The organism is Gemmatimonas sp. (assembly GCF_046594945.1).
Lineage (GTDB): Bacteria > Gemmatimonadota > Gemmatimonadetes > Gemmatimonadales > Gemmatimonadaceae > Gemmatimonas.
Genome location: NZ_JBKJRB010000139.1, coordinates 1 through 57,671, shown reverse-complemented (window position 1 = coordinate 57,671; position 57,671 = coordinate 1). Strand labels below are relative to the sequence as shown.

49 protein-coding genes (1 of these 49 running past the window's edge) are annotated in these 57,671 nt (G+C 64.6%); 25 read left to right on the top strand and 24 right to left on the bottom strand.

The window, feature by feature from the left end; genetic code table 11:
• Positions 1-1,002, top strand: the 3' end of a protein-coding gene (locus tag ACLL97_RS16635) for a DUF5916 domain-containing protein (RefSeq protein ID WP_411281602.1). It extends 1,368 nt beyond the left edge of the window; only the last 1,002 of its 2,370 coding nucleotides appear in the window; the start codon falls outside the window, past its left edge; it ends in the stop codon at positions 1,000-1,002.
• Positions 1,003-1,014: 12 nt separating this feature from the next.
• Here ACLL97_RS16635 and ACLL97_RS16630 read toward each other — a convergent pair whose 3' ends face one another.
• Positions 1,015-2,178 (bottom strand): hypothetical protein, encoded by a 1,164-nt coding sequence (locus ACLL97_RS16630; RefSeq protein ID WP_411281601.1) that lies wholly within the window; start codon positions 2,176-2,178, stop codon positions 1,015-1,017.
• 424 nt (positions 2,179-2,602) lie between these two features.
• Between ACLL97_RS16630 and ACLL97_RS16625 the strand changes: the two genes are divergently transcribed.
• The 3 genes from ACLL97_RS16625 to ACLL97_RS16615 all read left to right on the top strand — a co-directional run bounded on the left by ACLL97_RS16625 (position 2,603) and on the right by ACLL97_RS16615 (position 4,435).
• Positions 2,603-3,043, top strand: a complete 441-nt coding sequence (locus ACLL97_RS16625) for an OsmC family protein (RefSeq protein WP_411281600.1) — start codon at positions 2,603-2,605, stop codon at positions 3,041-3,043.
• Positions 3,044-3,161: 118 nt separating this feature from the next.
• Positions 3,162-3,509: a hypothetical protein gene (locus tag ACLL97_RS16620; RefSeq protein ID WP_411281599.1), complete on the top strand. Its 348-nt coding sequence runs from the start codon at positions 3,162-3,164 to the stop codon at positions 3,507-3,509.
• 44 nt (positions 3,510-3,553) lie between these two features.
• Positions 3,554-4,435, top strand: a complete 882-nt coding sequence (locus ACLL97_RS16615) for a M55 family metallopeptidase (RefSeq protein ID WP_411281598.1) — start codon at positions 3,554-3,556, stop codon at positions 4,433-4,435.
• Positions 4,436-4,673: 238 nt separating this feature from the next.
• Here ACLL97_RS16615 and ACLL97_RS16610 read toward each other — a convergent pair whose 3' ends face one another.
• The 8 genes from ACLL97_RS16610 to ACLL97_RS16575 all read right to left on the bottom strand — a co-directional run bounded on the left by ACLL97_RS16610 (position 4,674) and on the right by ACLL97_RS16575 (position 11,935).
• Positions 4,674-5,966 carry a type II toxin-antitoxin system HipA family toxin gene (locus ACLL97_RS16610; RefSeq protein ID WP_411281608.1) on the bottom strand — a complete coding sequence of 431 codons (1,293 nt, stop codon included), beginning with the start codon at positions 5,964-5,966 and terminating at the stop codon, positions 4,674-4,676.
• 11 nt (positions 5,967-5,977) lie between these two features.
• The gene (locus tag ACLL97_RS16605; RefSeq protein WP_411281597.1) at positions 5,978-6,391 is read right to left on the bottom strand and encodes a helix-turn-helix domain-containing protein; all 414 of its coding nucleotides are present in this window, start codon (positions 6,389-6,391) and stop codon (positions 5,978-5,980) included.
• Between the two features lie 536 nt (positions 6,392-6,927).
• Positions 6,928-7,473, bottom strand: a complete 546-nt coding sequence (locus ACLL97_RS16600) for an IS1595 family transposase (RefSeq protein WP_411281607.1) — start codon at positions 7,471-7,473, stop codon at positions 6,928-6,930.
• Positions 7,356-7,706, bottom strand: coding sequence for a transposase (locus tag ACLL97_RS16595; protein ID WP_411281596.1), 351 nt, complete (start codon positions 7,704-7,706; stop codon positions 7,356-7,358). Before ACLL97_RS16595 ends, ACLL97_RS16600 begins: the two co-directional genes overlap by 118 nt.
• Before the next feature lie 96 nt (positions 7,707-7,802).
• Positions 7,803-8,552 (bottom strand): hypothetical protein, encoded by a 750-nt coding sequence (locus ACLL97_RS16590; RefSeq protein WP_411281595.1) that lies wholly within the window; start codon positions 8,550-8,552, stop codon positions 7,803-7,805.
• Between the two features lie 43 nt (positions 8,553-8,595).
• The gene (locus ACLL97_RS16585) at positions 8,596-8,838 is read right to left on the bottom strand and encodes a hypothetical protein (RefSeq protein ID WP_411281594.1); all 243 of its coding nucleotides are present in this window, start codon (positions 8,836-8,838) and stop codon (positions 8,596-8,598) included.
• 554 nt (positions 8,839-9,392) lie between these two features.
• Positions 9,393-9,668 carry an Ada metal-binding domain-containing protein gene (locus tag ACLL97_RS16580; protein ID WP_411281593.1) on the bottom strand — a complete coding sequence of 92 codons (276 nt, stop codon included), beginning with the start codon at positions 9,666-9,668 and terminating at the stop codon, positions 9,393-9,395.
• Between the two features lie 347 nt (positions 9,669-10,015).
• Positions 10,016-11,935: a sodium:solute symporter family protein gene (locus tag ACLL97_RS16575; protein ID WP_411281592.1), complete on the bottom strand. Its 1,920-nt coding sequence runs from the start codon at positions 11,933-11,935 to the stop codon at positions 10,016-10,018.
• A 192-nt stretch (positions 11,936-12,127) separates the two neighbouring features.
• On the opposite strand from ACLL97_RS16575, the gene ACLL97_RS16570 reads away from it, so the two are divergent.
• Positions 12,128-12,598, top strand: a complete 471-nt coding sequence (locus ACLL97_RS16570) for a hypothetical protein (protein WP_411281591.1) — start codon at positions 12,128-12,130, stop codon at positions 12,596-12,598.
• Positions 12,599-12,705: 107 nt separating this feature from the next.
• Entirely contained in the window at positions 12,706-13,755 is a 1,050-nt protein-coding gene (locus ACLL97_RS16565) for an acetamidase/formamidase family protein (protein WP_411281590.1), read from the top strand.
• On the opposite strand, the gene ACLL97_RS16560 is transcribed toward ACLL97_RS16565, so the two are convergent.
• The 3 genes from ACLL97_RS16560 to ACLL97_RS16550 form a co-directional block, all read right to left on the bottom strand.
• Positions 13,738-15,933 (bottom strand): NosD domain-containing protein, encoded by a 2,196-nt coding sequence (locus ACLL97_RS16560; RefSeq protein WP_411281589.1) that lies wholly within the window; start codon positions 15,931-15,933, stop codon positions 13,738-13,740. The genes ACLL97_RS16565 and ACLL97_RS16560 overlap by 18 nt on opposite strands.
• A complete protein-coding gene (locus ACLL97_RS16555; RefSeq protein ID WP_411281588.1) occupies positions 15,933-16,418 on the bottom strand; it encodes a methyltransferase family protein in 486 nt (161 codons plus the stop codon). Before ACLL97_RS16555 ends, ACLL97_RS16560 begins: the two co-directional genes overlap by 1 nt.
• 194 nt (positions 16,419-16,612) lie before the next feature.
• A complete protein-coding gene (locus ACLL97_RS16550; RefSeq protein WP_411281587.1) occupies positions 16,613-17,782 on the bottom strand; it encodes a hypothetical protein in 1,170 nt (389 codons plus the stop codon).
• A 118-nt stretch (positions 17,783-17,900) separates the two neighbouring features.
• Here ACLL97_RS16550 and ACLL97_RS16545 point away from each other — a divergent pair, with 118 nt between their 5' ends.
• Positions 17,901-19,442: an alkaline phosphatase D family protein gene (locus ACLL97_RS16545; protein ID WP_411281586.1), complete on the top strand. Its 1,542-nt coding sequence runs from the start codon at positions 17,901-17,903 to the stop codon at positions 19,440-19,442.
• Between the two features lie 59 nt (positions 19,443-19,501).
• Here ACLL97_RS16545 and ACLL97_RS16540 read toward each other — a convergent pair whose 3' ends face one another.
• Complete coding sequence (locus tag ACLL97_RS16540; protein WP_411281585.1) at positions 19,502-21,295, bottom strand: cation:proton antiporter; 1,794 nt, start codon at positions 21,293-21,295, stop codon at positions 19,502-19,504.
• A 48-nt stretch (positions 21,296-21,343) separates the two neighbouring features.
• On the opposite strand from ACLL97_RS16540, the gene ACLL97_RS16535 reads away from it, so the two are divergent.
• The gene (locus ACLL97_RS16535) at positions 21,344-22,294 is read left to right on the top strand and encodes a ChaN family lipoprotein (protein WP_411281584.1); all 951 of its coding nucleotides are present in this window, start codon (positions 21,344-21,346) and stop codon (positions 22,292-22,294) included.
• An 8-nt stretch (positions 22,295-22,302) separates the two neighbouring features.
• Here ACLL97_RS16535 and ACLL97_RS16530 read toward each other — a convergent pair whose 3' ends face one another.
• From ACLL97_RS16530 to ACLL97_RS16520, 3 genes are all read right to left on the bottom strand, one after another.
• On the bottom strand, positions 22,303-22,836 hold the full coding sequence (locus ACLL97_RS16530) for a hypothetical protein (RefSeq protein ID WP_411281583.1): 534 nt from the start codon (positions 22,834-22,836) through the stop codon (positions 22,303-22,305).
• Positions 22,837-22,871: 35 nt separating this feature from the next.
• Entirely contained in the window at positions 22,872-23,462 is a 591-nt protein-coding gene (locus tag ACLL97_RS16525) for a hypothetical protein (RefSeq protein ID WP_411281582.1), read from the bottom strand.
• Between the two features lie 113 nt (positions 23,463-23,575).
• Entirely contained in the window at positions 23,576-26,752 is a 3,177-nt protein-coding gene (locus tag ACLL97_RS16520) for a WD40/YVTN/BNR-like repeat-containing protein (RefSeq protein ID WP_411281581.1), read from the bottom strand.
• Between the two features lie 71 nt (positions 26,753-26,823).
• On the opposite strand from ACLL97_RS16520, the gene ACLL97_RS16515 reads away from it, so the two are divergent.
• From ACLL97_RS16515 to ACLL97_RS16485, 7 genes are all read left to right on the top strand, one after another.
• Positions 26,824-27,876: an NAD(P)-dependent alcohol dehydrogenase gene (locus tag ACLL97_RS16515; RefSeq protein WP_411281580.1), complete on the top strand. Its 1,053-nt coding sequence runs from the start codon at positions 26,824-26,826 to the stop codon at positions 27,874-27,876.
• A gap of 192 nt (positions 27,877-28,068) precedes the next feature.
• Entirely contained in the window at positions 28,069-28,677 is a 609-nt protein-coding gene (locus tag ACLL97_RS16510; RefSeq protein ID WP_411281579.1) for a biliverdin-producing heme oxygenase, read from the top strand.
• Entirely contained in the window at positions 28,674-31,007 is a 2,334-nt protein-coding gene (locus ACLL97_RS16505) for an ATP-binding protein (RefSeq protein WP_411281578.1), read from the top strand. The genes ACLL97_RS16510 and ACLL97_RS16505 overlap by 4 nt, the downstream gene beginning before the upstream one ends.
• Before the next feature lie 29 nt (positions 31,008-31,036).
• Entirely contained in the window at positions 31,037-31,465 is a 429-nt protein-coding gene (locus ACLL97_RS16500) for a response regulator (protein ID WP_411281577.1), read from the top strand.
• Positions 31,462-33,837: a response regulator gene (locus ACLL97_RS16495; protein WP_411281576.1), complete on the top strand. Its 2,376-nt coding sequence runs from the start codon at positions 31,462-31,464 to the stop codon at positions 33,835-33,837. The genes ACLL97_RS16500 and ACLL97_RS16495 overlap by 4 nt, the downstream gene beginning before the upstream one ends.
• A gap of 127 nt (positions 33,838-33,964) precedes the next feature.
• Positions 33,965-34,687 (top strand): response regulator, encoded by a 723-nt coding sequence (locus ACLL97_RS16490; RefSeq protein WP_411281575.1) that lies wholly within the window; start codon positions 33,965-33,967, stop codon positions 34,685-34,687.
• Between the two features lie 10 nt (positions 34,688-34,697).
• On the top strand, positions 34,698-35,792 hold the full coding sequence (locus tag ACLL97_RS16485) for an ATP-binding protein (protein WP_411281574.1): 1,095 nt from the start codon (positions 34,698-34,700) through the stop codon (positions 35,790-35,792).
• On the opposite strand, the gene ACLL97_RS16480 is transcribed toward ACLL97_RS16485, so the two are convergent.
• Together ACLL97_RS16480 and ACLL97_RS16475 are read right to left on the bottom strand one after the other, a co-directional pair.
• Complete coding sequence (locus tag ACLL97_RS16480; protein ID WP_411281573.1) at positions 35,785-36,939, bottom strand: hypothetical protein; 1,155 nt, start codon at positions 36,937-36,939, stop codon at positions 35,785-35,787. The two genes, ACLL97_RS16485 and ACLL97_RS16480, sit on opposite strands and share 8 nt — an antisense overlap.
• Positions 36,940-36,965: 26 nt before the next feature.
• Positions 36,966-37,976: a DUF4956 domain-containing protein gene (locus tag ACLL97_RS16475; RefSeq protein ID WP_411281606.1), complete on the bottom strand. Its 1,011-nt coding sequence runs from the start codon at positions 37,974-37,976 to the stop codon at positions 36,966-36,968.
• A 216-nt stretch (positions 37,977-38,192) separates the two neighbouring features.
• Here ACLL97_RS16475 and ACLL97_RS16470 point away from each other — a divergent pair, with 216 nt between their 5' ends.
• The gene (locus ACLL97_RS16470) at positions 38,193-39,797 is read left to right on the top strand and encodes an alkaline phosphatase family protein (RefSeq protein WP_411281572.1); all 1,605 of its coding nucleotides are present in this window, start codon (positions 38,193-38,195) and stop codon (positions 39,795-39,797) included.
• A 257-nt stretch (positions 39,798-40,054) separates the two neighbouring features.
• Positions 40,055-41,017, top strand: coding sequence for an alpha/beta fold hydrolase (locus ACLL97_RS16465; protein WP_411281571.1), 963 nt, complete (start codon positions 40,055-40,057; stop codon positions 41,015-41,017).
• Positions 41,018-41,024: 7 nt separating this feature from the next.
• Here the strand turns inward: ACLL97_RS16465 and ACLL97_RS16460 are convergent, their stop codons facing one another.
• Entirely contained in the window at positions 41,025-41,201 is a 177-nt protein-coding gene (locus ACLL97_RS16460) for a hypothetical protein (RefSeq protein ID WP_411281570.1), read from the bottom strand.
• Positions 41,202-41,263: 62 nt separating this feature from the next.
• Positions 41,264-42,433 carry a pyridoxal phosphate-dependent aminotransferase gene (locus tag ACLL97_RS16455; protein ID WP_411281569.1) on the bottom strand — a complete coding sequence of 390 codons (1,170 nt, stop codon included), beginning with the start codon at positions 42,431-42,433 and terminating at the stop codon, positions 41,264-41,266.
• Between the two features lie 47 nt (positions 42,434-42,480).
• On the opposite strand from ACLL97_RS16455, the gene ACLL97_RS16450 reads away from it, so the two are divergent.
• From ACLL97_RS16450 to ACLL97_RS16430, 5 genes are all read left to right on the top strand, one after another.
• Positions 42,481-42,924 (top strand): DUF3429 domain-containing protein, encoded by a 444-nt coding sequence (locus ACLL97_RS16450; protein WP_411281568.1) that lies wholly within the window; start codon positions 42,481-42,483, stop codon positions 42,922-42,924.
• On the top strand, positions 42,891-44,315 hold the full coding sequence (locus tag ACLL97_RS16445) for an MFS transporter (protein ID WP_411281567.1): 1,425 nt from the start codon (positions 42,891-42,893) through the stop codon (positions 44,313-44,315). The genes ACLL97_RS16450 and ACLL97_RS16445 overlap by 34 nt, the downstream gene beginning before the upstream one ends.
• Positions 44,316-44,317: 2 nt before the next feature.
• Positions 44,318-45,076 carry a tetratricopeptide repeat protein gene (locus tag ACLL97_RS16440; RefSeq protein WP_411281566.1) on the top strand — a complete coding sequence of 253 codons (759 nt, stop codon included), beginning with the start codon at positions 44,318-44,320 and terminating at the stop codon, positions 45,074-45,076.
• A 186-nt stretch (positions 45,077-45,262) separates the two neighbouring features.
• Entirely contained in the window at positions 45,263-46,765 is a 1,503-nt protein-coding gene (locus ACLL97_RS16435; RefSeq protein ID WP_411281565.1) for a type IV pilus twitching motility protein PilT, read from the top strand.
• A 93-nt stretch (positions 46,766-46,858) separates the two neighbouring features.
• Positions 46,859-48,286: a nitronate monooxygenase gene (locus tag ACLL97_RS16430; protein WP_411281564.1), complete on the top strand. Its 1,428-nt coding sequence runs from the start codon at positions 46,859-46,861 to the stop codon at positions 48,284-48,286.
• Positions 48,287-48,340: 54 nt separating this feature from the next.
• On the opposite strand, the gene ACLL97_RS16425 is transcribed toward ACLL97_RS16430, so the two are convergent.
• The gene (locus tag ACLL97_RS16425; RefSeq protein ID WP_411281563.1) at positions 48,341-48,817 is read right to left on the bottom strand and encodes a RidA family protein; all 477 of its coding nucleotides are present in this window, start codon (positions 48,815-48,817) and stop codon (positions 48,341-48,343) included.
• A 231-nt stretch (positions 48,818-49,048) separates the two neighbouring features.
• Here ACLL97_RS16425 and ACLL97_RS16420 point away from each other — a divergent pair, with 231 nt between their 5' ends.
• Positions 49,049-49,549: a DinB family protein gene (locus ACLL97_RS16420; protein ID WP_411281562.1), complete on the top strand. Its 501-nt coding sequence runs from the start codon at positions 49,049-49,051 to the stop codon at positions 49,547-49,549.
• Positions 49,550-49,781: 232 nt separating this feature from the next.
• On the opposite strand, the gene ACLL97_RS16415 is transcribed toward ACLL97_RS16420, so the two are convergent.
• The 3 genes from ACLL97_RS16415 to ACLL97_RS16405 all read right to left on the bottom strand — a co-directional run bounded on the left by ACLL97_RS16415 (position 49,782) and on the right by ACLL97_RS16405 (position 55,097).
• Entirely contained in the window at positions 49,782-50,966 is a 1,185-nt protein-coding gene (locus ACLL97_RS16415; RefSeq protein ID WP_411281561.1) for a PQQ-dependent sugar dehydrogenase, read from the bottom strand.
• A 42-nt stretch (positions 50,967-51,008) separates the two neighbouring features.
• The gene (locus tag ACLL97_RS16410) at positions 51,009-51,914 is read right to left on the bottom strand and encodes a histone deacetylase (RefSeq protein ID WP_411281560.1); all 906 of its coding nucleotides are present in this window, start codon (positions 51,912-51,914) and stop codon (positions 51,009-51,011) included.
• Between the two features lie 180 nt (positions 51,915-52,094).
• Positions 52,095-55,097: a VPS10 domain-containing protein gene (locus tag ACLL97_RS16405; protein ID WP_411281559.1), complete on the bottom strand. Its 3,003-nt coding sequence runs from the start codon at positions 55,095-55,097 to the stop codon at positions 52,095-52,097.
• Between the two features lie 123 nt (positions 55,098-55,220).
• Here ACLL97_RS16405 and ACLL97_RS16400 point away from each other — a divergent pair, with 123 nt between their 5' ends.
• On the top strand, positions 55,221-57,095 hold the full coding sequence (locus ACLL97_RS16400; protein WP_411281558.1) for a M28 family peptidase: 1,875 nt from the start codon (positions 55,221-55,223) through the stop codon (positions 57,093-57,095).
• An 82-nt stretch (positions 57,096-57,177) separates the two neighbouring features.
• Positions 57,178-57,671 (top strand): hypothetical protein (locus ACLL97_RS16395; protein WP_411281557.1); only part of this gene is annotated, 494 nt, incomplete at its 3' end.

Below are 57,671 nucleotides of genomic sequence, written 5' to 3'. Positions count from 1 at the left end.
ACGTTGTGGGAGGCCAACACCGGCCGCACCAGCCGTGGCTACGGCTACCGGTACGGGGTGCAGGGATTCTCGCCAGGGTTCGAGACGAAAACAGGCTTTGTGAATCGCGTGGACTTTGTGCGGGCGCAGGTCAATCAGCGGTTCACGCTGTTCGGTTCCAAAGGTGGCTGGTGGGATCAGCGCCAACATTTCTTTACCGGCACGTCGCTCTGGAACTACGACGGATTTGCCCAGCGACAGTCCCCGCTCGAAACCAAACTGTCGCTCGACAACTCGATGACGATTCGCGGTGGGTGGAAAGTGAGTGTGATTCCCGACTTCCAGATCGTCTCCTTCGACGCCCGTCGGTACGCTCGGTATGCCGTGGTGCCGGGCAATGGCGTTGATACCACGGCGTTTACCGCCAGTGAGTCGCAGCGCACAAGCAGCACCTCGCTCATCGTGAACACGCCGCAGTGGAAGCGGATCGGTGCCACGATCACCGCGATCGCCGGCACGGAGCCCGAGTTCTTCGAAACAAGCACCGTTCGACGTCGCGATATCGAAGCGCAGATCGATCTGCGGCCAACGACACAAGTGCGCATCGGCACACTGCTGCGCTACCAGCGCTTCGTGCGCACGCGCGACGGCTCCGTGTTTAGCACGCAAGTCGTACCTCGCGTGCGTTTGGAATATCAATTCTCGCGGGCGCTCTTCCTGCGCTTCGTGGGGCAGATGGAGTCTCGCGACCGCAGCGCGTTGCGGGACCCGCGCACCGAGCGCCCCTTGCTCCGCCGCTCCGCCAGTGGCCGCTACGCCGAACAACGCGCCTCGCGATCTCTGCTGGGACGCGGTGACGTACTGGTGAGCTATCTGCCGAGTCCGGGCACGGTGGTGTACGTGGGCTACGGCACCGGCGTGGATGCCACAGCAACGATGCGCCCCACCGACGTCCAGCGCACGAACGATGGCGCGTTCATCAAGCTCAGCTATCTGTTCCGTGTGCGCGGTACGACCCGCTGAGACGCCGGCGGTTCACGGCTTCCGCGCGCGTGTCGGCCGCTGGAAGAGCTGTCGTTCCGGCGCGTCGTCGAGCTGCCGCGGTTCAGGCGGTGCGGTGGCGCCACGCGCGGCCATGGGCGTCAGCCACGACGACAGCCACCAGCGGTATCGTTCGTCCTGATGCAGTACCAAAAAGCGCGGTCCTGCCCCGGTCATTGCCGATGCCGTGAACGGCAACATCGCGCTCTGGATATACCCGCCGCGCTCGTCGTAGTAGTCGAGAATGCGCCCTTGGGCGTCCGACTCGACACCAACCAATACCACAAAACCGCCATCCACGATGGCGGCATCGACGACGAACGGCTGCCGCAGGCGCGTGCTGTCGGTCGCACCGCCACGATGCTCGATGGTCAGCGGCGTTGCCGAATCGCCCGGCGCCCGCAGTGGTGTCAGCTGCGGCGACACGCCGGCCCTCGGGTCGGCGGGCGCACTCACGATCAGCACCTCGCGCTCGGCGAGCAGCAGACACCGCCGCGCATCACCATTGCCAAAGCGCAGACGCGACGACGGGGCAACGGCAAGTTGGTGACGACCCACCAGAGCGTCGTCCTTGGCGTTCGCCGTGAGGGTGAACGCCTCGAGCGTACGACGCTGCCCCAGCGCCCGCACATGCAGCAGGGTCGCGGGCGACAGGGTGCAGAGTCGACCGCTTCCCCCGCGCAGCAACGGCAGCTCGCGACGGAAGACAAAGCCGCCGATCGACTCTCGCACCAGCGTGCTGGTGGCACTGTCGATCACATCGACCTGCCCATCGTCGGTGATGCGCGAGAGCTCGGTGGGAGCGATGATGTCGCGCGGTACCGCCGCGTTGAGCACCGAGTCGATCCGAGCCGGGCGCGTGGCCAGCAGCATCCCGCGCCGATTCAGCTCGAACAGCGAAATGCGCGTGGGCGACGCCTGCAGCAGCGCCACCGTGGTCCCACTGGCCCGGAAAACGAGCGGCACCATCGTGCTGTCGGTCGCGGCCGTGATGTCGGTGCGCCACTCCTCGCGTTTGGCCGGATAGATCGTGCGCGTCGCCATGGCCGCCCGGAGCGCGGGCGGGGCCTCGTTGGTCGCCGTTTCCTGACGGTCACAAGCCAGTACACCCACCGGCAGCGTCAATACCAGCAGGCCGCGCGCGATTATCCCCCGCACACGTTCCAGCGTACCACGGTGTCGTCGTTGCAGCGATACGTGCAGAAGCCGCATTTGTTGCCGGCGATGTTCGTGCACGCGCCGTAGCCCGGCACCCGGGCGAACTGTGGGCAGCGGCGCGACTGGGCTTGCGATTGGATGTGCGACGACGCCGACACGAGCAACGTCAGCCAAGACAGCGCGGCATATCGGACTCGGCGGCTACAGCACAGGATCTTGCGAGCTGGTGGGTTTGACATATCAGTGAACTACGGGTTTATCCGCGCGTCGGCAAGTGCCCGCCTGGTGCGGCCGATCGACCGCGTAAGGCGGCCGCGCGCAACCGACGCTACACTTCGTTCATCCTGGGCAACCGGGGCGATGATTCGCCAGTCAGGCGTGTGTTCATCACCGTTCATCTACCGTTCATCAGCAGGAGTGATCGATGCGTCGTAGCGGAAAGGCCGTCTGGCGCGGCACAGGATTGGAAGGTGCGGGTAGCCTGACCACGCCAAGCGGGGTGTTAGCGGAGCAGCCGTATTCCACGAAAATGCGGTTTGCGGACGCGGAGGGGCGGAGCGGCACGAACCCCGAGGAGCTGATCGCGGCGGCGCATGCCGGCTGTTTTGCGATGGCGCTGTCGTTTCAGCTCACCGGCGAGGGCTTTCCGCCGAGCGCGCTGCACGTGGAGTCGGTCATCACCATGGCGCAGCAGAACAACGACTGGTCGATGGTCGGTATCGTGCTCACGCTGGACGCCGTCGTACCGGGAATCGACGACGCGACATTCCGTGAGAAAGCGAACGCAGCGAAGGAGGGCTGTCCGGTGTCGAAGGCGCTGTCGTCGGTGCCGATCACCCTCGAAGCGACGCTTCGGGCGGAGTAAGGCGGCCGGACCGGATATGCATGGTTCGGTCGGGCCAGGATTACGGCGCCCACCGAAACATCACCGATACGACGGCCGTGAGCCGTGGTCGGGTGAGGCCCTGCGAGTACCCGCGTACATGGTGCTGGCCGAGTTGGACGTCGTCGTCAACAATGCGATGCGGCGCGCCTCCTTCGCAGCGCTCCGTAGCGCCGGCGCTCCGTGGGCGCTGGCCGTCGAGCCCGGCGTGCCGCACTTCTCGCTTTCAGTAGCCCAGCGTGACCTCACGATTGATTGGATGCGCGCGATAGTCCCGCGCGGAAACGCGGGCCCGTTCCGGGAGACCTCGCCACAGGTCGGCTTTCTCGGCGATCCCGCTAGCGGCCTGATCGCACCACGCCACACATTCACCGGCAACCTGATCGCGTCAAGCTGGTTCCCGAAGCGACCGCTGGCCACACAATGGTCGGCGTTTATCGGGATGTAGGTCGATACGTCGAAACATCCTCCCGCCGCCTTTCCATACGAGCCATGACGACTTCCCCGCGCCACGCCATGCCTCGCCTAGCGCTAGTTTCGCTCGCCTTCCTTGCATTGGTAGGCGAGCCGGCGGCGGCGCAGCCGCGCCCGCTCAAGGTGTTCGTGTCGGTGGATATGGAGGGGCTCGCCGGCGTCGTGTCTGGGAGCGACGTCGGTGGCACGTCGGGCGACTACCAATACTTTCGCAAGATCATGGCTCAAGAGGCCAGCGCGGCGGTCGCTGGCGCGTTCAGCGCCGGTGCAACCGAGGTGCTGGTGCGCGACTCGCACGGTGCCAAGCAGAACATCCTGCCCGGCGATCTCGATCCTCGGGCCAAGCTGCTGCGCGGCGCGAGCACCGGGCCAAAGAACATGATGGAGGGAATTGACAGCACATTCGCGGCGGTGGTGTTCATCGGCTATCACGCGAGAGCAGGCACGCCGAATGCGATCTTGGCACATACGTCGAATGGCAACGTCGTCGACTTCTCGATCAACGGCCGGTCACTCCCTGAGGGCGGATACAACGCACTCGTAGCCGGGCTGTACGGCGTGCCCGTGGTGTTCGTCGCCGGCGACGGCGCGGTCGTACGGCAGCATCGCGAGCTGTTGGGCAACGTCGACGGCCTCGCGGTCAAGGAAGCCATCAGCGGCGCGATCAACGGCATGTCGCCCGCCACAGCACAAGACGCCATCCGACTCGGAGTCGAACGCGCGGTGCGTGCCCGTGCGAAGTATCGCCCGTTCGCGCTCACCGCACCGTTCGCGATGGTGCTCAAAGTGGCGAAGGATGGCAAGAAGTTTGACGGTGCGAGCAACTCGGCCAACGGCGAGTATACCTTCACCAGCCCGGATCTTCTCCTGGTGCTGTCAGCGTTCAACGCACTCAAGTAAAAAACGGCTCTGTTCCGTAATTGCGTTTGCTTTTGCGTAGTCGCATGAGAAATTGCGACGCTTGTCGGCTGGCCGTCGCTAAGCAGGCGCGAGTCAGGGCGACTTCGGGAGAAGCCGCTCTTCCAGCGCCGCGCCGCCGCCTGTCGACGCGGTGCCCGTGAGATCCACGACGCTTGCGAGATTGAGCGACTCCAGAACCAGCGGTTGAGGCAAGTCCTGCCCGGAGCCTGCGTTGACGCTACGCGTTGAGTAGGTGCTTGCGTACCATTGCCGTCTGGTGTGTCACTGCCTGGCTCATGGTCGCCAGGATGTCGTGCGATCCCGCGACCTCCGCGGTTGTGTGTAGCACGTCGCTGAGGTGACCTCGAATGCTCGTCGTCACTTCATCGATCAAGGTGACGGCGCGCTGCGCCGTCAGCCCAAACTCGCGAGCGGCTTTGGGGACCGCGCCCGGCGTCAGACCCGCCAACGCGACCTGCCCACCAAATCGCATTGGTAGCTCGAGATCCAGTTGCTCGTAGGCCACCGTGCAAACGACGTCGTAAACAGGCGCGAGGCGTTTGGTCTCCGCGTCGTGGTAGAGCATGCTCACATTCTTGGCGTGAGCATCGCGGTTACCAATCGCGAGATTGGCGACGGCCCATCGAAATAAGTGCTCCCCGTCGACACGCGGGTCTGCACTGTGGCGTTTCAAGACGGCAACGAGGTCGGCGTAGGTGGGCCCATGGGTCCCGGCGTATTTTGCAATCGAGACTTTCCCGGTGAGTTGGCATCCGTCTTCGGCGTGTAACCGTTGTACGCTGCCGTCCGGTTGGAGCACACGGTCGAAGCGCGCTGTCTCGTAGACATCTGACAGCAAGGCGTTGCGCGCATGGTGGGCCGTCGGCACGCCACATGTCGCCATCAGGCTCATCGCGGCAATTTCGTTCTGCAGGAGGCCGGGGTACGCGCCTCGGTCGCGTTTCAGCAGCACGGTGCTTGGCGCGCCCGCCACAGGCAGCCGATACTCCAGGGCGTGACCAAGGTCTGGAGGGCCGCTGGCGGGGCGACGGTAGAGCACGAACTTGTCCTGCGCACCACTCATCGTCTGGCGTGTCTGGCGCAGGAGGTGAACCATCTGCGTCACGGAATAGGCCTCCCCGAGCGCGTGGCCTAGTTCATTCGCGCCGCACGGTCGGTAGGTCGGGGGGCTCGGCGGGGCCGACTCGTCTGGCCAGAGGGAGAGTGCCCCTGCGCACTCTCCACCGAAAATGCCGAGCAGTCCGACCACATCTTTTGCGCCTCGTTGCGCTGCCGCCGCCAGGGTCTGTCGGATATCGCCTTCGGGGAGAAGGTTCTCGAAGCACGGCAGGGTCACATGGTCGTCGTAGGGCGCGCGCCGCCGGGGCAATCGCACGCTCACCTCGGCCTCTGGCTGCTCGAGGACGGCTTCGTCGTATGTGAACTGCGTGCGTCCCAACGCATCGCACGTCAACACACCGACAAGCAACGTGTCCTTGTAGACGTTCAGTCGATGGATGCTGGCTGACACGGTCGACGTCGTCACGGTGCGGACTCGTCGATGCTGTGAGAGGCTTCGGTGTTTCGGGCGCGGGTATCGTCGCGCTCACCACGGTTTGCGTTCGTGCGGTTCTGGTCCCCCTTTGGCACCTCGTCTCGAAGGTCCATAGTGGGATCCCGGGGGACGAGGACGAGATCCAAGCCAAGTCGGGCGATGACGTCCAAGGCGGTACCCAAGTGCACCCCACGATCTCCGCGTTCAAGCCCGCGCAACAGTTCCGGGCTCACTCCGAGTGAGGCCGCGGCCTCCAGTTGCCGTACGCCCTTGGTGCCTCGCATCCAGCGAAGCACCTGTCCGAGCTCCACCGCATCGACCACGCGTCCGCCTCGCACCGCGGTGTCGGCCCGTGGTCGCATCAAGGTCGGTCGTGTCGGTGTAGATACTCGTCGTGCCATGGTCGCTCCCTCCTCAGGATGACTCGCATGGTGGCGTTCGCGCTGCGTCAATCTCTTGGACGCCCCATAAGAGCGCACTACCACGCCTTATATGGAGTATCGTGTAAATATCGTAAATACACGCCTTATTGCGCGACTTCTGGATAATAGCGTGCAAACACCTGTTATTGTAGTATTGGCAATTAAACGGCAGAAGAGCGCCATAACGGACGTTCGACAGCAGATACGGGGCTTCGCCGTGGCCACAAGAGTTTGTCGCGTCAACGGGCGAGCGGCCGCCTGCACTGCTCCACATCCGACGTGCGGTCGACCATTTCGACGTAAGACGTCGAGGTCTCAAGAGCAGACGCCTCACGCCGCATTGAGCATCGCCCCGCCGTTGGGGCAGCACCGATCCGGGCTGAGCTCGGCCGTGTTCCCGACGAGCACCGCCCGGGCCTTCGCGGCCGTCAGCCGTTGGATCCGCCGTCCATGATGTGCCAAGTGAGGTAGCGCGGCCGGTACTTGGTGGCGACGCCCCGGAATCGCGCGATCCACTACTTGAGGCGGCCCTGCGAACTGTTGACCGTCTGGACGCGGTAGCTGCCGCGCTTGCATTCGCTCCGGGCCGTGACGAGCGCGATGTGCCGCACGGGCAGCGCCTGCGCGGCCCCGCGCCTCGCCCGGGACGCGTCGGTGCACAGCGTGACGTCGGGTTGCAGGATCGGCCGGAGGGCCGTCACCAGCGCCGCGGTGGTGGCGGTGACGGGGAGCACCACGGCGCGCGTATCCCCGCACCGAGCGCGGGCCACCACCACCGGCACCTTGTCCTTGCCGAGGCCGCGCGCGCTGCCATTGCGCGTTCCGTGCTGCCTGGCGCGACGCCCGACGGGGGTGGAGCCCTTGTAGTTCCGCCGGAAGTACGTCTCGTCGGCCTTGGCGGTGCCGCTCAAGATCGGTTGCTCCGCCGGTGCTAAGAACGCCATCACCTTGTGCCGCCAACGCCACGAGGTCTTGTGCTCCACGCCGATCCGCTCGGCCGCCTTCCGCGTCGAGAGCCCGTCCCGCATCGTGTCCGGGTACGCCCGCCACTTCTGCGGCAGGTGCGTGAGGGCATGGCGGTGCGTGTCAGATCGTTGAAGGTCCGCCGGCAGCCGAGACACCGATAGCGCTGCGTGCCCGTGCGCTCGCGGCCCCAGCGCTGCACCTGCGCACTCCGACACCGCGGGCAGGCACATACCCGTGGTGAAACCGGCGGTCCCGGGCCTTCGCGGACGTGAGCATGACGGCAAAAGTAGTGGGCTTGGTGCAGCGCGCCACTCGATACCCACGCCATTGCGGAACAGAGCCAAAACACCGCAAGCGGCCGGAGAGGCGGCGCGACATGGGGGGACAGCGATACGTCTGACGGCAGTGCGTCGTTGAACGGCAACTACCGCACGGACATCCGCGCGTCACGCCGCAGGATCAGTGTCTTGCGCGCCGCGATCATGCCGTCCAATTCCGCACCATGCGGTGCGTTGCGGATCCGCTCGCGATACCGCTGCCAGTCGGCCAGCGAGCGGATGCCGTAGATGCGTACGAAATCCCAGCCATCACTGACCAGCATACGCCCTGTCTCCGACCACGCATAGAGCGCACGGGCACGTTCGTACGGCCGAATGGATGTAAACAGCAGCGTCGAGAATCGTGTCTGCATTCCCGGCGCGACGCGCACGTACTCGAACACCGTCAGGTCAACACCCTCAGAGATGGAATCGCTGAGCGCGGGGAGCATCTCGACGAACTGGTCGTGGTGCGTCTGCGTCATCGAGGACAATGTACCGTACAGGGCGAACGCCGACTGGCCTGATGCCGTTGGACGCCGCAGGGCCTCGTTGGCGGCGTCCATGCCGGCCATCCCGTCGTAGCTGCTCACGACGACCAGATCGAGCGGTTCCGGGCTCTCGGCCTCGCGGTAGGCGCGAAAGCGGCGCAGCGGCGCGACGCCGGTGTAGATCGGCTTCAGCTGTTGCTCAAAGATCGTCGTGGCCTCGCCTGCCCTGCCTGGCTGGAACAGGAAGGTCACGATCTGGCGCACCTCGCCGCCTCGGGTGGCGAGCGTGTTCTGCGCGGCGAGCATTGCGGGCGACAGGGCGGCAAGCGCGACGTTGAGAGCGATGGCGCTCACGCGGAAGGTCATCGGGAGCTCGGACGTGTGTAACGCGTTGACGCGGGGGCGACGGCTACGCGAAGAAGCGGATGACGAGCTGACAGAACAGCGCACCGGCGATGGCCATCGAAAACTCCCAGATCATGAGCTGCCGGAAGAAGATCACCGTCCCGTCGCCGACTCGGTCGAAGTCGGCCACCAGTCCGCACGCCCTGGAGCCACGATTCTCGTAGAATTTGCGTGTGTGCGCCAGTGGCACCAGTGCGCGTGTTTCGATCACCATGAGCCGCGCCGGTGTCTCCGTCGCTGCGGGCACGCGATGGCCTTCTGGAAGACGCCGAGCCGGACTTCGGAATCCGGGGGGCAACGCGGGACGAAGCATCAGTAACGGAGATGGGGGCCGGCACAGCGTGCGTCCGCCGTAGTATGAGCCGCGGCCTGCGCGGGCACCCATCCGGCAACGCCTATAGAAGTTCAACCGCGGGCCGCGTCCTCGCGTTCGTCACCAACGTCACATCCGCGCGCATCTGTTCACGCTGCTGTCGCCTAGCGCTAAAGTCTGCAGCAAGCATGGTTCGACGACGATGCGATCGTAGTCCGCGTGCGTTGTCATCAAGAACCACAGGAGCCCGCCTGGAGCATTGACCGCGAGGGCACGATAGGGTGCACCAACTCGGGCCGAGTGAAACCGCCCAACGTGCTTGAAATGCGGCGAAGGATGCCGCGTGTTCGCCTTCAGGTGTTCGAACAGCTTGTCCGCGAGTTAACGCTTTGGCTAAGCTGCGAGCGAACGAAATAAATTGCGAGCGCAGCGAGCTTCCACAGCTCGCTCGTCAGCTTCAGCGCACGTTCGACACCGGACGCGCCGCACTATAGGCGCCCCGAGCGCATGGCTTCCTCAACCCAGGTGCCGTACTCCGCCTGCATGCATGTGCCACACGGTCGGTAGCCGGCCGCGATGGCGGTCGCCTCGTCCTCGAAGAAGACCCGATGCTTCGCATATCCCGTGGGCAGCGAACCGACCGCGCTCCGGCAGTCGAGGCGCCCATAGATTTTCCGCCGGCGGTTCCCGCCAAGAGTGCCCGGCACCGCACTAAGTACTTCCTGTCCGTCTGAGCCAATCAGCTTGTATTGTTTTCCGGTCATGACCCAAAGATGAGACGGTGCTCGGTCGGTGTTCAACGCCTATTGTCCATCCAGGCATGCCTGCGTGGCGGACGTTATACAGGCAACCGCTCGCTGTCTAACAATACAGTGCGGCGCCGCGCGCACCGCCACAACCGCCTCCGAAACAACCACTTCCGCCGCTTACCGGCGTCGGTCTCGCGATTGTTTAGGCTGCGAGCGACGCGACCTAAATGGAATTTTGACAGGGAGCCGCCGCGCACGCGCTTCTCAACTCCCGACGTCCAGGCAACTTCGCACGCCGAGCCCGCCACGGTTTAACTCGTGACGGAGCAACGCAACGAACCGTGAGGAGGCCGACGCCCTCCCTACCCCCGCGCCACGCGCGCATCCTCACGCGCCTGCGACGCCGAGCTGTCAGACCATAGCTGCTGCGTGACGCGCAACAGCACGAAGCCGCTCACCGCCAACACGGCCGTGAGGATCCATGCGGTCCGCAACCGCGACGGATCGCCCGACGAGTAGAGGAAGTTGCCGATCGCGAACAGCGACGACCAGATCACGATGCAGCCGGAGATCCAGCCGGCAAACGCCGCGCCGACGCGATTCTCCTGCGCTACCTCAGCGTCGGAGATGCCGGCCGCGGCGCGCTGCTCGCGCCACCCGGCGCCGGCTGGCTTCACCTTCTGCACGAACGAGATCAGCGTGGCGCGATCGGTGGTTGGGCCGACATACGCGGTGATCAGCCACGCCACCGTGGTGATGCCGACCTGCACGATCGTCGTGATCGCGAAGCCTGCACCTGGCATGAGGTACGGCACCGCCAGCGACGTGAGCAGCGACATCACCATGGCCACGATCTCGCACCAGGCGGTTACGCGCCACCAGAACCAGCGCGCGATGTACAGCAACCCCGTGCCAGCGCCGATCGAGAGCAATACCTGAAACGCCTGCTGCGCAGAGCTCATGGTGAGACTGAGCAGCGCGGCGAATATGTACAGCCCGATGGTGGACAGTCGTCCGGCGTTCACATAGTGCGATTCGCTACCGTCCTTCTTGATGAATCGACGATAGAAATCGTGCACGAGATACGACGAGCCCCAGTTGAGGTGCGTGAGAATCGTCGACGAGTTCGCGGCCAGCAACCCGCCGATCATGAGTCCCACGAAGCCGATCGGCAGGAACTTGAGCATGGCCGGGAACGCCGAGTCGTGTCCGATGAGACTCGCGTCAGCGTTCGGGAACGCAGCTTGAATCGAGGCCAGATCGGGATAGACAATGATCGAGCAGAGCGCCGTGATGATCCACGGCCACGGACGCAGAACGTAGTGCGCAATGTTGAAGAACAGCGTGCCGCCCAACGAATCCTTTTCCGATTTGGACGCCAGCATGCGCTGGGCGATATACGAGCCACCGCCCGGCTCGGCGCCGGGATACCAGTTGGCCCACCAGCTCACGGCGATCGGTAGAATGAAAATCATGAGCGCCAACTCGGACATCCCGAAGTTGGGCATCAGGTCGAGAATGGGCTGGCCGGTGCCGTCTTTCATCGACATCACCGGCTGCGCATTGGCGGCCGTGCTCTGCACCACCTGCAGCGTGGACAACCGTTCCGTGAGCAGCTTGAGACCAAGCCACCCGTCGGCCTGACCAGCCAGTCGACGTCCCACTTCCACCAGTGAGAACCACGCCGCGGCGAATACGGCCGTCATCTTGATGAAGAACTGAATCATGTCGATGACGAGCACGCCCCACAGACCGGAGTGCGCCGCGAACGCCACATTCAGTACGCCGGTGATCACGATCGTCTGCCAAGGCGCAAGGCCGAACAGGATGTTAGCGATCTTGCACGCCGCCAACGTCACCATGCCCATGATGAAGCAATTGAAAAACAGGCCGAGGTAGACCGCGCGGAAGCCGCGCACCATCGAGGCCGACCGGCCGGAGTAGCGGAGCTCGTAGAACTCGAGGTCCGTCATCACGCCCGAGCGTCGCCAGAGGCGCGCGAAGAAGAACACCGTGGACACGCCAGTGAGCACGAAGGCCCACCATTGCCAGTTGCCGGCCACGCCGTAGCGCCGCACCTGCTCGGTCACCCAGTTGGGGGTATCCGACGAGAACGTCGTGGCCACCATCGACAGGCCGGCGAGCCACCACGGCACCGAGCGTCCTGACGCAAAGAATTCCGAGGTGCTGGCCCCCGATCGCTTGGCGAGGAAGAGCGCAGGGACGAAACACACCAGAATGGTCGCGGCGGCGATGACCCAATCGATCCAGGAGATGTTCATGCGCGGGAATCTCGCGTTGGGAGAGCGGGTCGGCAACGCGTGATAGCGCTGGCCCGTGCTGAAACCATGGAATATCGGAATCAGGGTCTCGGAGCCTCAAGTCTGCGACCCGCCGTCCCGAATCTCCAGAGGGTAGCGGGTGTTGCGCGGTCGACGATGGCCTTGGACACACCGACTCGTCTGGATCACTGTATGCCGCTGGACACGACATCCCGATTGCTCGCGCCTTTCCTCGATCACCTCACGGTCGAGGAGCTGGATGCTGTCCCGTACGGCGTGGTCCAACTGGATCTCGACGGACGCGTCCTGTCGTACAATACGGCCGAAGCCGAGAATGTCGGGGCGATGCCGCGCCCGCTTGGCCGGCACTTCTTTTTCGAAGTCGCCCCCAGCGCCAATGTCCCGGAGTTCTACGGGCGTTTTCTCGAGGGTGTCGCCGCCCAGCGTCTCGACGACACGTTCAACTTCACCTTTTCGTGTGCCCTGATGCCGCGTCGCGTGATGGTGCGCCAGTACTACTCGATGCGCACGGGCTCCGTGTGGCTGTTTGTGGGCCAGCCCGACGGCTCCGCATTCACCCGGCACACGGCGTCGCACGGCCTGTCGGCGGTCCGCGAGACACCGGCGTATGGCGTTGAGCAGGTCGCCTCCCGAGTCGCCTGACACGGACCCATCCGTCGCGCGCGAAGAGTTCACGAAACAGGCACGGAGTGACCACATTGCGTAGTGCCCGTGCCTCTCTCGTCTGAGCCTCCTCTCGGAGCCCCCGCATGACCCATCGCCCCGTCCGTCTGCTCCTCCTCGCCAGCGCCGTGTTCTCCAGCGCCGTGCTGGCGACCTCACTTGGCGCGCAGACGAAACATCGTCTCATGCCCACACCGGAAACGGTGGCCGTGGGGCACTATTGGTCGGAGACCAAGCCGGTTTTACGGATCAAGTCGGGCGACGAGGTCACCATCGGCACGCTGATCACGTCGAATCCCACACGGCTGGAAGGCGCGGGGGTCAAGCCGGAAGACGTGGAGCCGGCGCTGCGCGCGATCACCGACCAAGTGAAAGATCGCGGCCCGGGCGGACACATTCTGACGGGACCGATTTTCGTGGAAGGGGCCGAGCCTGGTGACGTGCTCGAGGTGCGCATCAAGAAGGTCGATCTGGCCATTCCATATGCGTACAACGCCTTCGGTCGCACCAGCGGATTCATTCCGGAAGACTTTCCGTACGCCAAGATGCGCATCATCCCGCTCGACGCGAAGAAGATGATGGCGCGTTTTGCGCCGGGCATCGACATCCCGTTGCGTCCGTTTTTTGGCAGCATAGGCGTCGCGCCGCCACCGTCTCGTGGACGTGTGAGCAGTGCACCGCCCGACATTCACGCCGGTAATCTGGACAACAAGGAGCTGGTGGCCGGCACCACGCTGTTCATTCCCGTGCATGTGCCCGGGGCGCTGCTGGAAGTGGGCGACGGACACGCCGGCCAGGGCGACGGCGAAGTGGATATCACCGCCCTCGAGACGTCGCTGACCGGCGTGCTCGAAGTGATCGTGCGCAAGGATATGAAGCTCACCTGGCCGCGCGGCGAGACGCCCACGCACTGGATCACGATGGGCGCCGACAAAGATCTCGTGATCGCCACCAAAACCGCGCTGCGTCAGGCGATCGAGTTCCTGCAAACGAAGGGACTCTCGAAGGACGACGCCTACATGTTGACCAGTGTGGCCTGCGACGTGCGCATCACGCAGCTGGTGGACGGCAACGTGGGGGCCCACGTGATGATCCCGAAGAACATCTTCACCGCGAAGTCAGTGCGGTCCCGCTGATCCGGTCGATCGACGTGCACGTCCCTTGAGCACGTCGAGACGGAACTCAGTCCAGCCGTCGCCCTGCACGTACTGCGCGCGTACCCGATGCACACCACCGCCGAGCGGGGCGTAACTGGGCCTCGTCTCGTGCGGCGTCCACTCGTCGATCACGAGTTGGTCGTCCACCCACACCCGCACGGCGTCGTCGCTGAGCGTGCGCAGTGTGTACGCACCGGGCGGCAGCGAGATCATGGCCGTGGCCTCCATGGCCATACGTCGCGTAGGGATCTGCCCATCGCGTGAGCGCGACCAGAACCAGTCCATGCGCGGCGCGGTGCGTGTGCTGAGAGGCGTACCCGCCAGCAGCGCCGCGAAGGCCGCCGGCTGCTTCACGGGATCGGTACTGTCACTCCACGCGAACACGCGTTGCGTCCACGTGGTGCGCGGCTCGAACTGTTCGTAGCGAAAACGTTGCGGCACGCCGGCCGCGGCGCGCGCGCCGCGCGGCGACACGGTGGCCGCGCCGCGATACTCGAGCGTGACCTCCCAATCGCTCGTGGAATCGTCCCGCTGATCAGCCCGCGGTGTGATCACGATCGTGTCGCCAACGTTCCCCCGCTCGGCCGAGACGCTTGCCACGCCGCGACGTGACAGCACGCGCCAGCGACCGGACGGCCCAAGCACGCGCAACCGCAACGTCGGAGCGCGTGACGTGGTATGTATACTGTCGAGAGGCCACAGCTTGGGCGACTGCCAATCGTACGGCCCCCATTCATCCACCACGATGGCGCCGCGGTCGCGTAGCGCGTTGGACGCCGTCGGCCAGCGCAGAGGCGCGTTCTCAATTTTTGGCATACGCCACCAGGTGGTCGTGGGCACGAGCCGCGTGGGATCGCACGACGTCGACGCCGTGTCGTCCACCACGCTGCGAACGCTATCCACGTCAATGGTGTTCGCGATACGCCACGGTTCCTTCACTCGCGTGAAGCGGTTGTCCACGAAGCGCCAGGTACGGCTGCGCGTATCGCGATGCTTGGGATACCCCCAATCGCTTGGCTCGATGGAGTCGGCCCACAACCGAATGGCCAGCGTGTCGCCGATGAACCGATTGGCCCCGACGGTATTCTGTTGCCCGTGTTCGATCGCGATGCCGATCCGATTGTTGACGAAGCAGTTGCCGATCACCGTCGACTCGTAGCTGTAGCCGCCCCAGAGCCCGTGCGTGTTCCCTTCCACACGATTGCCCACGAACTGGTTGCGACTGAACGTGGCTTCCATGCCATTCGTGGGCGCGAAGCTGAAGTCGTTCACGAGAAACACGTTGTCGTTCGAGCCGCCCTTGCCCGTATCCATCGTTTCCTGTCCAGCCCACAGAAACAGACCATCGCCGCTGTGCGTCATCGAGTTGTAGGCGACGACATTGTGTTGGCACTGCTCGAACATGAGGAGTGCGGCCGAGTCCTGCCCGCGCGCAAAGAATCCGTGTGAGTAGCCGCGCACATTGTAATCGGCGCGATTGTTCACGATGGTGTTCCAGCTCGAACGGTACATGCCGATACCGAGCCCGCTGTTGTACGACAGGTCGTTGTCGCGAATATCGAGCGAATCGGCGCGTGTGAGGAGTAGGCCGTTCATGCTCTGGCGCACGGTGTTGCCGCGCAGCGTGCCACCGGTGACGCGCGCAAGATAGATGCCGGCACCGAAGCGCAGCCATTCATCCTGCTCGTTCTTGTGATACGACAGCCAGTCATTGAGGCTTTCGTGCTCCACGACGCTGAACAGCCGGGGCTTCCAGCTGTGACTGAGGTCGTTGCTGTCGAGCGTCAGGCCACGCGTGCCGCGCGCGAGAATGCCCACGCGATAGCCACGGGCGGTCAGGCCACGCACGCGAATCCTGTCACCGCCGTCCACGCGCACAGCGGCGCCCTGTCCCGCATCGGGAGCGCTGCCTGCCGGCGATCCGATCAACGTGACGCCGCGTAGGTCGACGGTAATGTTTCGGCCGCGAATCGTGAGCAGGGCCGAGTCGAGCGACAGCGGCGCCCGCAGTCGGTACACCCCGGGGCGCACCTTCACCGACTGCGTGATCACGAGCCCGGCTCGCGGCACGATCACGGGCACAGACTGTGCCCTGCTTGCCGAGGGTACGACCGCGAACGCCGCCAGTACGGTCGCGAACAGGAGACCTGCGCGCATCAGAACCATCGACCCACCCGCGCGCAGTAGTCGGCGTAGGCCTCGGGGAATCGCTCGCGAAGATGACGTTCTTCACGGCGGATTACCTGCGTGACGAGCAGCGTGAGCACGACGGGCAACAGGAGGAGCACCCAGAGCACACCGGTCAACAACACGCCGCCGAGGTAGGCCGTGGTGAGTCCGGTGTACATAGGATTCCGCGTGTACGCATAGAGGCCCGAATCGACCATCGTCGACGCGGGGCGATTGGGATACACGGCCGTACGGAATTTTCTGAACGTCAGGATCCCGGCGAACATGCATCCGAGTCCGATCAGAACCAACGTGAGACCCGCACTTACCACCCAGCGCGCATCGGGAATGACGGCTGGCAGTGGCAGGACAAGATCGAGCAGCACGCCGATCGCGATACCGCCTACAAACAGGAGCGGCGGCGGGAACGGAACGGCGGGACCGAGGTCGATGAGACTGTTGTCGGTGGACATGCGGACAAGCATGCATCGACGGCGGGCGCGTGGCTACCGGACGTGTGGTACGGACAGTGAGCTGAACTGATCACACAGAGGAAAAGAGCTAAAGAGAAAAAGCGAAGTCCAATCCGCCCCCTCCTTTGCTCCTGTTCTCCTTGTCTCTGTGTGATCTGTTCCGCGAACTACATCATGCAAGCCGAACTGCTCGGTCAATCCCCCGGCAGCATCGCCCAGAGCGCCGACCGGCCCACGTTGCAGTGCACGGCCCGCGACAGGGGCGTGCACGCGCCCCAAGTGAGCCAGAGCGCGTGACGAGCCAGATGATGCGCGTGCCACGGTTTCACGGCGCTGGCGTTGCCCACGAGGCGCGCGATTCTGCGGACGCGCCCGGGCACGGGATGGAACACCGTCTCCACGCCGGCGCGGCGTACTGGTTCGTCGTCTTGCCAGATGTCGAGCAGTTCGATCCCTGAACGCATCGGTTCCGCGCCAACCGATGCGGTAGCGGCGGCATCGAGCGCGAACACCGCCGCGCGCGACGGCGTGGGCAGCAACAACACGCCGAGAAACGCCCACAATGTCATGGCGGCCGCGAGAGTGATCACACCGCCCGCCGACGCGGGCGAGACCCCGGTGAGCGCCAGCGACACCACGAAGCCTATGGTATTCCAGACCATCGCACCGACCACGCCACGCAGGTGCGCGCCAGTCGTCGCGGCAAGGCGACGACGCAGCAGCATGGCCGCCAGCGCGGGCTCCGGCAGTTGCACCCAGCGCGCCGGCACCACGAGGGTGCGGGCCGTGAGCCCCGACCAGCCACCCACAAAACTCTCATCGGAGCTGTCGACCACCTGCACGCGCGATGCATCGAGCCCAGCCTGCGCCGCCGCGCGCGCGATGCGCTCCGGTGTAGGTATGACCGGCATGCGCGCGATCACCAGTGCCATCCGTCCGCGTACCGTGGCAAGCAGCACTTGCACCAGCACGAACACGGCGACGGCGGCCGGATTCCCACCCGCCCGTGCCGCCAGCATCAACAGCGTGGCCGACAGCATCCACACCCCCCACTGCACCGTCACCCCGCGCATCCAACGGGCGAGCCAGGTGGAGGCCCATTCACGTCGCCGCACCAGCCATGCGCCGCCGATCAGGTCGAACATCAGAAACGCCACTTGGGCGAAGGCGAACATGAGGCCAACACGGAACAGCGCCGCCGGCACGGACTGCTCGGCTGTCATCGACAGTCCGCTCGACGGGATACGGAAATGGAGCAAAGCCGTAGCGAGCAGCACGGCGCTCCCCACGCCCGTGATCCCGAGATACAATCGAGCGCGGGCGTACGTCACACCACGAGGCAGCGTATCGAGAGGTAAAGTCAAGGTCGTCATTTTGAGATAACGCACGGGAGGCACGTTCGGGTTGCAGCGACTTTCGACCGTGGCCCCTTCGTGACACGAGCCTGTAGCCAACGAATGCGTTCAGTCCTAACCTATGCGTATGGACCGCCGACTCTTCCTGACCGACCTCACTCGCTACGCCGCGCTCGCCGCCGTGGTTCCCAACGTCTGGCGCGTGACCAATCGCCCACGGTTCGCCGATGATCCGTTCCAACTCGGCGTGGCCTCGGGTGATCCAACGTCCACCGGCGGCGTACTCTGGACGAGACTCGCACCACGGCCCTTCGAACCCGACGGCGGCATGACCGGTACGCGCACCGTCGTGAGCTGGGAGGTCGCCGATGACGACCAGTTCAAGACGATCGTAAAGCGCGGTCGCGCGACCGCCGCCCCCGAACTGTCGTTCAGCGTGCATGTAAACGTGGATGGGCTGCAGCCCGATCGTTGGTACTTCTATCGCTTCACCAGTGGCGACGCGCTCAGCAAAGTCGGTCGCCTACGCACCGCGCCGGCCGACGGCGCCAAAACGCCCCTCGCGTTCGCCTTCGCCTCGTGTCAGCGCTGGGATCAGGGCTACTTCACAGCCCTCGGACATCTGGCGAAGGAAGAGATCGACCTCGCCGTGCACCTCGGCGACTACATCTACGAGTATGCCAGCCCTGCCACCGCCGTGCGCTCGCATCAGGGGCTCGAGATCCGCACGTTGGACGATTATCGCCGACGCTATGCGCAGTACAAGTCCGATGCCGACTTGCAGGCCGCCCACCAGCGGTGCCCGTGGCTGGTCACGTGGGACGATCACGAAGTCGACAACAACTATACTGGCCTCATCGGCGAGAACGAGATGGAGTCGGCGGAGCAGATGCGCACCCGCCGCGCCGCCGCTTATCAGGCCTGGTGGGAGCACCAGCCGGTGCGAGTACCGCGCGCGCAGTCGTGGGCCGATCTGACGATCACGCGCACGATCCACTGGGGCGCGATGGCCCGTTTCTGGATGCTCGACACGCGACAGTACCGCGATGATCAGGTGTGCGACGACGTGCCGCTCAAGGGTTGTGCACCGTGGAGCGACGCGAAGCGCGGAATGTTGGGCGCCCCGCAGGAAAAGTGGCTGGTGGACGGACTCGGCGCCTCTACGTCGCATTGGCAGGTCCTCGCCAACCAGGTGATGATGGCGCCGTATGATTCTGCACCCGGCGACGACGTGCGCACGTCGATGGATCAGTGGAGCGGCTATCCTGTGGCACGCGATCGCCTACTGACCGAAGTAGCCCAACGCGCACCGAATCGCACGGTCACCATTACGGGCGACATTCACACCAACTGGGTAAACGAGCTACACAGCGACTTCGCTCGTCCCGACCGGCCGACGATCGGCGCCGAGTTCGTGTGCACGAGTATCTCCAGCGGTGGCGACGGGAGCGATGTCCCCGCGCAGCGGATGGCCGCGATGCGGAGCGACAACCCGCATCTCAAGTGGTTCGAAAACCGTCGCGGTTACGTGCGCTGCAAAGTCACGGAACAGGACTGGACCGCCGAGTACCGCAGCGTTCCATTTGTGACAAAGCCGGGAGCGCCGGTGAACACGGCGAGCGCGTGGAGAGTGGAGCACGGACGCCCGGGAATCATGAGAACCCAGTAGTCAGACCTCAGAAGGTCAGAAGTCTGGCGTCTGACTGACTGACATCTGACCTCTGATCTCTACATCTGGGGAGATGTCGGCATCAACGCGCTGAATTCTCGCGTCTGCATTCGCCCCCCGCCCCGCAGTCCCTCGACGATATCATCGGCTCGATCATCGTCCACGCCAAGCGAGCGGAGGCTGTGGTACGCCATCCCGAATGCCAATTCGCGTTCGCCCATGAGCGCCTTGCTGACGCCGAGCTGCTCGAACATTGTTTGCTCCTGATCGCTGTGGGTGCGCACCACGATATCGATGGTCGGATTCTTCGCGCGCACCATCTCGATAATGTGTCGCGCGTGGTACGGATCCGGGGACGCGACCACCAGCAGTCGGGCACCGGCGGGGTGCGCATGCTCGAGAATTCCGGGACGCGTGGCGTCGCCGTAGATCGACGGCACCCCAATCGTGCGCATCGCGTCCACTACGCGGCGATCCTGTTCGATGGCGACGAAGGGCACGCCGAGTCGTTGGAGCGCGTCGCCGATCGTTCGGCCCACTCGCCCGTAGCCGATGAGAATGGCGTGCCCTTGCTTCACCGTTTCGAACAGCTCGGTGTGCGCCAGGCGCGGCGCTTTCTGTCGTTCGAGCTTGTCTAACAGCTTCGGATGTCGCGCGATATACGTGGATAACCGGTCGAGCGACGCGAACAGCAGGGGATTGAGCACGATCGTGCAAAGTGCCGCCGCCAGGATGAGACTGCGTCCTTCTTCGGAGAGCACGCCCAGCGATACGCCGAGTCCCGCCAGGATGAACGAGAACTCGCCGATCTGTCCAAAGCTGGCGCCGATGCGCAGCGAGGCGCCGAATGGATGACGCAACAGCACCATGAGCACCGTGGCCACTACAGTGTTGCCTAGCAGCACGATCGCCACCGTGGCCAGCACTTTCGCCGGCTGCGTCAGCATCACGCCCGGATCGAGCAGCATGCCGATCGACACGAAAAAGAGCACGGCGAAGGCGTCCTGCATGGGAAGCGCGTCGGCACCGGCGCGATGACTCAACTCCGACTCACTGATCACCACACCGGCGACGAATGCACCGAGCGCAAACGACACGCCGAACAGCGTAGCGGCGCCTACCGCGACGCCCAGCGACACCGCCAGCACGGCCAAGGTGAACAGTTCGCGTGAGCCACTGCGCGCCACGTGGGTCAGCAGCCACGGCACGGCGCGGCGACCCACCACGCCCATGAGCACGATGAACGCCACCATCTTCACCAGCGTAAGCGCCACCGTGGTGATCAGTGCGGTCCGGCCCATCGGTACCAGGCCTTCGGCACCAGCGCCGAGCGCATTGAGAATCGCCGGCAACAGCACCAGCGCCAGCACCACCAGCAGATCTTCAACGACCAGCCAACCAACAGCCACCCGCCCGTCGATCGAGTCCATGAGTCCACGATCTTCGAGCACGCGCAGCACCACCACGGTACTGGCCACCGACAACGACAGGCCGAACACCAGCGAGGCGGCCGGCGTCCATCCCCACGAGCTGGCCAGCCAGAATCCGAGACCGATCGCGCTGACCATCTGCAGCGTCGCCCCCGGCACGGCGATGCGGCGCACCTTGAGCAAGTCGCCAGGCGAAAAGTGCAATCCCACGCCGAACATCAGCAGCACCACGCCGATCTCGGCCAGCTGACCGGCCAGACCGACGTCGCCCACGAACCCGGGCGAGTGCGGCCCGAGCGCGATACCCGCCAGCAGATAGCCGACCAGCGGCGGCATCTTCAGCTTCGAGGCGATGAAGCCGAACAGGAACGCCGCGCCGAAAGCACCGGCAATCGTGAAGAGGAGGGCAGTTTCAGGATGCATGACGCGGGAAAGCTAGCGCCATGAATGACCGGTGCGAGATTCCACACCATGACCCCTTCCCGCCGATTCCTTCTAGCGCTGCTGGGCAGCGCCTCGCTGCTCTCCTCGGCCTGCGCGTCCGGTGGCGCCGGCACCTCCGTACCGATGGGGGCGGCAGCGGCGGCGCTGCGCGTGTACGACAGCAAGGCCAAGCGCTTCGTTCCGTTCTCGCAGCTGGCCGCCGCCGCCGCCAAGGCCGACTTCGTGTTCTTCGGCGAACAGCACGACGATCCGGCCACGCACTCCAGCCAACTCGCGGTGTTGGCCGCGCTCGGCGAACGCCGGCCGAGCGTGGTGGTCACCCTGGAAATGTTCGAACGCGATGTGCAGCCACTAGTCGATCAGTACCTCGCGGGCACGATCTCTGAAGCAAACTTTCTGGCCGGTTCGCGCCCGTGGGATCGTTACACCACCGACTACCGCCCGCTGGTCGAGCTGGCGCGAGTGCGTGGCTGGCGGGTCGTCGCGGCGAACGTCCCGCGTCGACTGGCGAGTGCCGTGGGCCGCCGCGGTCTCGCGCTACTCGACACGCTGAACGCGGCCGATCGGCGCTTCATCGCACGCGAACACATCTGCCCGAAGGACGCCTACTACACGAAGTTCGCACAGACCATGACGGGGCACAGCGCCGGCGGCGGCCCCCCGACCGCTCCCGATGTGGCCGCGATGGCGAAGATGACCGACACGTTCTACGAGGCGCAGTGCGTGAAGGACGAAGCGATGGGTGAAGCCATCGTGCAGGCGTGGCGCGGGGCCCCGAAGGGCGCGATCGTGTTCCATGTAAACGGCGCGTTTCACAGTGACGCCGGACTCGGCACCGCCGAACGGGCCCGTCGTCGCGCTCCTGAAGCCAAGACCGTGGTGCTCAGCGCCGTCCCGATCGCCGACGTGTCGAAGGCGAACGGTCGGGAGCACGCCGACAAGGGCGACTACATCCTGTTCACTCGCGCGCCGAAGTAAATACGCGTTTACGCGGCGCTGTAGCCGCGGTCCACGAGAAAGGCGCGCACCTTGTCCGGGTTCCGTTCCACGTCCACGGAGCCCGGACGCAGTCCGGTGCGGATGAGCACTCCGCTGCCGTCGCTGGCCGCGATCACGAAGGCATCGGTGGTGATGCATACCACTTCGGCGGTGTCGGACAGCTGCCCCGGGTGCCCCGAAAAGTGCATCACGGACTGCGCCGAGAAGCCCTCGGCCCGCACCGCGCCTTGCGGTTCGCTCCACGTGACGCCAGTAAAGAGCACGATGTCGTTGTTCCCGTTCGCGAACGCGTCGACGGGCACACCGTACATGCCCTCGGCGTCTTCGACCTCTGCCTGCAATCGGTGCGCGTCAAAGAGCGACTCGACGTCGACCGTATCGCTCTGAATACGGACCGCGCGCTGATCCTGCAGCACGACCGTGATGGAATGCTCGGCTACCATCATGCCGCGCCACGCACCACGGAGCTGGCGGAGCGCCTCGACGGTTTCGGGTGTGGCCTGGAAACGATATTCGCGCACTGGATCCTCAGGGTGAAGTCGACCCTGCAATCTCGCTATTGCGCGCGTCGCAGCACATAGGCCCGACGGAAGGCGAACTCGCCACCGACGGGCCGGGCTTCCTGCACGAGCCGGATCTCGGCCTGCGAGAGCTCGAGTGTCTCGCGAATCATCGTGGGTTCATCGCCGTTGTGATCCTCACCTTCAAGCACAAGCCGAAGCGCTGCGCCGTTCCGGCCGCCTTCGCGACTGCGCACGGCAAACGCCTGCGGCGCGGTGGCGCTGGCATCGCCCCAGATCGCGTCCGTCATGGCGCGGTCGAAGTGCAGGTGGTCGACATGGCGTTGCGACACACCATCGGCGTCGGCGCTGTAGCGGAGCTCGAGACCATCCTGATCTGGCGCCGGCAATACTTTGAGCGCGGCCGGTCGCGTGATGCGCGCGTCCGTACCGTCGCCGTCGGCCACCTCGAGGGTCCCCTTCCACGTGCCCACGAGGTTGACGTACAACTGATCGCGCGCCGGCGCATTCGACGTCGGCGTCGGTCGCACACACGCCTGCGCAACGGAGACCGCGACCACGGTGATCGTGACCGCGCAGAGTGTGCGAAGGCTGGGCAGCATGGACGTCAGCAGGCGAAGGGGCATGGTCAATACTCTGACACCATGAACACGCCAGAGGGTTCCACCCCCGCGCAAGCGGGGTGGGATCCGTCCCGAAAGACCGCCCCACCCCGTACTCCCTACTACCAACTCCCTACTTATTTTGCGCCCGTGTTCTCCACGCGCAGCTTGCCCTTCACCACCGTCGTGCCAACCTGGAGCACGATGCCGTAGTCGCCAGTGTCAGCGGTGCCGCCACCACCAAAGCCGCCAAAACCGCCACCGCCGCGACCGCCCTGAGCTGGAGCCGGGAGACCGATCAGCGCGTAGATCTTGAGCACGGCAGCGCTCAGTACCGCCGGCTGCACGAACGCCGGCGGCGCCACAGCGCCGGCCCGCGGCGGCGTCGCCTCGGCGGGACGCGCACAGAACGCTTCCCACTGCGTGAGCGGACGCTCACAGCTGCTGGCGCCGCCTCGTCCACCGCCGCCACCACCACCACCACCACGGCCGCCGAACGGCACCGTGCCGAGTCCCGGTGGATTGATCAGGGCACGAGCCTGTGCGATGGCGGCGCTGTCGTACTTCGCCTTCGTGAGCGAATCGAATACCTGCGGCGCACGCACGGCGCGGAGGATGCTGTCACGCTTCTCGCTGGGCGAGAGCGCGGCCCGACCGGTCGCGCGCGGCGTGATCGCATACGCCCACGTGACCGTGTGCAGGCCGGGCGCGCCCGGGCCGGTAAGCGTGGTCAGCGTATCACCGGCGGCGTCGACGATGCTGAGGCGCGCCGAGGTCGAACCGGGCGTCGTGATACGATACGATATCGATGCCCCATACGCCGGATTCTGCGTCGCGAAGAAGTTCTGCGCATTGCCGTTGCCACTCGCGCCGCGCAACGGTTCTTCGCCCCACTGGAAGCCGGTCTTCGGCTCGAACAAATGCACCGGCTTGGCCGCCACGGCCGCCGTCATCTGCTGCAAGGGTGCCACGTCCACAATCCAGAAACCGCGACCATGCGTAGCCGCGATCAGTTCACCATCACGCGGATGGATCTGCAGGTCGTACACGGGCACGCTCGGCAAATTCGCCATGAAGCGCGACCAGGTGGCGCCGCGATCGATCGACGCGTACACGCCGATCGACGAGCCGACGTACAACAGATCGCGGTTGATGGGATCTTCACGCACGACGTGCAGGAAGTCACCCGGACCGCCGGTGGGCAGGTTGTTCACGAGCGAGGAGAACGACTTGCCGCCGTCTTTTGACACGAACAGGTGTGGTCGGAAATCCCCCCACCGGTGATTGTCGAACGCCACATAGACGACGTTGGTGTCGAACTTCGACGCTTCGATACGCGTCACGTACACTTCGCCGCCGTTGGGCAATCCCTGAATGCGCGACGACAGATTCTCCCACGTGGCGCCGTCGTTCGAGGACTTCCACACGTTGCCATCGTCGGTGCCGGCGTACAGCAGGCCAGGCTTGGCCGGGCTCTCGTCGAGCGCCACGATGGTGCCGTACGTTTCGGCGCCGGTCGCGTCGAGCGTAATGCCACCGGTGAGACGCAGTGCGGTGTCGAGCTTGGCCGTGAGGTTCTTCGAGAGATCCGGCGAAATAAGGCGCAGATCCTCGCCACGATTCGCTGACTTCAGCACCTTGTTGCCGGCAAAGTAGATCACCGACGGATTGTGCGGCGAAATGAAGAACGGCGCGTTCCAGTTGTAGCGGATCGAGAGCTCGCTCGAGTCCTTCACCTGCAGCGCGCGGAGCGCCGCGATCGCCGTGCGCTGCAGCTTGGTGGCCGGCTGCAGCGGATTCCCACGAACGGTGGCAATCGAATCCTCCCACTGCTTGTATCGCGCCTGCCAGCCGGGCTTGGAAAACGCCATGCGCTCACCACTCTTCAGGTTCACGCGCGACACATTGCCGCCCTGCGACTCGCCGTATACGACGTTCGGATCGGTCGGATCCATGGCGGCGTAGAACCCGTCACCGCCGGCGATCGTGAACCAGTAGCCAAGGCTCGTCGTTGGCGTGCGACGCTTGCTCGGGCCACACCAGGTGCCGTTGTCCTGCGCACCGCCGCAAATGTTGTACGGCACGGCCATGTCGTAGGCGACTTCGTAGAACTGCGCCACGGGAATGTTCTGTCCCTGTACGAAATTGCCACCCTTGTCGTACGTGATGGCGATGCCGCCATCGTTCGCGATCACCCAACGCTCCGGGTCGCTCGGGTCGATCCAGATGCCGTGCGTATCGATGTGTACACCATTCGCCGCGGCACGGTTCGTCTTGCCCCCATCTTCCGACAGTTGCAGGTCGGTGCTCGAGAAGTACACGCGGTCCGGGTTCTTCGGATCGCTGCGCACCTGCGAGTAGTAGAACGGACGCACGTTGTAATTGTTCATCTGCGCCCACGTGGCGCCGCCATCGGTGCTCTTCCAAAGCCCGTTGTTCTTCGGGCTGCGCTCGCCGACAATCGGGCCAGTGGCATTCGCGGCTGCTTCGATCATCATGTACATGACGCTCGGATTCGCGGCATTGATATCGAGGGTCATGCGGCCTTTTTGACCAGCCGGAAATCCGCCACCCTTCACCTCCGCCCACGTGGTGCCACCGTCGGTGCTCTTCCAGAGCGCCGAGCCGGGGCCACCGCTGAAGAGCGAGTACGGCGAGCGACGCCGCTCCCAGCTGGTGGCGAACACCACGTTCGGATCCTTCGGGTGAATCGCCACGTCCACGAAGCCCGCTTTGTCGCTCACGAACTTCACCAGCTGCCAGGAGGTGCCGCCGTCGGTGGTCTTATACAGGCCACGTTCCGGGTTGGAGCGCCACGCTGCGCCCAGTGCCGCCACGTACACCACGTTCGGGTTTGACGGGTGTACCGCGATGCGACCGATGTGCTCGGTCTTCTCGAGCCCTTTGGCCGACCAGGTGAGGCCGCCATCAGTAGACTTGAAAATGCCGCCGCCGGGCTCGATCGAGTTCCGCGAGTTGGGCTCACCAGTGCCCGCCCACACCTGCTGCGTATCCGTTGGCGCGATGGCGAGCATCCCCATCGAAATCACGCGCTTGTCATCGAACAGCGGGCGCCACGTGGTGCCGTTGTTGGTGGTCTTCCAGATACCACCGCCGGCGGCGGCGGCGAACAGGGTCTTGGAGGGGCCTGGAATGCCGACCACGTCGGACATGCGGCCCATGAAGTTGGCGGGGCCGACGGTACGCCATCGCATACCGGCCACGGCGGCGGAGTCGAGCGACTGGGCACCGAGCGTCTGGGCACCCATGAGCATGCTTCCAGCGAACGCAAAAAGGGAACGAATTCGGGACATGAAGGGAACGGTGGAGGGAATCCGGCGAGTTCACCTTACAAAACGTATGGCTCCCCTCACACGTTTAGCGAATGATTCCTACCCTCGGTTTTGCCGCGTTCAGCGCGGTCGCTCCCCTCGGTCCGTGGAGCTTCGAGCGCCGTACGCCCGGCCCTCGCGACGTACAGATCCAGATTCTTTTTTGCGGCATCTGCCACTCGGATCTCCACACCGTGCGCGGCGAATGGGGGCCAATCGCCTATCCGCAGGTGCCGGGGCACGAAATCGTAGGTCGGGTCGTTGCGACCGGCGCCGAGATCACGCGCTGGAAAACGGGCGACATGGTTGGCGTGGGCTGCATCGTCGATAGCTGTCGCACCTGCCCGTCCTGCGAAGAAGGGCTCGAGCAGTACTGTGAGGGCGGCATGACCGGCACCTACGGCGGGGTCGAGAAACAGTCGGGCCGCCCCACCCAGGGTGGCTACTCCAACGCGATCGTAGTGGACGACCGCTACGTGCTGCGTATCCCCGAGGGTATGGACCCGGCTGGCGCGGCCCCGTTGCTGTGCGCGGGCATCACCACCTTCTCGCCGCTGCGCCACTGGAAGGTCGGTCCGGGCAGCCGCGTGGGCGTGGTCGGTATTGGCGGATTGGGCCACATGGCCGTGAAGCTGGCCGCCGCCATGGGCGCCCATGTCGTGGTGCTTACCACGTCGCCGTCCAAGATCGAGGATGCCAAACGTCTGGGCGCCCACGAAGTCGTGATTTCCAAGGATCCGGCGGCGATGAAGGCGTTCACCAACTCGCTCGATCTCATCATCGATACCGTTGGCACGTCGCACGACCTCGAGCCCGAGTTCGCCCTGCTTCGCCGCGATGGCGCCCTCTGTCTGCTGGGTGGTTCCCCCGAGCCGCACCACGTGCCGGGCGCCTTCGCGTTCATCATGAAGCGGAAGAAGCTGGCGGGTTCGCTCATCGGCGGCATTCCCGAAACACAGGAAATGCTCGACTTCTGCGCCGCACACCACATCGTGGCCGACATCGAGGTCGTGGCCGCATCGGCCATCAACGAGGCCTACGAGCGCATGCTCAAGTCGGATGTGAAGTATCGGTTCGTGATCGATATGAGCACGCTTGAAAGCTGATGAATGCTGCGCCGGTCCGTGTCGGAGCAATCCGACACGGACTCATTTTACCTGTGCTACGCGAGTGTTTACCGGAGTACTTTTTGCTATATATCCTACACGCAGTCTTCGTCTGACGAATCGTGCGCTCCCGGTCACGACGCCGCGGATTGGTGCGTGTCCCGGACAGCATATCTCTCAGTAACGGATGCGATGCTTCAAGACGAGTTCCAATCGTCACCCCGTTCGGCGCTTGCAGCACTGAAGTCGGCGACGCAGCACGAGCACGATGCCCTCGATGCAGCCCTTGATCTTCTGCATCCGGCGCTTGGATCAGCGGCATACCGGCACCATCTGGAGGCTTTCTTCGGCTTTTATGCGCCGATGGAGTCGGCGCTGGCGGCAATAGGCGGCTGGCTCGAAAATGACATCGATCTGACAGCACGCGCCAAAGCAGCGCTTCTGCGTGCCGATCTCATCAGCCTCGGTGTTGAGGCGCCGGACGCGTTGCCGATGTGCCAGACGCTGGCGCCGCTGCCCAATCTCGCGGCGGCGTTCGGCAGTCTCTACGTGCTCGAAGGCGCCAGTCTCGGCGGCCAGATTATCAGTCGCCATGTCGAAAAGCAGTTCGGTTATACGGCGACGCACGGGGCCAAGTTTTTCAACGGTTACGGCGCGCGAACCGGTGAAATGTGGATGACGTTCCGCCGGTCAGTCGATGCGTATGGCGTCGAACACGGGCCCCATGACCAGATGATCGCAGGCGCGCTCGCCACCTTCGTCACGTTCAGGCAGTGGTGCGAACAGAGGGCATTGGCGTGACCAACGACATGAGTGAAGCGCGGCTCCCGTGGGACGGTCAGGCCTACAGTATCAAGCGCTTTGGCGCAACCATCACGAATTGCGACAGCGAACCCGTGCAGACCCCTGGCTGTATTCAGGGCCACGGCGCGCTACTGGTGCTGCGTCCGGACGACTTGACGGTGGCGCAGGTCAGCGACAATAGCGACGTGCTGCTCGGTCACCCCCCTGAATCCTTGCTCGGGCAGCCGGTCAGCCGGGTGCTTGGGCACGCTCGTGCCGAGGAGTTGCGCGCATTTATCGCACGCGAGCCGGTTGATCGCAATCCGCTTTATGTGTTGACGCACCCAGGTCACGGCGGCACGGCGTTGGACGTGACAGTGCACACGATCGACGGCGCCGTGATTGTCGAGTTCGAGTCGACCGCCCACACCGCCGTCGACGGCCGCGACTACTTCACGCTGATCAAGCAGAGCGTCGCGCGCCTGCAAAGCGCGTCGTCGCTCCAAGCACTGGGCGACGCCGCGGCCACCGAGATCCGCGCGCTGACGGGATTGGATCGAGTGATGGTCTACAAGTTTCACGACGACGGCCACGGCGAGGTGGTGGCGGAAAGCCGGCGTCCGGAACTGTCGTCGTGGCTCGGACTCCACTATCCGGCTCAGGATATCCCCGAGCCCGCGCGCGAGATGCTTCGCCGCACGTGGATTCGGCCGCTGCGAGAGATCGGCTCGCCGCTGTCGGAGCTTGTGCCGCTGGCCCATCCCGACACCGGCCGGCCGCTCACGATGACCCACTGCGCGCTGCGCGGCCCGTCAGCCATGCACACCGAGTACCTGCAGAACATGGGTGTAACCGCCGGTCTCACGCTGTCGATCCGGCGCGGCGAACAGTTATGGGGCCTGATTGCCTGCCATCACTACGGCGGCGCCTTCGATCTGCCATACAATATGCGCGCGGCCTGCGAGTTGATGGCGCAGATCGTCTCGTTGCAACACAAGGCGGCTGAGGAGCGCGATTACCTGTCTCGCCAACTGCGCTTCGATGAAGTGCGCCAGCTGCTGGTCACCCAGGCAGCGCACGAGGGAGGACTGTCGGCGATGGTTGATGGAGCACTGACCCTGCTCGATGCCATGGATGCGCAGGGGGCGGCGCTGTATCATCAGCAGCGCTGGTGTCACACCGGGCTGACGCCGTCGCTCGACGAACTGCAGCAAATCAGCGACTGGCTGCTCGAACGACCCGAATTCGCGTCGTCCACCCAACCGGTGTTCGTGACCGATGCGTTGGGCAAGCATATGCCGTGTAGCCCCGAACTGAGCGCCGTGGCCAGCGGGATGCTCGCCCTGACCTTGGCGCCTCGCGGCCAGAATCTGATCTTATGGTTCCGTCCGGAAACACTGCGTACGATCCAGTGGAGCGGCAATCCGGATGACAAGCCTATGATGCCCGGCCCGCACGGCCCGCGATTGACCCCGCGCCGCAGCTTTGAAATGTTCAGCGATTCGGTGCGCGGGCGATCGCTGCCTTGGCAGCAGTGGGAAGTCGATCTGGCGTTGCGCTTCCGACTGGTGGTCATGGAGATGGTGATCAGCCGCGCCGAGCAGCTGAGCGTTTTAAATGCGGATCTGGCGCGCAGCAACGATGACCTCGACGCCTTCGCGTATGTTGCCAGTCACGATCTGAAAGAACCACTGCGTGGCATTTACAAGTACGCCTATCATCTGTCTGAAAACGCCAAGCGTACCGATCCGCAGGATTCGCAACACATCGAAGCGTTGATTCGGCTTACGTTGCGCATGGACAGTCTGCTCGACTCACTCCTGCACTTTTCGCGCGTCGGTCGTATAGCGTTGGAGGTCGAGGACGTCGATCTCGACGAACTCGTGGGTGAGGCGCTGGAAATGGTGGTCGCGCGCCGTGACGAAAAGCCGAGCGTGGTGGTGGTCACGCCGGGGCTGCTGCACGTGCGCGCGGATCCGGTTCGACTGCGTGAAGTATTCGTCAACTTGCTCTCGAACGCGTTCAAGTACAACGACAAGCCCACCGTACACATCGAGATCGGCTGCTATCCGCCGCACGCGATCACTCGGAAGTCACATTGGCCCGCGAACGTGACTCAGGATCCGATCGTGTATGTGAAAGACAACGGAATCGGCATCGACGCGCGACATACCGAACAGGTGTACAAGATGTTCAAACGATTGCACGGCCGCGACGAGTACGGCGGCGGAACGGGTGCCGGCCTTACCATTGTCAAAAAGCTGATCGAGCGCCACGGCGGCGCCGTATGGTTCGACTCCGAGCCTGGCGTCGGCAGCACGTTCTACATTTCTGTGGGCGCGTCGTGATGCCAGCGTCGATACAACACAGCATCAATATGCCAATTTGCCTACTCGTGGAAGACTCGGACGACGATGCAGATACCGTCACGGAAGCGTTTCGCCGAAGCGGCATTCCGGGTCACCTGCAACGCGTGTCCAACGGTGATGAATGCCTGACGCTGCTTCGGGTGGCAGGAGCAACGCGGCCCCCAGCGTTGGTGCTGATGGATCTGAATATGCCCGGTACCGACGGTCGCGAGACGTTGCGCCAGATCAAGGCCGATGCCAAGCTCAAAAATATTCCGGTCGTCGTCACCAGCACGTCAGCGAATCCGCGCGACCTCGCATTCTGCTATAGCGCCGGCGCCAATGCGTACCACGTCAAGTCGGTGAGCCACCCGCAGCATCTCGACGCGATGACCACGCTGCTGCAGTACTGGCTCGGCGCTGTCGTGCCGCCCGCTTACCCCGTACGGTCGCCATGACGGGGAAGCCCTTGCGCGTCGTCATTGCCGATGACAATCCCGACGATCGACGTGAAATTCGGCGTCTCCTGCTGACCGGCAGCGAATCGCGCTATGAATTCGTCGAATGCGAATCCGCTTCCGCGGCGTTGCGACTGGTCATGGAATCGCCCACGAACCCGCCCGACTGCTTGTTGCTCGACTTTTACCTGCCCGACATGGACGCGCCGGAGTTGCTGTCAGCCCTGCATACTGCCGAGGGCCTGACCGCGTGCGCAGTGTTGGTGCTCACCGGGAATGCCGACTCGAGCCATGGGCGCCAAGTGTTGCGTCTCGGCGCACAGGACTTCATTGGCAAGGATTGGCTGACGGCCCCGGGGCTGTCGCGGGCAGTCGAGAACGCGATGGAGCGCTGGAGTATGGCCGGGAGCCTTCTCGCCGGCCGCCGCGAGCTGGAAGCGCGTGAGCGTCAGTTGCGCAGTCTGGCCAACAACACACCGGACATCCTGACACGGTCGGACCGTTCCTACCGGCATCTGTTCGTCAACGCCGCTGGCACGCGGGCCACCGGGCGGCCAGGCGAGGAAATAATCGGTCGCACCAATCGCGAGTTGGGGATGCCCGAGGCGTTGTGCGACCGATGGGAGGCGGCGCTGGCGCGCGTGTTTGAAGGCGGTACAACGGAAGAGGTCGAATTCTCATTTGATGGCCTCGGGGGACTGGCCCACTACACGTCGCGCTTCGTCCCGGAGTACGACGAACTCGGCCGGATCGAGCAGGTACTCGGCGTTACTCGCGACGATACCCAGCGTCGCCAGGCCGAGCTGGAACTGCGCGAGAGTGCCCAGCGACAGCAGATGGCACTGACGGCGGCGAAGGCCAGCGCGTGGTCCTGGGATATTCAAAGCGGTGGGATCGAATCGTCGGCGGAGCACTATCGACTATCCGACGGTTCACCTGCTCTCAGTCCGCCGGTGTACGGTGACGGACTCTCAACGATACATCCCGACGATCGCGCCGGCGCCGAAAGCGCGGTGCGCGACTCATTGAGCGGCAAGGTGGCGGAGTTCCGCGCCGAATTTCGCCTGCTGCAGGGCCACGAAGATCCCCGCTGGTTCCTGGGCATCGGCACGGTGGAATTCAATCCCGCCGGCGCGGCCGTGCGGATGGTGGGTATCAACCTCGACATCCATGAGCGTAAGCGCGAAGAGCTGACATTGCGCGACGAGGTCCGGAGCAAGGACGAGTTCCTGGCCACACTCTCCCACGAACTGCGCAACCCGCTCGCGCCGCTGACCAACGCGATCGAACTACTCAAGATTGCACCGCCGGGAGCCGCCGCAGCGGAATCCGCCTTGGCGATCATGGAGCGTCAGGTCAAGCATCTAACGCGCTTGGTTGATGACCTGCTGGATGTCGCCCGCATCCGCCACGGTAAGATCGCCCTCAAGGTCACGGTCGTGTCGCTCGGTGACGTGGTGCTTCAGGCGGTCGAAGCGTGCCAACCGCTGATCGACCGCGCCCAGCATACGCTCACCGTGGTGGTGGAGCCGCCGTTGATCGCGGTGAAGGGCGACGACGTACGCCTCACGCAGATGTTGACGAACGTGCTGAACAACGCCGTCAAGTACACACCGAACGGCGGCCATATCGATCTGCGGGCGTGTATAGAAGACGGTCAGGCGGTATTGCGCGTCATCGACAACGGCGCTGGCATACCGCCCGCCATGCTGTCCGACGTGTTCGAGCTCTTCACGCAGGTAGAAAGTACGCGGGATCGCGCCGGGGGTGGCCTTGGCATCGGCCTGTCGTTGGTGCAAAACGTGGTGAAACTCCATGGCGGGACCGTGCGCGGCCACAGCCGTGGACTGGGCCTGGGCGCCACCTTTGAGATTCGCCTGCCTCTGTTGGTGGCTCACGAGGCCGACGTCAACCACCAAGCCAACCGCACTCTCGCAGTGCGTGCGCCGGCCGGCGATGGCCCCCTGCCGGGCCATGTCGGGCGCCGTATCCTGCTGATCGATGACAACGTCGACGGCACCGAAACGATGGCGTCGATGTTGCGCCTGCGTGACCATCAGGTGTGGACGGAATACGACGGCGCCGCTGGGTTGGCGACCGCGAAGGCGATTCGTCCCGATATCATGTTGGTAGATATTGGCTTACCAACCATTGACGGCCATGAAGTGGCACGCCGCGTGCGCGCCGATCCGAGCCTGCGCGATGTGCGATTGATCGCACTCACCGGCTGGGGCAGCGCCCACGATCAAGGCCTCGCGTTGCAGGCGGGCTTCGATTTCCACTGCACCAAGCCGGTCGACCTGACCGCACTGGAAATGCTGCTGGAACCGACGCGGTCCGCACCAAGCGACGATCGCGCCGACCTGGTCTGAGTGCGAACGGTGAGACCGACCGTATCCGGCAGGATGTGTGCACGCACGCCGCCGGGTCCGCGAGGCGCAGCTCGAGAAGCACGACGCGATGCTGACGGAGGACGGACCGGACCATTAGCATTCGGGCATGTCGCCCGCACTGCTCCCGGTAGGGCCTGACCCGGACTCGATCCTCATCGTCGAAGATGATGCGGATCTCCGGGACGTGCTCATGCACACCCTCGGCACGATCTGCCGCTCGATTCGCACGGCGTCCACGCTCGCCGACGCCATCCGCGAATGCACCGTGAAGGCACCGGATCTGGTCTTGCTTGACCTGGGGCTCCCCGATGGGGACGGGGCCGACCTCCTGCGTCGACTGCGGGGGATGACCGACGTGCCGATCATCGTCTTGTCCGGGCGCGCGGAAGAGGAGGAGAAGGTCGCCTTGCTGGATGCCGGCGCCGACGACTTCATCATCAAGCCGTGCGGCGCCGGTGAGTTGCTGGCCCGCGTACGTGGTCAGATCCGGCGCTCGGCCACCTCGATGGCGGCGCGTTCGTGGGCGCGCATCGCAACCGACGGCGTCGAGATCGATCTGATTGGCCAACGGGTGGTTCGGCACGGCGAGTTGCAGCGACTGACGCCCACCGAATGGGCGCTGCTACGCGCCCTGGTATTGCACCCGGGCCGGGCGCTCTCACCGCGCGAATTGTGGGATCTCGTGTGGGATCGCGAGTTCGGCGACTTCGCCACCCACGTGCGGGTCCACATGACGCATTTGCGACGGAAAATCGAACCCGACCCATCGGTGCCCCGGTTGATCATCACCGAACCGGGCGTGGGCTATCGATTCGTCGGACCCACCTAGGCTCGCCGGGATGACGTCGACAGCGCGTACGTGGGCCGCGTGGCTCGGCCTCTACGCCGTCGCCACGCTGTTCTTTACCCGTCTCGAAGCGCTCCCCGCACTCCGTACGTCGCATGGGCTGCTCGTGTATCTGCTGCTGATCATTGGAGCCAGTCGATACGGCGGTCGCTCGCTGTCACTGGTCATGGTCGCCCTTGGCTACCTCGCGGTGGATGTGCTGTTCGTGCCGCCGCGCTTCGCGTTCGGCGCCACGAAGCCTCTCGATCTCCTTATGCTTGTCGGATTTCTCATCACCGGGCTCGTGATCTCGCAGCTCGTTGCCGGATTGCGGCGCGCCGTTCACGTGGCGAACGAGCGCTCCGACGACGCGGCGCGGCTCAGTAGCACGCGCATGCAACTGGAGCGCGACGCATCGGCGGCTCGGGTGTTGCGCGATGCCGACCGCCTCAAGAACGCGTTGTTGCTCTCGCTCTCGCACGATCTGCGCTCGCCGGTAGCCACGCTCGCGTTGCTATCCGATCCACAGTCGGCCTTCACACCAGACGCCGCGATGCCGCGGGTCCGCGAGCAGGCCGAGCGATTGGGGGAATTCATCCAGACGCTACAGCGGTTCGCGAGTTCCGGCGCCGGGTCGCCGCTGGAGATGGCACGGCACGACGCCAGCGCCTTGGTCTACACGGCGCTGCGTTCGTCGGCAGCGCTATTGCATGAGCGCGAAGTACGCGTGACCTGGCCGACCGACGCCGAGCTGGCGGTGCACTGCGATTTCACGTTGGCGTTGCAGGTGCTCGGAAATTTGCTGCAGAATGCGGCGCGCTATTCGCCGGCAGGAACGCCGATCGATGTCACGGTGCTGCCAGGTACGCATCTCACGGAGATCGTGGTGGCCGACCGCGGTCCGGGAGTAAGCGACGCCGATCTCGAGCGCATCTTCGCGCCACTGAATCGTCGCGCATCAGCGCGCGATGCGCAGCAGGAGCGGATGGGTATCGGTCTCTCCATCGCGCGCACGTTCGCGCGGGCGCAGGGCGGCGATGTGCGCTATCGCGCGCGTGATGGTGGCGGCTCGGAATTCGTGCTCGTGGTGCCGGCCGACGCTACTTGACGCAGCTGTAGTACAGATTGCGCTGCACGTCTTTCGGCGTCTTGATGTTCTCGTAAAAATCGTCGTAGTAGCCCAGCGTGCTCTTCACCTTGTTGGGCGAAATCAGCTGGCCGATCTCATCGCTATACAGAGTGTAGATCGCGTCCTTCTTGGCGATGAACTGCTCGAACGCCTTTGGATACGCCGCCTCATGCGCGCAGTAGCCACGGAACAGCCGATCGCGCACGCGGGTGACCTTGAGCGACGGATCGACGCCGGCGTACGTCGCGTCGATGGCACCCGCGAAGTCGAAGTCGTAGGACACGGGCAGGTTGCGGCCATCGGCCAGCGCGATCACTTCACCATTGTGCAGTCCAGCGAACGAGAAGTCGGTGTTGCCGATGAAGTACTGGAAGGTGAACGCGAGCGCCGAAATGTCCGGATCGAGATCGTCGGCCGTGGCGCCCTTCCGGTCGAGGATCACGCCGCTCGCGCGTCGTGCGACCTGCGCAGGATCTTCGATCAGGAACGAGTAGCGCGTGACCTCGACTTTTCCGCTCGCACTGTCGGCATATGAGAGGCGCAAGAGCCGCACCTTGTGGCTGATGTCGGTCACCAGACGATTGATGCGATAGAGCTGCGCCTCCTGCAGCACGTACTGCTCGTACGGGTCGAGGTTTCGGCAGTACGTGACCAGCTTTGGCTCGTCGAGATCTTCCAGCAGCGTGCCCTTGCCCACCTTGTCCGCGACCTTGATGCGAATGGGCGGATAGTCGCAGTGCTTCAGACGCCAGATCCCGCGCGTCTTCACGCGCACCGGGACGGCGATCGTTTTGCCGTCTTCGCCGGTGTACGAGATCGTGCCCGTGCGCCACGGCGCGGTCGCGCTCTTGTCCTTCTTGATCTGCTTGATATTCGTCGTGAGCGTGAGCTCGAGCGGCTTCTCGCTCGCGAACATCGGTGGCGCCGGCATCTTCTTGACCTTCGGCGGTCCCGCGTCCGCGAGACTGTCGGCCGCCGTCTTCGGCTCCTTCGGCTTCTTGGGCTTCTTGCCGGTGTCTTGCGCCTCGACGGCCGAGACAGCGGCCGCCGAGACAGCGATGATGAGCAGGAGGGCGGTGGCAGCGCGTATGGCGCGCATCATGGTGCGCATCACGATCCGTGGCATGAGTGCGTGGCTCCCTGAGCAAAAGGTCATACGACTTCCGCGCTCGCGACCTGCGTGGACCCGGCAGCGCGCACCAGCGCGAGCAGATCGTCGGGGCCGGTCTTCTTGCGGAGCTGAATCCGATACTCGAGTACGGTCATGCCTTCGGCCGATTCCATGCTCCCAAAGCGCCACGACTTCGTGAACTCCTGCAGACGCGGCTCGAGCACGCGTCGCAAGGCGGTCGCGTTCTCCGTCTGCACGCGCAGAATGCGCTCCTCCTGCACCACCGGCATCTCGTCGGTGTGATTGTTGGCCTGCGCGCGCTTCCAGGCGCGTTCGGCGATGCCCTCGAGCTGTTCTCGCGTCATGTTCTTGAGCACTTCGTCATCTACCCGTGCCACGAACGTACCGGTGCGCGCCAGGTTCTTGGCGCGACTGAGCCGACGTTCCGCGATACGCCCGTCCATTTCGACCGGCGCACTACCGAAGTCGGTGTACCAGAGAATCAGCGTGACGGCGTTGAAGCCGATTGACAGCACCGCCGCCACTGGCAGATTCACCGCCGACGACAGCCCGATCGCGGTGGCCAGAAACACGTACACGGCATCTTTGCTGTCATCGAGCGTGTTGCGGAACCGAACCGCCGCCACGATGCCGGCGAGGCTGAAGGCCAGGGCCAGCGAGTATTTCACCAGCAGCACGATCCCCGCCACGACCGTGGGGAGAATCACCAGCAGCTGCACCACCGACTGCTGATAGCCGCGCTTGGCGCGCGTGAGCAGATACACCCACGCCACCGGCAGCGACAGCGACACGGCCGCCGCCATCGCGACCGCCACCGTAAAGGCGAGGCTCACTTCATCGAGTGGCGTCACCACGCGCGGATCCGGCTCGGTGCCCATGCCCAGCAAGGCTTCGAGCGACGCCGGGATCGCGGCCGAACCGTGCGGCAGGAAGCGCCAGAGCAATGTGCCCCCGCCGATGAGGACGATGTAGTACACCACGGCGCGCACCACGACGCGGGTGCCGGCGTCGGCCCGCTTCACGGCGGTCATCACGGGCGTTCAATCCTCGGGAAAGGCACTCGGTTGCTCGGCAGGGGTATCGATCGACAGGGGCCGCATTGGGGCCGCCCCAACCGCTATTCGATGGGGAATGGCAGCAGTCTCGCACCAGTATCGTGCGGGCCGCGCATTCGCGCCATGGGACGGCCCGTGCGGACCCGTCCCCCCTGGCTTGCCGTGCTTCACCCCCTGCGCCACATTCGCCCCATGATGCGACTGACTCTCGCCGTACCCGCGGCGCTCGCGCTGGCCTGCCTCTCCGGCGCTGCCCGGTCGACGCCGACGCCCGCGCCGACGCCGTCCCAGCCCGCAGGAACGCCCTCGTTGGTCGTGCTGATCACGATCGACCAGTTCCGCGCCGATTATCTCGACCGGTACCCGGGACAGCTCACCGGTGGACTCGGTCGGCTGGCCAAGCGTGGAGCTCGCTTCGACAATGCGCATCAGGATCATGCCATCACGGAGACCGCGCCCGGTCACGCGACGTTGTTGTCGGGTCGATTCCCGCGCTCCACGGGGATCATGCTCAACCGCGTCGGCGTGGAAGACGCGAGCTACCCGCTGGTGGCCGGCGGCTATGGCTCGGGCGCGTCGCCGGCGCGCTTTATCGGCACCACGCTGGCCGACTGGATGAAAAGCGCCAACAGCAAAACGAAAACGCTGTCAGTATCGATGAAGGATCGTGGTGCCATCCTGCCGATCGGCAAGTCGAAGAGTGACGTGTACTGGTATTCGATCGACGGCCGCTTCCTCACCAGCACCTACTACCGCAAGGAGCTGCCAGCCTGGGTACGCGAGTTCAACGATCGCCAGCCGGTCAAGGCGTATGCCGGGAAAACGTGGTCGTTGCTGCTGCCGGACAGCGCGTATCTGGAGCCGGACAGCGTGAGCGTCGAGATGGGAGGGCGAAATTTCACCTTTCCACACAAGCTCACCGATGACTTGATGGACGCCGGCAGTGAGATTCGCATCACCCCGTACATGGATGACCTCACTGTGCAGTTCGCGCTGCACGGCGTGAACGCGATGGAGCTCGGCAAGGGGCCCCAGACAGACCTTTTGGCGATGTCGTTGTCGGCCACCGATGTGATCGGCCACAACTACGGTCCCGACTCGCGCGAGATGCACGACCAGGTGTTGCGGGTTGATCGCACGATCGGCGTCTTCCTCGACTCGCTCTACAAGTTACGCGACTCCACGACGATCACGATCGTGGTAACGGCCGATCACGGCGTAGGCAGTATTCCGGAGATTGCCCCGGCGTCGGTTCAGCCGCGCCCGCGGCGCGTGTCGTTGTACGACCTCATGCCGGCCACGGTGGCGCGCCTGAAGGCAAAGAAACTCGATACCCTCGCCATCGATCTTGACGTCCAGATCCTGCTTGCCAATCGCAACGCGTTCCGCCAGTCGTCCGACCTCGACGCCATCGTGGACGCCTTTGCCGTCGATGCGCGCACGGTGCCCGGTGTCGCGCGAGTCGATCGGTTTTCCACACTGGTCACCGACACGCTCACTGACGACATCGCGCGACGGTGGGCGCATCAGTTCCCGGCGAGTTCCCAGATCGAGCTGGTGGTCACGCTCACGCCGTACAGCACGTGGGGCGGCAACGTGGCCTCGCACGGTTCACCGCGAGAGTACGACTCGCACGTCCCGCTCATCTTCGCCGGTGCCGGCATCAAGCCCGGCGTGCACACGCAGTTCGTGCGCACGGTCGATCTGGCCCCGACGTTGGCCGAACTGCTCGGCGTGAAGCCGTCAGAGCGCCTCGATGGCGTCGCGCTCAAAGACGCCCTCCTCACGCCGCGATGACGTTGGCCGAAGCGCTGGCGCGCTTCGATGCGTTGCCGGCGGTCACAACATGGACGGGTTGCTCGAGAGCTACGCCTGGTACGGCTAGTCGTTCGTGAGCGAGGAGGTCGTGCATCCGCTGCAGTTCCTGAATCGCGCGGGCGAGCGCTATGCAATCGACCCGCGTTTGATTCCGCTCTCGCTGTCGCGCTTCCACGCGCTCACGCGCAACGCGGTCGCGACGGCGCGCCTTTCTTTTTCCAGTTGGAGCGGAACGTATGAAGCTGGCACGGTGGCTGATGGGCGGATTGGTGCTGGCGGTGATGCTCTTGCTGCTACTCGCCAGCGTGTGGGCACCTGATAAGCCGGTATCGGCGCTCTCGGGGCGCTGGGCGCCGTCCCCATCGCGCTTCCTGGCCCTCAATGGCATGCAGGTGCACCTGCGCGACGAGGGCCCGCGCAACGATTCAGTGCCGATCGTCCTCGTGCACGGCACGTCGGCCAGCCTGCACACGTGGGACGGTTGGGCGGCATCGCTGCGCCCCTCGCGCCGTGTGATCCGCTTCGACCTGCCCGGCTTTGGCCTCACTGGCCCGTCGCCAGACAACGACTACTCGCTGGCCGCGTACACACGCATCACGCTGCAGCTCCTCGACTCGCTCGGCGTGTCGCGTTTCGCGATCGCCGGCAACTCCCTCGGCGGCGAAGTGGCCTGGCACGTCGCCGCCGCCGCGCCCGATCGGGTCAACGCCCTGATCCTCGTCGACGCCGCGGGGTATCCGATCGCGTCGCAACAAGTGCCGATCGGTTTTCGAATGGCGCGCACTCGTGGGCTCGAGTGGCTTTTCACGCGCATCTTGCCGCGCGCCGTCGTCGAATCGAGTGTCCGCAGCGTGTACGGCGATCCGTCACGCGTGACCGATTCTTTGGTCACGCGCTACTACGAGCTCACGCTGCGCGAAGGCAATCGCGCCTCGCTTCCGCGCCGCTTCGCCCAATCCGACAACGCCGGCGACTCTACGACCATCACCACTCTTCGCGTACCCACGCTCATCATGTGGGGCGGGCGTGACGGACTCATCCCGCCCGATCACGCCGGACGCTTCGCGCGCGACATCGCAGGAAGCCGCATCGAGCTGTTCCCGACACTCGGGCACGTGCCACACGAGGAAGATCCCGCCCGCACCGCCGAGTCGGCGCGGGCCTTTCTCGACTGCCCGCGCTGTCCGCCAGCGCGCTGAACCACGCTCAGGTGCTTGGCGGATCTTTCATGCGCGTCCGCGTCACGCCGGTCATGATACCGATGCCGAGCAGCACGAGACAGGCGATGATGATGTACGTGGACGAGACCCCCATCACGGTCAGTCCCCACGCTACGCCACCGATAAAGACGAAAAATCCAACGAGGTAGAGCGCGAAATTCATGAGAGGCTCCCGAATTGAGTGAGTCCAGATGGTCCTATGCAATTGCTGTGCTCGCGGGATTCCTACCGTCCCGCGTTCACCCGTGCCGAGAGTCCGGCCAGCCGTTCGCCGGCAGCCCTGAGTGTCTCTTCCCGCTTGGCGAAGTGGAAACGGATGAGGTGGTTGACCGGCTCGCGGAAGAAGCTCGAGCCCGGTACGCCGGCCACGCCGATTTCCTTGATCAGCCATTCCGAGGCGAGCGTATCGTTGGCGAAGCCGAGCGCCGTGATGTCCACCATCACGTAGTACGCGCCTTGAGGCTCGGTAAACGGCAATCCGGTGCTGCGAAGGATGTCGAGGAAAATCTGGCGCTTGCCGCGGTATAGCTCCGTGAGCCCCGCGTAGTACGAGTCAGGCAGTTCGAGCGCGCCGACCGCCGCTTCCATGAGCGGTGCCGCAGCACCGACGGTGAGGAAGTCGTGCACCTTCTTGGCCTGCGCGATCACACTGGCCGGCGCATGCACGTAGCCCAGTCGCCAGCCGGTGATCGAATAGGTCTTTGACAACGAGTTGCAGGTGATCGTGCGCTCGAAGGCGCCGGGTAACGTATTGAAGTACGTGTGGACGTGCGGCGCATAGATGATGTGCTCGTACGGCTCGTCCATGATCACCCAGCTGTCGTACTGTTGCGCGTACTTGAGGATGATCATGAGCTCCTCGCGCGTGAACACCTTACCACTCGGGTTCGACGGGTTGCACACCACGATCGCCTTCGGACGCTGCGCGAACGCGGCGGCCAGCACCTCTTCGTCGAAGTTGAAGTGCGGCGGATGCAGCGGCACGTAGATCGGCTCGGCCCCCGCGAGAATCGCGTCGGCGGCGTAGTTCTCATAGAACGGGGAGAAGACGATCACCTTGTCGCCCGGATTGCAGGCCGTCATCATGGCGACCATCATCGCCTCCGTGCTGCCGCAGGTCACCACGAGCTCCGATTCGGGATCCACCTCGAGGCCGCTGAAGTGCGCGATCTTTTTCGCCAGCGCGGTACGGAAGCGCGGCGCGCCCCACGTCACCGCATACTGATGGAACGGCCCGCGTGTAGCGCGCTCCAGCCCCTCGAGCAGCACTTCCGGCGGATCGAAATCCGGAAACCCCTGCGAAAGGTTGATGGCGCCGTGCTGATTCGCGAGGCGCGTCGTACCGCGAATCACCGATTCGCTGAAGGCGGAAAGACGTTGGGCAGTCGTAGGCATGGCGACGACATATACCGCGCGGTGCAGGTCGGCGCTACCTTCGCGCCATGCCTACCCGCGCCTTCTGGCTGATCAGCGGATCGGGGCTCGCCCCCTTCCTCGTGTGTCTCGTGATCGCGTACCGCACGCCCGCTGTCAGCGCGTTGCACGACGCCGCGGTCCGCACCTTCCTCGTGTACGCCGCTCTCACGCTCAGTTTCTTGGGCGGCGCGCGGTGGGGCGCGGAACTCACGCGAGCGCCAAACGCGCCCAACCTGTGGCGCATGGTAGCAGCCGCCACGCCGTCGGTGGTTGGGCTGGCAGCGCTCCTGCCGCAAGCGCCACTCAAGGCCGCCCTCGGTCTCCTCATGCTCAGTGGTGGCATCCAGCTCGCCTGGGATGTCGCTGCCTCGCGTGAAGGATTGCTGCCGCCCTGGAATGCCCGCGTGCGCACCGTCATGACGGTCGCCGGTACGTTGTGCAGTCTCGCGCTGTGGCCCGCGATCGCGTGACGACCGCCGCCGAGTCCGGATTCGCGCTCGCGGCGCGCCGTCTGCTGCCGCTGCTCTTCGTGAGTTACATCGTGGCCTTTCTGGACCGCGTGAACGTCGGTTTCGCCAAGCTGCAGATGGCGTCGGCGCTCGGCTTTTCCGACGCCGTGTACGGGTTCGGTGCCGGCATTTTCTTTCTCGGCTACTTCCTGTTCGAGGTGCCCAGCAACCTGCTGTTGGAGAAATTCGGTGCGCGTCGATGGATCGCACGCATCATGTTCACGTGGGCGATCGTGTCCGGCGCGTTCGCGTTCGTGGACCGGATTCCGTGGGGACCGCTGCCCGCCCTGTTCGGCGTGGCGCCGCTCGAGTTCGGATTCTACGCGCTGCGTTTCCTGCTGGGCATCGCCGAGGCGGGCTTCTTCCCAGGCATCATTCTTTATCTCACGTACTGGTTTCCCGCCGCGAAGCGCGCCCGCACCGTAGCGCTGTTCATGACCGCCGTGGCCGCCGCCAACGTGATCGGCGCACCGGTGTCGGGCGCCATCATGCAATACGCCGACGGTCTGCGTGGCTGGGACGGATGGCGCTGGTTGTTTGTGCTCGAGGCCATTCCGTCGATGATCGCCGGCATCGCGATCTGGAAGCTACTCCCCGACCGTCCGGCGCAGGCGACGTGGCTCTCGCCCGAGCAACGTCGCGCGATCACCGACCAGCTCGCGCAGGAAGACACGGCCGCCCACGGCGTTGCGGTGACATTCGCACGCCGTTCGACACATGGCGCAGCACATGGCGCAGCACATGGCGCGGCGCAGGCGCTGCGCAGTGGCCGCGTGTGGGTATTGGCGCTGGTCTATCTGGCCGGCACGTTTTCGCTGTATGGCGTGAGCTTCTGGATGCCGACCATCGTGCAGGAACTCGGCATCGGGAAAACGGAGTTCCTCGAGATCGGACTGCTCAGCATGATTCCGTGGGGAACCGCCGGTGTCGTCATGGTGTGGGTTGGCGCACGCAGCGACCGCACCGGTGAACGTCGCCAGCATGTGGCGGGCTCACTGTTCGTGGCCGCCACGGGTCTCGTGGGACTCGTGCTGGTCGGCGCCCACGTGATCCCGGCGCTGATCGCACTCTGTTTCGTGACCTCGGGGGTCTTGTCATTTCTTGCCACCTTCTGGTCGCTTCCGACGGCGTTTCTCAGACAAACGGCCGCCGCCGCCGGCATCGCCTGGATCAACGCCGTCGGCAATCTTGGCGGGCACTTCGGTCCCGATATCATCGGCCGCATCCGGACCGCTACCGGGAGCGCGAATTACGCGTTTCTCTTTCTGGCGGTGCTGGCGGTGGCAGGGGCGCTGCTCACACTCTTCGGCACCGGTGTGCGAGAACGGATCAACACGACACAGGACGCCTGACCATGCGGACACGGATGCGGATAATCTGCCGCGGCGCAATTGCGGCCGTGCTCGTCGCGGCGCTCGTCGTGATGTCCCCGCGCTCGGCGGCGACACAGTCGTCGCCTCAGCCGACGCCGATCGACCGCGCCCTCGCCGCCGGGCTGTGGCGCGAAGCGGTTCGAATGCTCGACAGCGCACTCGCCAAAGCGCCGCGCGACGCCACCAGTCTGCAGCAGCGGGGACGCGCCCATCGCGAGCTCGAGGAGTTCGAGCAGGCGTTGGCCGACTACACGCAGGCGCTCGCCGTGGACCGGCGCTTTGCCGCCGCGTACGGGGGTCGGGCCATCGTTCATCAACGCGTGGGCAACGGGAAAGCCGCATTCGCCGACATCGACAGTGCCCGCGCGCTCGGCATGAGCGACCCTCAACTCGATCTCGTGGAAGGGATCGGGTACATGATGAACGACGACGGCGCCAAGGCTTGGGCGCGGTTCGACAAGTACGTGCGCGCCGTCCCCGACGCCGCGCAGGGCTGGTTTCTGCGCGGACGCGCGGCCGGGATGTCCGGGCGCACCGACGACGCGGAGAAGGACTTCACCGCCGCCATCGAACGGCGGATGGCGGGGCCGGAGGTGTACACCTTGCGGGCCATGGCGCGCGTTGCGCTGAAGAACACGGCGGGCGCCTGTGCCGATCTGGCCCAAGCCGCAAAGCTCGGCGACAAAGCGGCAGCCACGACCGCGGCCAAGAACTGCAAATCGCCGACCCAACCTCGATAGACAGGTCAGTGATACTTCACTGACTGGATACTGACGTGTCACTGATTACAATAAATCGTCACGCTACATCGACCATTGTTGTGTCGTAGCGCACGCTGAATCGTCCATGACGCAGAGCGCAGATGTGCCAGAAACAAAATATGGCCATGCCTGCAGATCCTACACGTTTTCCAGTACAGTGACACCGTGCCCCAATTAGACCGCATATTGGCACGCCTCGAATCTGGCGCCGCCAGTCAGATCATTCTCGAGGCCGATTCCCCCATTTGTTGTCTCACGGATACGGGGACGCATGCAGTGAGCCAGCAGGTGCTGTCGAGCAAGCAGGTGTTGGCGCTCGTGAGCGAATTGGCCGATGCGGACCAGAAAGTGTTGGTGGCGACGGGTCGCGGCATCCGGTTCCTGTACAGCTGGAACGCGCAGCAATGGCTGGTTGAGCAAGACGGGAGCTCGGCGCATACGCGACTGACGGTCCGAAAGCACGTTGAAGAACTCAACGTTTCTTCAGAGCCCATGGCTACGCCAGCGCCCGAACTTCGGCGCTATCGCGCCTCCGACGTGCCGTTCGGGGATTCTACCGACAGCACGCTGGCCCGCGAACGCTTGGAGTCCCTGCTGCTGGAGCAGGTGCGACGAGGCGCCGCCGACCTGCACCTACGCGTGGGGGAGCCGCCTATTCTCCGATTGGGGGGCGACCTGATTCGCATCGAGGATCAAGCGATCCTCGACGACCCATCGGTGTCGCACATGGTGCGCTCGATCATGCCGGCCAAGAACAAAGCGGAGTTCGACGAGCACTGGGATACCGACTTCGCGCACGAAATCACCGGCGTGTCACGCTTCCGGGTGAACGTGCTGCGGGACCGTAACGGTACGGCAGCGGTGATCCGCACCATTTCCACCACCACGGTTACCGTGGAGCAGATGGGCATCACGCCCGAGGTGCAGCAGCTCTGCGCGCTCACCAAGGGACTCGTGCTGGTCACCGGCCCGACCGGCTCCGGCAAGTCGACGACGCTCTGCGCCCTGGTCGATCTGATCAACCGCTCGCGACACGATCACATCATCACGATCGAAGATCCGATCGAGTTCGTCCATCAGAGCAAGAAATGCCTGATCACGCAGCGGCAGGTGGGCGTGCACACACAGTCGTTCAAGAGCGCCCTACGCGCGGCCCTGCGCGAAGATCCGGACATCATTCTCGTCGGTGAACTGCGCGACCTGGAAACGATCGCCATTGCGCTGGAGACGGCGGAAACGGGTCACCTCGTGTTCGGCACGCTGCACACCTCCACGGCCGCGTCCACGGTCAACCGCATCGTCGACCAGTTCCCCGCTGATCGGCAGGATCAGATCCGCGTGATGCTCGCCGAGTCGCTCAAGGGCGTGGTGTCGCAGACGTTGTGCAAAAAGATCGGCGGCGGACGTGTGGCGGCGCGCGAAATCCTGCTGGTCAACAAAGCCGTGAGCTCGATGATCCGCGAAGGTAAAACCGTGCAGATCAACAACATCATCCAGACCCAGAAGAAACTGGGTATGGAAACATTGAACGATGCCCTGATCAACCTGGTGAAGAGCAAGACGGTCGAAGCGGATGAGGCGTACGTGAAGTGTGCCGAGAAGAAGGACATGGCCGCCAAACTCCGCGCGCTCGGCTACAACCTCGACGGACTCGCCGCCGACGAGTAGTTGCCGCCGGAGCCGTTGTCAGGGGATTCACTACAGCCATCCACGGGAATAACCGACAGCCGACGTGAAGGGGGCTGACCATCCTTCTGGTCTATGACTACTCAGGATTCCCTCCCGGTGATCATTCAAGGCGGTATGGGCGTCGGCGTGTCGCGCTGGCTGCTGGCGCGCGAAGTCTCACGCCTTGGACAGTTGGGCGTCGTCTCTGGCACCGCGCTCGATTCCCTGCTCGTTCGTCGACTGCAGGACGGTGACACGGATGGCGAGATGCGCCGCGCGATCGACGCGTTTCCCATTCCTGAGGTCGGCGCGGCGGTGCTGCGACGGTACTTCCTGCCCAACGGACGGGAAGGGGAGCCGTACAAACTGCTTCCGCTGTACAGGCAACACGTGAGCGTCGCGCGTCAGCAGCTCACAATACTCGCCAACTTCGTCGAAGTGTTTCTGGCGAAAAGCGGACACGATGGCTTGGTCGGTATCAACCTGCTCACCAAGCTTCAGCTGCCGAATCTCGCGTCGCTGTACGGTGCGATGCTAGCCGGCGTGGACTATGTGCTGATGGGCGCCGGCATTCCGCGCGAGATTCCGCTGGCGCTCGATCGACTTTCGGCGAACGAAACGGCCTCGTTGCGCTTCGACGTGGAAGGCGTGGCGGCGGTCGATGCGCCCGTGTTGACCTTTGATCCGGTTGCCCATGGCGCCGACGCGACGCGGGTGCTCATGCGGCCACGCTTCCTCGCCATCGTGGCGGCGAATTCGCTCGCCGCCACGCTGGCCAGAAAGGCCTCGGGTCGCGTCGACGGGTTCGTAGTGGAAGGACCCACCGCGGGTGGCCACAACGCGCCTGCGCGCGGTGGTGGCGCCCTCTCGGCCACCGGTGAACCGGTGTACGGTGCACGCGACGCGGTCGATCTCGCCAAGATGCGCGACCTCGGTCTCCCCTTCTGGCTGGCCGGTGGCACTGGGTCGCCGGCGCAGCTGCAGCACGCGCTCGCCGAAGGCGCGACGGGCATTCAGGTGGGCACGCTGTTCGCCTACTGCGACGAGTCCGGATTTGACACCGAACTCAAAGCCACGGTGCTCGAGCATGCGCGCATGGGCGATCTCTCGATCCGTACCGACCCCCGCACGTCACCAACCGGTTTCCCGTTCAAGGTCGTATCGTGGCCCGGACATCCGGCCACGATCGAACGCGTACGTCGCTGTGACTTGGGCTATCTGCGCACAGCGTATCAGCGCGACGACGGACGCGTAGGCTATCGCTGTCCGGCCGAGCCGGAGCAGGACTACCTAAACAAGGGTGGCCTACTCATCGACACAATCGGTCGCCAGTGTGTCTGCAATGGCCTGATCTCCGCGGTCGGTATGCCGCAGGTGCTCAACACCGATGGGAGCCAGACTGAAGTGGAACCAGCGCTGATCACGAGCGGCGACGAGCTGTTGCACATCGGAGCGTTCCTCGGCGATCGCGCGTCGTACACTGCGCGCGACGTCGTGGAATATTTGCGCTCTGGCAGCTAAGCCGACGACGTCGGATCATTGGTGATCATGCCACGCGCTTCGCGCACGCGGGAGCTACTTCGCCGCCGCGGCGCATTCCATCTCGACCCGGGCACCGAACAGCAGCGTCGCCTGCACGGCTGCGCGCGCCGGATAGTTGCCGTTGCTGAAGTAGCTGCGATACACCTCGTTCATGGCCGGCCACTCCTTGAGGTCGGCCAGAAACACCGTGCACTTCACGACGCGGTCCATTCCCACACCGGCGGCCGCGAGCGTGCCCTTGATGTTCTCGAGTAGTTGCCGCGTTTCCGCCTGAATACCCCCGGGCACCAGCGTACCGTCGGGCTTGGTGCCGAGCGTGCCGGACACGAAGATGATGTTGCCCACGCGCACCGCAGGTGAAAACGGATTCGCCGGCGGACCGTCGGGATGAATGAACTGCGGCTCGGGGCCGCTGCGCACTGATGCGCGGCAGGCCGACGCGAACGGGAGGCCGGCGAGCAGGGCCAGCGAAAGCGCGCGTCGCAATGCGATAGGCAAGGTAGAGGTCATCAGGGATCTTCCGTTGGCGGATGCGTCGAGTCAAGCGGGTTGGAACGGCAAACGGCGCCAGGAATGAACGGCGCCAGGAATAAACGGCGCCAGGAATGAACGGCGAAACAACGAACAGCGTGACAGCAAACCGCGTTTTCGCCGTTTGCCCTGACGTCGTTCGTTGTTTCGCCGTTCATTGCTGATGCCCCCAATTTCTAGCGCCGTTCATTCCTCCCGCCGAGGACCCCGATGTACGCTTCTCTCGCGTCATTTCACGCCGCCTGGCAGTACGAATCCGACAGCACACAGAAGCTGCTGACCTGCCTCACCGACAGGTCGCTGTCGCAACCGTTGTACCCCGGCGGCCGAACGGTCGGGCGCTTGGCATGGCACCTCGCGCAGTCGATCCCGGAGATGCTGAACCGGACGGGACTCGTGGTGTCCGGTGCCGGTGAGCACGATGCCGTGCCCGCGCACGCCGCCGAGATTTGCACCGCCTATCGCACCGCGGCGGCGTCCGTGAGCGAACAGCTGCAGGCGACGTGGACCGACGCGACACTGCTCGAGTCAGACGATATGTACGGCGAAACATGGCCGCGCGGCATGACGATCGACGTGCTGATCAAGCATCAGGCGCATCACCGCGGCCAGCTTTCCGTGGGTATGCGACAGGCAGGACTGGTCATCCCCGGGATGTACGGGCCGGCGAAGGAAGAGTGGGACGCGATGGGAATACCGGCGCCGGAATGAACTGCTGACCGCGCTAGGAATAAACGGCGCTAGGAATAGACCGCGCCAGGAATGAACGGCGCGAGAAATAAAAAGCGTGAGGGCAAACCGCGTTGTCGCCGTTTGCCCTCACGTTGTTCGTTGTTTCGCCGTTCATTCCTGGCGCCGTTTATTCCTGGCGCCCGTAATTTCTGGCGCCCGTAATTCCTGGCGCCCGTAATTCCTGGCGCCGTTCGCAGTTCACCGCCAGCAGTTACCGCCTCGCCACCGGTTCCATCCTCATGACCGCGCTCGGCTTTCCCTGCTGATCGTCAATCGAGAAGTAGATGAACCCGTCCAGCCCTTGTCGCACGTCGCGGATGCGTCCCTGATTGCGCACGAGATTGTCCTCGACGTTGAACAGCTTGCCGTCGTACGTGAGACGCACGATGCGCTGTCCGGCGAGTCCGCCCACGAAGAAACTGCCTTTCCACGCCGGAAACTTGTTGCCGGTGTAGATCATGAGGCTCGACGTGGCGATGGAGGGCACCCACACGTTTTTCGGGTTTTCCATACTGGTGCGCATGGTGGCCGCATGAATGGCCACGCCGGGACCGTAGTTCACGCCGAAGCCGACCACCGGCCATCCGTAGTTGAGCCCCTTCTGAACCAGGTTGAGCTCATCGCCGCCCTGCGGTCCGTGCTCGGTCGCCCACACCTCACCCGACATGGGATGAATGGCGAGGCCCTGCGGATTGCGGTGACCGTAGCTCCAGATCTCCGGCTTCGCGCCAGCTTTGCCCACGAATGGATTGTCGGGCGGCACGCGGCCGTCGTCGAACAGTCGAATGATTTTGCCGTGATGATTCGACAAATCCTGCGCCGGATGCTTTTCGAGATCACCGCTGGACGGCGCCTGCCGCTCGCCGACGGTGATGAACATCATGCCGCTCTGGTCGAACGCGATGCGTGAGCCGAAGTGGCCCGGCGCGCCCCTGGTATCAGCCACGAAGATTTCCTTCGCGTCAACCAGCGCGTTGTTCTCGAAGCGACCGCGTACCACCGCCGTCGTGGCGGCACCGCCGCCCGTCGGCTTGGAGAAGCTGAGGTAGATCAGCTTGTTCGTGGCGAAATTCGGGTGCGCGACCACATCGAGCAGGCCGCCCTGTCCGCGGTACACCACGTCCGGAACGCCAGCCACCGGCGTGGGCAGCAGCTTGCCGCCACGCACAATGCGCAAACGACCCGGACGCTCGGTCACGAGCATATCGCCGCCGGGGAGGAACGCCATCGACCACGGCTGTACGAGGCCGTCTGCCACGGTCACCAGGCGGTAATCGTGCATCGACGACTTGTAAACGGGCGACTGCGCCAGCGCGGGGACCGCGAAGAGCGCGCTCGCGGCAGCGCTCAGCGCCGTGGCAATTGAGCGCGCGAGCAGGAACGTACGACGAACCATCCGGAGGTCTCCTGAAAACGGATAAAGGGGTGCCTTGGAAAGTTAGCGCCGCGCGAAGCTCTGCAGCACCCGCACCGTGTTCAGGTGCACCTGCACCGTGTCCTGCACATCCCGGCCGTAGCCGCCGGACATGGTGGCGCACACCGGCACGCCGATTTCCCGGCACATCTGCAACACGAACGCATCCCGGCGGTGCAGCCCCTCGAAGGTGAGCTTGAGGCGCCCCAACTTGTCGCCCTCGTGCGGGTCGGCGCCGGCCAGATAGACCACGAGATCGGGACGCGACTCGCGCAATACCTCGGGCAGATGCGCCGCGAGCCGTTCGAGATACTCGGTGTCGCCGGTTCCGTCGTCGAGCTCCACGTCACGCGTGCCCGGCACTTTGTGAAACGGGAAATTCTTCGCGCCGTGCATGCTGAACGTGTACACGTGGCGGTCGCCGGCGAAACAGCCGTGCGTGCCGTTGCCCTGATGCACATCGAGATCAACGATCGCCACGCGACGTACGCGCCCGTCGCGCTGCAGACGCCGAATCGCCACGGCCACGTCGTTGAACGTGCAAAACCCCTCGCCGCGATCGGGGAAGGCATGATGCGTTCCGCCGGCCAGGTTCATCGCCACACCATGCTCCAGCGCCGACTCCGCCGCTTCACACGTGCCCTGTACCACTCGATACGCGCGCTCCACGAACGACTCCGACCACGGCAACCCGATCCGGCGCTGCTCAGCCGATGGCAGCGTGCCATTGGTAATACGGTCCACATACTCACGCGTGTGCACGAGCAGCAGATCGTCGATGAGCACTCGTTGCGGATCATGCATCTGCTCCGGTGCCACCAGCCCCGCGGCCAGCACGCCCTCCCGCAACAGCTGATACTTGGACATCGGAAATCGATGCCCGTCGGGGAGTTCGATGGCGTACGTCGATGATGACCAGAGGTGCAGCATATACGAATTCTAGCCTCCCGAAAGCACACACAGAAAAGATCACACAGAGAAAAAGAGAAAAAGAGAAAAAGAGAAAAAGAGGGGATCGCCGATCTCACTCCTCGACGCGTGCTCCTTTTTCCCTTCTTCTCTTTTCCTCTGTCTGATCAGGTCAACCCAACTTTCAACCGCACACCACCCTTACCGACCCGTCTCCGCCAGCACGGCCGCCAGGCGCGTGTAGTAGCGCAGCTCCGACCGCTGATCCGACGTGGGTGCGCCGGTATAGCGCGCCACTGCGCCGTACAGTCCAGAAATGCGCGCACTCAGCTCGGCCGACTGACGCTTGCCGTCGCGCGTGGCGGCATCAGTACCGGGGTTTGCCCGCCACCGTTCTGCGACCGGCGCATGCGACGTCGCCACCGCCGCAATCGCCCGGTGAAACGCCGTCCACGCGGCACGCTCGGCCCGCGACAGCGTCATCCGCGGATCGTCTAGTACCACTACACGCTGCTGCTGCGTGCTCCCGCCCACCGACAACCGCACCGTATAGGTGCCCGGCAACACCAGCGGACCCGGCGTCGTCGCACTCGGCCCGGCATCGTCGTCTTCACCACCGCCACTGCGAATCGGCAGGTCGGCGTGACGCAAGTTCCACACGATGCGATTCACGCCGCGCGCCGTCGTCGGCCGCAGCGTCTGCACCGCGCGCCCGGCGGCATCAATCACCGTGAGCTCGATCGCCGTTCCGGCCTCACGCACCCAATAGTCGATGAGCGCGCCGTTGGTCGGGTTCTCGCCGCGGAAAATCATGTCGCCCGTGTGCGGACGCAGATTCGTGGTACGGATCTGCCTGGCCGGCTGCACCGTGAACAGATGCGTGCTGCGGGCCGCCACCGCCGGCGTGAGCTCCTGCAACGCGTTGAGCTGATCGAGAATCCACAAACCGCGCGCGTGCGAACCCAACACGAGCGTGTTGTCGCGCGCCTGAATCGTGAGGTCGTTGAACGGCATCATCGGCATGTTGTTGCGCAGCGGCACCCACTGATCGCCGCCATCGGGCGAAATGAACACGCCGAACTCGGTGGCGAGATACAGCAGCTTGGCGTTGCGCGGATCTTCACGCACGGTACGCGTGACACGATTGGCCGGCAGCCCCGCGTCGATCCGGCGCCACGTAGTGCCGAAGTCGGTGGTGGCATACACATAGTTCGCGAAGTCGTTGCTGCGATGGTTGTCGATCACCACGTACGCCGTGCCCGCCGCATGTCGTGAGGCTTCCACCCCGGCAAACCAGGAACCTTGCGGTAGCCCCGGGAATCGATCCTGCGCGTCCGCAAACGTTGCGCCACCGTCGCGCGACACACGGAAGCGGCCATCATCGGTCCCCACGTACAACACGCCCTTCATGCGCGGCGACTCGGCCAGTGCGGTCACACCCGGGAAGTACGGCACGCCGTCGTCGAGCGACAGCGTATTCTCACCCGGCAAACGCCCCATGAGGGCCAGGCGAGAGCGATCGACACCGGTGCTCATATCGCCCAGGTCCTTCCAGGTGCGTCCGCTGTTTACCGACTTGAACAGATGCTGCCCGCCGGCATACACCGTGGACGTGTCGTGCGGCGAGATGATAAACGGCGCATCCCAGTTGGCCGGATGCATCGCGTTACCCAACACTTGTTCAGCACCCGGCTTGCCCCACGTTTCCCAGTTGCGACGACCCGCGATGTGTCCCGTCGAATCGCCGGGGCGGATGTCCTGCACTTCCCACGTTTTCGTGTCGTTGCGCTGCAGCCCCAGAAACTGCGACGCCGAGTAGACGGTGCGCGGGTTGAGCGGATTCGGCGTTACGTGAAAGCCGTCGCCGCCGCAGAGGCGCGAGAAGTGGTCGTTGAGCACGCCGCCGGTGGTCCAACTGGCGCTCGGTCCCATCCAGCAGCCGTTGTCCTGCAGGCCACCGTACACGTTGAACGGCACTGCGTTATCGGTGGCCACGCGATAGAACTGCGACAGCGGCAGCGACGTGACATACAGAAATTTGTTACCACGATCGTAGCTGATACCGATGCCACCGTCGTCGAGCTTGACCACATGACGACTGTTGCTGGGATTCACCCACACAAACCGATCATCGCCGTGCGTGGTGGTGCGCGGCGCGGTGAATGTCTTGCCACCGTTATCGCTGAACGAATAAGCATTCAGCATGTAGATGCGCTGATCGTCGTTCGGATCGATGATCACCTGGCTGGCGTACATCGGCCGCGGATTCCAGTCGCTCATGAACGTCCACGAAGCGCCGGCGTCTTCGCTGCGATACACACCAGCTTTGCGCACGATGTACGCGGTGCTGGCGTTGTAACGCGCCCCCTGCTCGATGCTGACGGTCAGAATTTTGGGATTCTTGCGATACACGCCGATGCCGATACGGCCGTACTCCCCCTCCGGCAGTCCATGTCCCGTGAGCTTGCTCCACGTGACGCCGGCGTCAGTGCTCTTCCAGAGCGCGCTGCCGGGGCCGCCGCCGTCGAAACCGTAGGCGCTGCGACGACGCTGATAGGTTGACGCGTACAACACATTGGGATCGTTCCAGTCCATCGCGACATCGGTGGCGCCGGTTTCGTCATCCACGAACAGTGTGCGCGTCCAGCTGCGGCCGCCGTCGGTGGTGCGGTACACACCGCGGTCGCCGCCGGCGCCCCACACCGAGCCCTGCGCCGCCACATACGCAATGTTCGGATCGCGGGGGTGCAGCTGAATACGGCCGATGTGCATGCTGGTGGCCAGTCCCATATTCTGCCACGTTTTGCCGCCGTCGGTGCTCTTGTACACGCCGTCGCCCCACCCCACGCTCTGCCGGCTGGCGCGCTCGCCGGTGCCAACCCAGATCGTCTGCGGGTTGGGTTGGAACACCGCTACGTCCCCGATGGAATGCACGGGCGCATCGAACGTGGAGCTCCACGTCACGCCGTTGTCGTTGGTACGCCAGAGCCCGCCCGTGGCACCGGCCACGTACCAAGTGCTTGGGTTCGACTCCACGACGTCCATGTCGACCACGCGGCCGCTCATCGACGCGGGGCCGATGTTGCGCAGACGTAGTCCGCCAAGGTCAGCCGGCGTGAAGGAGGCCGCTGGTTGGGCAGACAGGACAGCGGGGAGGGCCCACAACAGGGCCGGGAACAGGAAACGGGAGGGACGGACGCGCATAGGGCACCGGGGGGCGGTGGGAGTCAGGTGAACGCCGGAGCAATATGCGGCGTATTGTTGGAGAACGCTGGGCATTCCGCTTCGCGCCCGGCTTACCGCTTCACCCGACCAAGGACGCGTCTCGTGTTTCGACCCGCACGTTGTGCTGCCACGGCGATGGCCCTGCTCGCCGGTGCCTCCGTCGCACTCCCCGCGCAGAATCGCCCCAACGCCACCAAGGTGGCGCGCCCGGAACGACCGGTGTGGCCCGACGAGGGGCCGCGCACGTGGGCGCCGCGCCCCACCGTCTCGGCGATCACAGCCAACGATCTTCGCACCCGTCTTTACCAGTTCGCCGACGATTCCATGCAAGGCCGTCGCATCGGTGAAAAGGGCAACGTCAAAGGCACCGAGTACATCGCGCGCGAGTTCAAGCGCCTCGGCCTCAAGCCGGCCGGCGACAGCGGCTCGTTTTTCCAGACCCTCCCCTTCGGCCCCACCCAGTTCGACAGCAGTGCGTCGTCGTTGCAGATCGGGGGCGTGGCGCTGGCGGCCAAGCGTGACTGGATCCCGACCGCACCGTCCGCCCAGAATGGTCTCGGTGGCAAGGCCGATCTGAGTGACGTTCCGGCCGTCTTCGCCGGCACTTGGGGGGACACCGCGGTGATGCTCGATCCGGAGGCGTTCAAGGGCAAGGTCGCGGTGTTCCTGGCCGCACCGGGCGCCGGCGCCACCGGTGGCGTGCGCGGACCGGCGTCCTTCGTGAGCTGTGCCGACGTGCCCAACAAGTTCGGCGTGAATGCGATTCTCGCCGCCGACAAGGTAGCGGCGTCCACTCCTGCCCGTCCCGCAGTCATAGCAACCGCCGCCGCGGCGCGTGACCTGCGCGCCCGTCGCGCCGGTGCCGTGGCGGTGCTGGTGATCGGCCTCGACGACCTGACGCCAGCCACCATCAACGCCGCCTTCGACGGCCGCAACGGCATGCGTCCGACCACCGCGGTCAACGCCGACGCTCCCGCCGGAGCGACGATTTCGCGGAAGATGGCCGAGCAGCTGTTCGGCAAGCCGATCCGCGAGGTATCGGTCGGCACCGTTGGTCAGCCGATCACGGCGTCGTGGAACCAGACGTGGCGGCCGGCAGCGTATGCCGCGCGCAATGTCATCGCGGTGCTCCCCGGCTCCGATTCCACGCTCAAGGAAGAGTATGTGCTAGTGGGCGCGCACAACGACCACGTGGGCATCAACACGTCGGTGCTCGATCACGACTCGCTGCGTGCCACGAACTTCGTCACGCGCCGTCAGGGCAACAATGATCCGTCATGCATTCCGACGGCTGAGCAGCAGGGGAAGATCAACGCGCTGATTGCGAAGGCGCGCGCCGCCCGTCCCGCCCGCAAGGACTCGATCATGAATGGCGCCGACGATGACGGCTCCGGCTCGATGGTGATGCTCGAACTCGCCGAGAAGTTCGCGAAGGAGAAGCCGGCCCGATCGATCATCTTCGTGTCGCATCAAGGGGAAGAGGGCGGATTGCTTGGCTCGCGTTGGTTCGTCGACAACCCGACGATCCCGCTCGAACAGGTCGTGGCCGCGCACAACATGGACATGGTCGGTAAGGGCCGGGTGGATCAGGTAAAATTCGGCGGACCAAACTCTGTGCAGATGCTTGGCGCGCGCCGCCTCTCGCGTGACTTTGGCGATATCATCGACTCGGTGAACGCCAACAGCGCCGAGCCGATGGCGATCGACAAGAGCTGGGACATTCCCGCCAACCCGCTCAACCGCTTCTGTCGAAGCGACCAGGTGAATTACGTCCGCAAGGACATCCCGGTCGTGTACATGTCGCTCGGCTACGGCCCCGATTATCACATGCAGTCGGACGAACCGCAGTACATTGACTATGTTCACGCCGCGCGACTCGGGCGTTTCGTGCATGAGCTGATGACCGCGGTGGCGAACCGAAAGGAGAAACCGGCCATCGGTGGTGCGGACCCGACCTACCCGAGCTGCAACCGGTAGAGACGACGCGTGGGGGCGTGACGCATTCCCCTTGCGACCACGGGTGATTGTTGCCTCGGCCACGGCTCAGTAGTTTCCGAGAGTGACCCTTCCCTCCCCCGGCCGACCGATGTTCACGTCGCTCAGCATTCGCGGTCGGCTGCAGGTCGCCGCCATTGTGGTGGCCGCCGTGATCACGACGTTGGCGTTTCTGCGGGCCCGCGAGCGGCGCGCGGCCGAAGAGCGTCGCATCACGGCGCAGTCGCAGGAAACTGCCACCATCGTGGCGCGCTCACTCGATGCCACGATCATCGACGCACGGACGATGCTGAACAGCCTGCATCGGCTCCTCAATCCCGACGCCTCGCCGGAGCGCAACGCGCTGCTGTTGCAGGCGATCTATCGCGAAGCGCCGATGCGTTACGCCCGCATCTTGCTGATCGATTCGTTGGGGCGCACCATCGCCGCCGCCAGTCCGACCGGGTACAGTGGCCCGGCCGTCCAAATCGGCGGGCGGACTTATTTCCAGGACGCCCTGCGCACCAAGCGGTTCACCGTCGGCATGCCGGTCCGCACGCCGAGCTACACCGCGCGTCC

What these genes read in the sequence shown, in the direction of transcription:
- ACLL97_RS16440 (WP_411281566.1), top strand. Translation starts at nt 44,318, where the DNA reads ATGCGGACACGGATGCGGATAATCTGCCGCGGCGCAATTGCGGCCGTG.
- ACLL97_RS16490 (WP_411281575.1), top strand. Translation starts at nt 33,965, where the DNA reads ATGTCGCCCGCACTGCTCCCGGTAGGGCCTGACCCGGACTCGATCCTC.
- ACLL97_RS16570 (WP_411281591.1), top strand. Translation starts at nt 12,128, where the DNA reads ATGCCGCTGGACACGACATCCCGATTGCTCGCGCCTTTCCTCGATCAC.
- ACLL97_RS16595 (WP_411281596.1), bottom strand. Translation starts at nt 7,706, where the DNA reads ATGGCGTGGGTATCGAGTGGCGCGCTGCACCAAGCCCACTACTTTTGC.
- ACLL97_RS16545 (WP_411281586.1), top strand. Translation starts at nt 17,901, where the DNA reads ATGGACCGCCGACTCTTCCTGACCGACCTCACTCGCTACGCCGCGCTC.
- ACLL97_RS16540 (WP_411281585.1), bottom strand. Translation starts at nt 21,295, where the DNA reads ATGCATCCTGAAACTGCCCTCCTCTTCACGATTGCCGGTGCTTTCGGC.
- ACLL97_RS16560 (WP_411281589.1), bottom strand. Translation starts at nt 15,933, where the DNA reads ATGCGCGCAGGTCTCCTGTTCGCGACCGTACTGGCGGCGTTCGCGGTC.
- ACLL97_RS16430 (WP_411281564.1), top strand. Translation starts at nt 46,859, where the DNA reads ATGACTACTCAGGATTCCCTCCCGGTGATCATTCAAGGCGGTATGGGC.
- ACLL97_RS16470 (WP_411281572.1), top strand. Translation starts at nt 38,193, where the DNA reads ATGATGCGACTGACTCTCGCCGTACCCGCGGCGCTCGCGCTGGCCTGC.
- ACLL97_RS16510 (WP_411281579.1), top strand. Translation starts at nt 28,069, where the DNA reads ATGCTTCAAGACGAGTTCCAATCGTCACCCCGTTCGGCGCTTGCAGCA.
- ACLL97_RS16500 (WP_411281577.1), top strand. Translation starts at nt 31,037, where the DNA reads ATGCCAATTTGCCTACTCGTGGAAGACTCGGACGACGATGCAGATACC.
- ACLL97_RS16580 (WP_411281593.1), bottom strand. Translation starts at nt 9,668, where the DNA reads ATGACCGGAAAACAATACAAGCTGATTGGCTCAGACGGACAGGAAGTA.
- ACLL97_RS16625 (WP_411281600.1), top strand. Translation starts at nt 2,603, where the DNA reads ATGCGTCGTAGCGGAAAGGCCGTCTGGCGCGGCACAGGATTGGAAGGT.
- ACLL97_RS16475 (WP_411281606.1), bottom strand. Translation starts at nt 37,976, where the DNA reads ATGACCGCCGTGAAGCGGGCCGACGCCGGCACCCGCGTCGTGGTGCGC.
- ACLL97_RS16415 (WP_411281561.1), bottom strand. Translation starts at nt 50,966, where the DNA reads ATGGTTCGTCGTACGTTCCTGCTCGCGCGCTCAATTGCCACGGCGCTG.
- ACLL97_RS16555 (WP_411281588.1), bottom strand. Translation starts at nt 16,418, where the DNA reads ATGTCCACCGACAACAGTCTCATCGACCTCGGTCCCGCCGTTCCGTTC.
- ACLL97_RS16485 (WP_411281574.1), top strand. Translation starts at nt 34,698, where the DNA reads ATGACGTCGACAGCGCGTACGTGGGCCGCGTGGCTCGGCCTCTACGCC.
- ACLL97_RS16525 (WP_411281582.1), bottom strand. Translation starts at nt 23,462, where the DNA reads ATGCCCCTTCGCCTGCTGACGTCCATGCTGCCCAGCCTTCGCACACTC.
- ACLL97_RS16495 (WP_411281576.1), top strand. Translation starts at nt 31,462, where the DNA reads ATGACGGGGAAGCCCTTGCGCGTCGTCATTGCCGATGACAATCCCGAC.
- ACLL97_RS16420 (WP_411281562.1), top strand. Translation starts at nt 49,049, where the DNA reads ATGTACGCTTCTCTCGCGTCATTTCACGCCGCCTGGCAGTACGAATCC.
- ACLL97_RS16460 (WP_411281570.1), bottom strand. Translation starts at nt 41,201, where the DNA reads ATGAATTTCGCGCTCTACCTCGTTGGATTTTTCGTCTTTATCGGTGGC.
- ACLL97_RS16575 (WP_411281592.1), bottom strand. Translation starts at nt 11,935, where the DNA reads ATGAACATCTCCTGGATCGATTGGGTCATCGCCGCCGCGACCATTCTG.
- ACLL97_RS16520 (WP_411281581.1), bottom strand. Translation starts at nt 26,752, where the DNA reads ATGTCCCGAATTCGTTCCCTTTTTGCGTTCGCTGGAAGCATGCTCATG.
- ACLL97_RS16605 (WP_411281597.1), bottom strand. Translation starts at nt 6,391, where the DNA reads ATGGCACGACGAGTATCTACACCGACACGACCGACCTTGATGCGACCA.
- ACLL97_RS16405 (WP_411281559.1), bottom strand. Translation starts at nt 55,097, where the DNA reads ATGCGCGTCCGTCCCTCCCGTTTCCTGTTCCCGGCCCTGTTGTGGGCC.
- ACLL97_RS16465 (WP_411281571.1), top strand. Translation starts at nt 40,055, where the DNA reads ATGAAGCTGGCACGGTGGCTGATGGGCGGATTGGTGCTGGCGGTGATG.
- ACLL97_RS16450 (WP_411281568.1), top strand. Translation starts at nt 42,481, where the DNA reads ATGCCTACCCGCGCCTTCTGGCTGATCAGCGGATCGGGGCTCGCCCCC.
- ACLL97_RS16480 (WP_411281573.1), bottom strand. Translation starts at nt 36,939, where the DNA reads ATGCCACGGATCGTGATGCGCACCATGATGCGCGCCATACGCGCTGCC.
- ACLL97_RS16410 (WP_411281560.1), bottom strand. Translation starts at nt 51,914, where the DNA reads ATGCTGCACCTCTGGTCATCATCGACGTACGCCATCGAACTCCCCGAC.
- ACLL97_RS16565 (WP_411281590.1), top strand. Translation starts at nt 12,706, where the DNA reads ATGACCCATCGCCCCGTCCGTCTGCTCCTCCTCGCCAGCGCCGTGTTC.
- ACLL97_RS16620 (WP_411281599.1), top strand. Translation starts at nt 3,162, where the DNA reads ATGGTGCTGGCCGAGTTGGACGTCGTCGTCAACAATGCGATGCGGCGC.
- ACLL97_RS16455 (WP_411281569.1), bottom strand. Translation starts at nt 42,433, where the DNA reads ATGCCTACGACTGCCCAACGTCTTTCCGCCTTCAGCGAATCGGTGATT.
- ACLL97_RS16515 (WP_411281580.1), top strand. Translation starts at nt 26,824, where the DNA reads ATGATTCCTACCCTCGGTTTTGCCGCGTTCAGCGCGGTCGCTCCCCTC.
- ACLL97_RS16615 (WP_411281598.1), top strand. Translation starts at nt 3,554, where the DNA reads ATGACGACTTCCCCGCGCCACGCCATGCCTCGCCTAGCGCTAGTTTCG.
- ACLL97_RS16425 (WP_411281563.1), bottom strand. Translation starts at nt 48,817, where the DNA reads ATGACCTCTACCTTGCCTATCGCATTGCGACGCGCGCTTTCGCTGGCC.
- ACLL97_RS16590 (WP_411281595.1), bottom strand. Translation starts at nt 8,552, where the DNA reads ATGACCTTCCGCGTGAGCGCCATCGCTCTCAACGTCGCGCTTGCCGCC.
- ACLL97_RS16535 (WP_411281584.1), top strand. Translation starts at nt 21,344, where the DNA reads ATGACCCCTTCCCGCCGATTCCTTCTAGCGCTGCTGGGCAGCGCCTCG.